Origin of the sequence: Flavobacterium sp. CFBP9031 (genome assembly GCF_034044945.1) — a bacterium.
Classification (GTDB): Bacteria; Bacteroidota; Bacteroidia; order Flavobacteriales; family Flavobacteriaceae; genus Flavobacterium.
The window spans coordinates 1-57671 of record NZ_JAXCWF010000013.1; the positions used below are offsets into that span (position 1 = coordinate 1).

Annotated in this window: 46 protein-coding genes (1 of these 46 running past the window's edge); 29 read left to right on the plus strand and 17 right to left on the minus strand. The window is 34.6% G+C overall.

What is annotated here, in order from left to right:
* Positions 1-259 precede the first annotated feature (259 nt).
* Positions 260-1228: a hydrogen peroxide-inducible genes activator gene (locus tag SOM12_RS19590; RefSeq protein ID WP_320495007.1), complete on the minus strand. Its 969-nt coding sequence runs from the start codon at positions 1226-1228 to the stop codon at positions 260-262.
* A 484-nt stretch (positions 1229-1712) separates the two neighbouring features.
* On the opposite strand from SOM12_RS19590, the gene SOM12_RS19595 reads away from it, so the two are divergent.
* The 9 genes from SOM12_RS19595 (at position 1713) to SOM12_RS19635 (ending at position 9956) form a co-directional block, all read left to right on the plus strand.
* On the plus strand, positions 1713-3521 hold the full coding sequence (locus SOM12_RS19595) for a type VI secretion system Vgr family protein (protein WP_320495008.1): 1809 nt from the start codon (positions 1713-1715) through the stop codon (positions 3519-3521).
* Between the two features lie 5 nt (positions 3522-3526).
* On the plus strand, positions 3527-3868 hold the full coding sequence (locus SOM12_RS19600; protein ID WP_320495009.1) for a hypothetical protein: 342 nt from the start codon (positions 3527-3529) through the stop codon (positions 3866-3868).
* A 3-nt stretch (positions 3869-3871) separates the two neighbouring features.
* The gene (locus SOM12_RS19605) at positions 3872-5182 is read left to right on the plus strand and encodes a hypothetical protein (protein ID WP_320495011.1); all 1311 of its coding nucleotides are present in this window, start codon (positions 3872-3874) and stop codon (positions 5180-5182) included.
* A 1-nt stretch (position 5183) separates the two neighbouring features.
* The gene (locus tag SOM12_RS19610) at positions 5184-5663 is read left to right on the plus strand and encodes a hypothetical protein (protein ID WP_320495012.1); all 480 of its coding nucleotides are present in this window, start codon (positions 5184-5186) and stop codon (positions 5661-5663) included.
* A 50-nt stretch (positions 5664-5713) separates the two neighbouring features.
* Entirely contained in the window at positions 5714-5980 is a 267-nt protein-coding gene (locus SOM12_RS19615) for a hypothetical protein (RefSeq protein WP_141248193.1), read from the plus strand.
* Positions 5964-7112 carry a DUF2931 family protein gene (locus tag SOM12_RS19620; protein ID WP_320495014.1) on the plus strand — a complete coding sequence of 383 codons (1149 nt, stop codon included), beginning with the start codon at positions 5964-5966 and terminating at the stop codon, positions 7110-7112. The genes SOM12_RS19615 and SOM12_RS19620 overlap by 17 nt, the downstream gene beginning before the upstream one ends.
* Before the next feature lie 362 nt (positions 7113-7474).
* A complete protein-coding gene (locus SOM12_RS19625; RefSeq protein ID WP_320495015.1) occupies positions 7475-8626 on the plus strand; it encodes a DUF2931 family protein in 1152 nt (383 codons plus the stop codon).
* Positions 8611-9411 (plus strand): hypothetical protein, encoded by an 801-nt coding sequence (locus tag SOM12_RS19630; RefSeq protein ID WP_320495016.1) that lies wholly within the window; start codon positions 8611-8613, stop codon positions 9409-9411. Before SOM12_RS19625 ends, SOM12_RS19630 begins: the two co-directional genes overlap by 16 nt.
* A gap of 311 nt (positions 9412-9722) precedes the next feature.
* Positions 9723-9956: a hypothetical protein gene (locus SOM12_RS19635; RefSeq protein ID WP_095931884.1), complete on the plus strand. Its 234-nt coding sequence runs from the start codon at positions 9723-9725 to the stop codon at positions 9954-9956.
* A 112-nt stretch (positions 9957-10068) separates the two neighbouring features.
* On the opposite strand, the gene SOM12_RS19640 is transcribed toward SOM12_RS19635, so the two are convergent.
* Together SOM12_RS19640 and SOM12_RS19645 are read right to left on the minus strand one after the other, a co-directional pair.
* Positions 10069-13449, minus strand: a complete 3381-nt coding sequence (locus SOM12_RS19640) for a P-loop NTPase fold protein (RefSeq protein WP_320495018.1) — start codon at positions 13447-13449, stop codon at positions 10069-10071.
* 164 nt (positions 13450-13613) lie between these two features.
* Positions 13614-14357, minus strand: a complete 744-nt coding sequence (locus tag SOM12_RS19645) for an SDR family oxidoreductase (protein WP_320495020.1) — start codon at positions 14355-14357, stop codon at positions 13614-13616.
* A gap of 326 nt (positions 14358-14683) precedes the next feature.
* Between SOM12_RS19645 and kaiC the strand changes: the two genes are divergently transcribed.
* The 7 genes from kaiC to SOM12_RS19680 all read left to right on the plus strand — a co-directional run bounded on the left by kaiC (position 14684) and on the right by SOM12_RS19680 (position 20756).
* Positions 14684-16357, plus strand: a complete 1674-nt coding sequence (gene kaiC / locus SOM12_RS19650; RefSeq protein ID WP_320495021.1) for a circadian clock protein KaiC — start codon at positions 14684-14686, stop codon at positions 16355-16357.
* Positions 16358-16362: 5 nt separating this feature from the next.
* Positions 16363-16656 (plus strand): circadian clock KaiB family protein, encoded by a 294-nt coding sequence (locus SOM12_RS19655; protein ID WP_095927489.1) that lies wholly within the window; start codon positions 16363-16365, stop codon positions 16654-16656.
* A 2-nt stretch (positions 16657-16658) separates the two neighbouring features.
* Positions 16659-16958: a circadian clock KaiB family protein gene (locus SOM12_RS19660; protein ID WP_320495022.1), complete on the plus strand. Its 300-nt coding sequence runs from the start codon at positions 16659-16661 to the stop codon at positions 16956-16958.
* Between the two features lies 1 nt (position 16959).
* Positions 16960-18213 carry a sensor histidine kinase gene (locus SOM12_RS19665; protein WP_320495023.1) on the plus strand — a complete coding sequence of 418 codons (1254 nt, stop codon included), beginning with the start codon at positions 16960-16962 and terminating at the stop codon, positions 18211-18213.
* A 1-nt stretch (position 18214) separates the two neighbouring features.
* On the plus strand, positions 18215-18619 hold the full coding sequence (locus SOM12_RS19670) for a response regulator (protein WP_320495024.1): 405 nt from the start codon (positions 18215-18217) through the stop codon (positions 18617-18619).
* Between the two features lie 94 nt (positions 18620-18713).
* The gene (locus tag SOM12_RS19675) at positions 18714-19049 is read left to right on the plus strand and encodes a winged helix-turn-helix transcriptional regulator (RefSeq protein WP_250835887.1); all 336 of its coding nucleotides are present in this window, start codon (positions 18714-18716) and stop codon (positions 19047-19049) included.
* A gap of 630 nt (positions 19050-19679) precedes the next feature.
* Positions 19680-20756 carry an ionic transporter y4hA gene (locus tag SOM12_RS19680; RefSeq protein ID WP_320495026.1) on the plus strand — a complete coding sequence of 359 codons (1077 nt, stop codon included), beginning with the start codon at positions 19680-19682 and terminating at the stop codon, positions 20754-20756.
* 77 nt (positions 20757-20833) lie between these two features.
* Here the strand turns inward: SOM12_RS19680 and SOM12_RS19685 are convergent, their stop codons facing one another.
* Positions 20834-22687: a hypothetical protein gene (locus SOM12_RS19685; RefSeq protein WP_320495028.1), complete on the minus strand. Its 1854-nt coding sequence runs from the start codon at positions 22685-22687 to the stop codon at positions 20834-20836.
* Between the two features lie 340 nt (positions 22688-23027).
* Between SOM12_RS19685 and gndA the strand changes: the two genes are divergently transcribed.
* The 4 genes from gndA (at position 23028) to SOM12_RS19705 (ending at position 28758) form a co-directional block, all read left to right on the plus strand.
* Positions 23028-24437, plus strand: coding sequence for an NADP-dependent phosphogluconate dehydrogenase (gene gndA / locus SOM12_RS19690; protein WP_320495029.1), 1410 nt, complete (start codon positions 23028-23030; stop codon positions 24435-24437).
* Between the two features lie 27 nt (positions 24438-24464).
* Complete coding sequence (gene zwf, locus SOM12_RS19695) at positions 24465-25997, plus strand: glucose-6-phosphate dehydrogenase (protein WP_320495030.1); 1533 nt, start codon at positions 24465-24467, stop codon at positions 25995-25997.
* A complete protein-coding gene (pgl, locus tag SOM12_RS19700) occupies positions 25978-26694 on the plus strand; it encodes a 6-phosphogluconolactonase (RefSeq protein WP_320495031.1) in 717 nt (238 codons plus the stop codon). Before zwf ends, pgl begins: the two co-directional genes overlap by 20 nt.
* A gap of 339 nt (positions 26695-27033) precedes the next feature.
* Positions 27034-28758 carry a hypothetical protein gene (locus SOM12_RS19705; protein ID WP_320495032.1) on the plus strand — a complete coding sequence of 575 codons (1725 nt, stop codon included), beginning with the start codon at positions 27034-27036 and terminating at the stop codon, positions 28756-28758.
* Positions 28759-28923: 165 nt separating this feature from the next.
* Here SOM12_RS19705 and SOM12_RS19710 read toward each other — a convergent pair whose 3' ends face one another.
* The 9 genes from SOM12_RS19710 to SOM12_RS19750 are packed head-to-tail and all read right to left on the minus strand — an operon-like array spanning position 28924 to position 42747.
* Positions 28924-29388, minus strand: a complete 465-nt coding sequence (locus SOM12_RS19710; protein WP_320495033.1) for a hypothetical protein — start codon at positions 29386-29388, stop codon at positions 28924-28926.
* 1 nt (position 29389) lies between these two features.
* The gene (locus SOM12_RS19715) at positions 29390-36127 is read right to left on the minus strand and encodes an RHS repeat-associated core domain-containing protein (RefSeq protein WP_320495035.1); all 6738 of its coding nucleotides are present in this window, start codon (positions 36125-36127) and stop codon (positions 29390-29392) included.
* An 8-nt stretch (positions 36128-36135) separates the two neighbouring features.
* The gene (locus tag SOM12_RS19720) at positions 36136-36591 is read right to left on the minus strand and encodes a T9SS type A sorting domain-containing protein (protein ID WP_320495036.1); all 456 of its coding nucleotides are present in this window, start codon (positions 36589-36591) and stop codon (positions 36136-36138) included.
* Positions 36588-37628 carry a tail fiber protein gene (locus SOM12_RS19725; RefSeq protein WP_320495037.1) on the minus strand — a complete coding sequence of 347 codons (1041 nt, stop codon included), beginning with the start codon at positions 37626-37628 and terminating at the stop codon, positions 36588-36590. Before SOM12_RS19725 ends, SOM12_RS19720 begins: the two co-directional genes overlap by 4 nt.
* Before the next feature lie 5 nt (positions 37629-37633).
* Complete coding sequence (locus tag SOM12_RS19730; RefSeq protein WP_320495038.1) at positions 37634-38626, minus strand: tail fiber protein; 993 nt, start codon at positions 38624-38626, stop codon at positions 37634-37636.
* Positions 38627-38629: 3 nt separating this feature from the next.
* Positions 38630-39547, minus strand: coding sequence for a hypothetical protein (locus SOM12_RS19735; protein WP_320495040.1), 918 nt, complete (start codon positions 39545-39547; stop codon positions 38630-38632).
* A gap of 13 nt (positions 39548-39560) precedes the next feature.
* A complete protein-coding gene (locus SOM12_RS19740; protein ID WP_320495041.1) occupies positions 39561-40802 on the minus strand; it encodes a hypothetical protein in 1242 nt (413 codons plus the stop codon).
* Positions 40802-41761, minus strand: a complete 960-nt coding sequence (locus SOM12_RS19745; RefSeq protein ID WP_320495042.1) for a hypothetical protein — start codon at positions 41759-41761, stop codon at positions 40802-40804. Before SOM12_RS19745 ends, SOM12_RS19740 begins: the two co-directional genes overlap by 1 nt.
* Complete coding sequence (locus tag SOM12_RS19750; RefSeq protein WP_320495043.1) at positions 41758-42747, minus strand: hypothetical protein; 990 nt, start codon at positions 42745-42747, stop codon at positions 41758-41760. Before SOM12_RS19750 ends, SOM12_RS19745 begins: the two co-directional genes overlap by 4 nt.
* Before the next feature lie 568 nt (positions 42748-43315).
* Between SOM12_RS19750 and SOM12_RS19755 the strand changes: the two genes are divergently transcribed.
* From SOM12_RS19755 to SOM12_RS19785, 7 genes are all read left to right on the plus strand, one after another.
* Positions 43316-43675 (plus strand): hypothetical protein, encoded by a 360-nt coding sequence (locus SOM12_RS19755; RefSeq protein WP_250835870.1) that lies wholly within the window; start codon positions 43316-43318, stop codon positions 43673-43675.
* Positions 43676-43901: 226 nt separating this feature from the next.
* Positions 43902-44996 (plus strand): efflux RND transporter periplasmic adaptor subunit, encoded by a 1095-nt coding sequence (locus tag SOM12_RS19760; RefSeq protein ID WP_320495046.1) that lies wholly within the window; start codon positions 43902-43904, stop codon positions 44994-44996.
* Positions 44997-45046: 50 nt separating this feature from the next.
* The gene (locus SOM12_RS19765; protein WP_320495047.1) at positions 45047-48163 is read left to right on the plus strand and encodes an efflux RND transporter permease subunit; all 3117 of its coding nucleotides are present in this window, start codon (positions 45047-45049) and stop codon (positions 48161-48163) included.
* Positions 48164-48353: 190 nt separating this feature from the next.
* Positions 48354-49844, plus strand: coding sequence for a TolC family protein (locus tag SOM12_RS19770; RefSeq protein WP_320495048.1), 1491 nt, complete (start codon positions 48354-48356; stop codon positions 49842-49844).
* A gap of 155 nt (positions 49845-49999) precedes the next feature.
* Positions 50000-50560: a Crp/Fnr family transcriptional regulator gene (locus SOM12_RS19775; protein ID WP_320495049.1), complete on the plus strand. Its 561-nt coding sequence runs from the start codon at positions 50000-50002 to the stop codon at positions 50558-50560.
* Positions 50561-50633: 73 nt separating this feature from the next.
* A complete protein-coding gene (locus tag SOM12_RS19780) occupies positions 50634-50960 on the plus strand; it encodes a multidrug efflux SMR transporter (RefSeq protein WP_320495050.1) in 327 nt (108 codons plus the stop codon).
* A 383-nt stretch (positions 50961-51343) separates the two neighbouring features.
* Complete coding sequence (locus SOM12_RS19785) at positions 51344-51790, plus strand: GNAT family N-acetyltransferase (protein ID WP_320495052.1); 447 nt, start codon at positions 51344-51346, stop codon at positions 51788-51790.
* Between the two features lie 4 nt (positions 51791-51794).
* On the opposite strand, the gene SOM12_RS19790 is transcribed toward SOM12_RS19785, so the two are convergent.
* Entirely contained in the window at positions 51795-52658 is an 864-nt protein-coding gene (locus SOM12_RS19790) for a LysR family transcriptional regulator (protein WP_095927506.1), read from the minus strand.
* Between the two features lie 63 nt (positions 52659-52721).
* Between SOM12_RS19790 and SOM12_RS19795 the strand changes: the two genes are divergently transcribed.
* Both SOM12_RS19795 and SOM12_RS19800 read left to right on the plus strand, forming a co-directional pair.
* Positions 52722-53243 (plus strand): GNAT family N-acetyltransferase, encoded by a 522-nt coding sequence (locus SOM12_RS19795; RefSeq protein ID WP_320495053.1) that lies wholly within the window; start codon positions 52722-52724, stop codon positions 53241-53243.
* Between the two features lies 1 nt (position 53244).
* Positions 53245-54132, plus strand: a complete 888-nt coding sequence (locus SOM12_RS19800; protein ID WP_320495054.1) for a DMT family transporter — start codon at positions 53245-53247, stop codon at positions 54130-54132.
* A gap of 96 nt (positions 54133-54228) precedes the next feature.
* On the opposite strand, the gene SOM12_RS19805 is transcribed toward SOM12_RS19800, so the two are convergent.
* From SOM12_RS19805 to SOM12_RS19815, 3 genes are all read right to left on the minus strand, one after another.
* Positions 54229-56505: an ATP-binding protein gene (locus SOM12_RS19805; protein WP_320495055.1), complete on the minus strand. Its 2277-nt coding sequence runs from the start codon at positions 56503-56505 to the stop codon at positions 54229-54231.
* A gap of 5 nt (positions 56506-56510) precedes the next feature.
* Entirely contained in the window at positions 56511-57107 is a 597-nt protein-coding gene (locus tag SOM12_RS19810) for a biliverdin-producing heme oxygenase (protein ID WP_320495056.1), read from the minus strand.
* A gap of 109 nt (positions 57108-57216) precedes the next feature.
* Positions 57217-57671: the final stretch of a sensor histidine kinase gene (locus SOM12_RS19815; RefSeq protein ID WP_320495057.1), read on the minus strand. Its footprint extends 880 nt past the window's final position; only the last 455 of its 1335 coding nucleotides appear in the window; its start codon lies off the right edge, out of view; the stop codon is at positions 57217-57219.

The following is a 57671-nucleotide window of genomic DNA, read 5'->3' on the forward strand; positions in this document are numbered from 1 at the left end:
GAACGAACAGTTTACTTTTGCTTCCTTTCTCAATCATAAATCTACTTAAAATTTCAAAAAACAAATCTAAAGGAGGAACGAGACCCGAGCGATAGCGAACAGGCGAAGCAAATCACACTAGAAATTCTACAAAGATTGGCGACAAACATTGCGGAAACCCGCGTGTGATCTCTCCTTCGTCGAAATGACAAAAACATAACTAAATTCCAAATTCCATACTCTAAGCAGTTATTGGAATTTGGAATTTTTATTTTGGAATTTAACTCGACTTACTAACTGCTTTTATAAAATAAGGCGAATCGTTCCAGCGGATTTTTTTATAATTGAAATCTTTTTTGAGTGATTCGGGAAGACAATTCCAGATTGCTTCATTCATTTTCTCGAGTAATAATTTCTTGGAGAAGGAATCGGAAACTACTAGACTTATTTCTCTTACGGGAACAGGTTCCTTGAATGGTTTAAAAAGTCCGCCTGATTCGTTTAAGGTCGAAAGTTTAGGAATAATCGCAAATCCTAAATGAGCTCGGACTAAATTTTTTAAGGTTTCTATCGAATTAATATCGTACGTAAATTGTTCCTTTATTTTATCGGATGTTTTTAGTCCGCAGATGTCCAATAATTGTGCGTTGTAGCAATATTCGTGATGCAATAATAACAATTCGGTTTTGTCGCCAAGCTGCATTTCATAAAATTCATCATTCGCCATAGGATGCGTCTGATTTAAATAGGCAACAAACGGTTCTTTAAAAACAACATGTTCGATTAAATTCGGATTTCCTGTTGGCGTAGCCATAATCGCTACGTCAATTGCGCCTGTTTCTAAATCGCGCATTAAATGTCCCGTATATCCTTCTTTAATAATAAAATGCACTTTTGGTGCCACTTCTTTCATTGCTTGAATAAACAGTGGAATCAGATAAGGCGATAAAGTGGAAATAATGCCAAGTTTCAACTCTCCTTCCAACAGATTTTTTTCGTTGATTACAAAATCACGAATTTCATCTACTTCACGAAGTATCTTTTTGGCTTTATTAATAATTTCAATTCCTAAAACGGTTGGTGTCAACGGCACTTTATTTCGATCAAAAATCTTAATTCCGATTTCTTCTTCCAGATTTTTTAACTGAATGGTCAGTCCAGGCTGCGTTACCATACAAACTTCGGCAGCTCTTGCAAAATGCCGTTCTTCGTCTAAAGCGACTATATATTTTAACTGCTGAATGGTCATGTTTTCTAGTTTCTAAGGTACTGAGATGCTAAGGTACTGAGTTGCTCTTTTTTATTGTTAGTTTTTTAAGAAAACTTTGCTTTTATTATTATTTAGTGATTCTTAAAATACCCTATTCTATTATTTTTTTGTCTTTTAGAGGTAGTCGTTATTATTTCTCCCTGTCTATATTTACCATAATACCGCACTAAAAATACTGCGCATATACCAGCAGTAAATCCAACTACATTTTAGAAATCCCATTATTCTCCTCTATATCAAAATAAAGGATCGCAAAACTATTGCATCAAATTAACCTTAAAACAAACAGCATGAGCTTTCTAGCAAACTACAAATCAACGAAGAAGAATGTAACAGCATGAGCAAATTCTAATGCTCTTATACCTAGAACTGACCGCCAAAGAATCGGTTTTTGGCAATCCCAAGTTCTTAAAAAAATAGATTTCAATTTAACCAATCACTACACTATTTAAATTTCTAAAAAATGTCAAAATTCTCCGAACAGGTACATATTACCATAGAAGGCTTTACTCAAAATGTTATCTATTACAATCTTGAGCTCTCTCAAAAAATGGCAGACCACCATCATTTTTCTTTCTTTTGGCAATACACCGGAAAACCTATCATTGCCCCGCAAGATCAGGAAAAAGCCTTTAGCAATTACATTGGCAGCGAGGTCATTTTTACCTTTAAAGTAAAAGGCATCCGATTAATGTCTAAAGGAAGAATTACAAAACTAGGTTCTGTCGATCTACACGGAAGCCCCGCCGGACTGCACGTAACAGGAACAAGCCATACCATTGCTCTGGATGATATGCCGAAATCTAGAATCTTTCGCGAAAAAAGCCTCCAGCAGATTGGTCTCGAAATTTTTGCAGAAGAAAACTCGGGAGAATTTTATCAGAGAGAAGCCATTGTGCCTACTTATACAAAAGAATTCAGCTTTAAGACTCAGTACAATGAAACGAGCTTTGATTTCCTTAAACGCCTTTCTGCACGCTATGCCCAATGGTTTTATTTTGACGGAATGCGCATGCAGTTTGGCCAGATTAAAAACACCGACATAAAACTTATAAACGAATCATCGCTGCATAACTTTGGCATAGAGGCCAGCTTGGTTTCGCACAAAACTTCGTTCAGCAGCTATGATTACAATAGCGCTTCCCGCATAAAAAATGGTGCAGAAAAAACCTCCGAAGGAAGCCGAGACCGTTTTGCATCCCTTGCCGTCTTTAAACAGCCTTACATTGTAAGACCCGGACTCGAAAACGGCGCGTATACCAGCAACGCTCAAAATAAAGAAGAAATCGATGAAATGGTGAAAATGCAGACCGCCGGACGCGATGCCAACAGCATATTCTACAGCGGCACCTCTTATCTGCCTATAGGTTTGGGACAGACTTTTTCTATTGAAAACAAAAATGTAGAGCACCATTTATTGGCAGTTGAAATTGTACACCGCTCTGAAGTAAACGGAAATTACACCTGCCAGTTCAAAGCAATTCCTGCCGATGTTGCAGCGCCACACTACACAGACGTAACGGCATTTGCTCCCGCCGAAAGCCAGCCCGCAATAGTAATTGACAATAATGACCCTGAAAAAATGGGACGCATAAAAGTGGAATTCTTCTGGAATGGCTGGACAAGTAAAAGCGATTGGATGCGTGTAGTTCAGCCTTACTCTGGCTCTGGAAAAGGGCTTTATTTCAGACCCGAAATTGGCGAAGAAGTTCAGGTGAGTTTTGAAGGCGGTAATGCAGAACGCCCGTATGTTTCTGGCACCTATTACAACGGAAAAGAAATGCCCGATTTCTTTGATGACAAAAACCGAATTAAAGGCTGGAAACTCCCTTTTGGTCAGCTTTTCAAGTTTTTTGAAAAAGTGGGCATCTGGCTTTCTGACCCGAGTGGAAATGAAATTCATTTGGATGAAGAAAGCAAAAATATTAATGTGACTTCTCCTGAAACAGTTACCATACGTGCTAAGAATATTGTTTTTGAGGCAAGTGAAAGTATAACTTATGTAGCTGGAACTAATATCTCTGAAACAGCTACACTAAATAAAACATCAAGTATTGGAGGAATTTTAGACACTAGTGTCGGATTGGATAAAATACTACATGTTGCTGGAGATAATCATATCAATATTGATGGCAACTCTAACTCAGAAGTAAAAAAAGATAGAAATATTGCTTCTGAAAACAGAATAGTTACACATAGTGAAATTGGACATGAGTTTCACTCTGATAAGGATATCAAAAACAACAGTAGTGAGAAAACAAGACAAAACTAACTAAGATGGCAATAAAAACAATCTGCGGTATTACCATAATGGGAAACATTGGCAATTACAGTTTTCACAACTCTAAAAACGGCGCTCATTTTTTCTTGAAAGACAGCAATGTCAGTTATAGCGATCCTTATGGAAACCACATGACCAATCATGCCTGTCATATCCGAATTAATTTTGAGCCTTTTAGATTAGAAAAAATGGGCGATGAAATTCGAAAATCAGATGGCAGTCTCATTATCATGATGCCAAAAGAACAAATAGAAGAAATTGCCAACAAAACCTTTTATGCTGATGGGCAGTTTCATGCTATAGATTTTTTAACCTATACCATAACCGAAGAAAAATAAACTATGTCAGAATATATTAGAGTAAAAGGAAATATAATAGAAAAAACTGGAGGAACTTCTAGAGTTTATGCCAAAGGAGGAATTGAACACAACTCAAACGGATTTATAGATTATTTTGCTGAAAGCTATAATTATGGTGAACCACAGAAACCTCCTTTAAAACTTATGGATGGAGCTGTTAAAGAAATTGAACTTTTAACAGCCTTAGATCTTGGCTCTGCGAATAACAAATCGGGTAAAACACAGCAGGGAATGATTTTCGGAAACACATATCATTTTAGAGTAAAAAGTTATGTAAAAAATCCTCCTAATAATCTATCAACTATTAAATGGATGATTAAATATGAAAGTCCCTCTCAAAACAAGTGGCTGGAAATACCTCTTACCGCAAAAGGGAACTCTATAAAAATTACGCTCAATGACGAAGATATGTGTGGATGCTTTATATACTTACGTGCTTATGTATATAATAAGGAAAAAGAAGCCGAATACAAGGAATGGAAACATAATCGTTTTAAGTGGTTTGATAGCATGATTGTTGAAAACGAGATAATAGAGCGTACTGATAATGGTAAGCCTTGGCTAATTGATCAATCTGGAACTTCTTTATGCGGAATGGCATGCATTTTTTATTTATTTGCCAAAGAACAACCAGATGCTTATAAAAAATTTGCAAATGAACTTTTTAGAACTGGAGTAGCTACAGTTAATAGTTACACAGTAAAACCAAGTATTGAAGTTGTAGAAAAAGAAATGATAGCAATTAGGACTACAAAAGGAATAAAATTTGTTGCAAAAGGAACAGGAATGTCATTAGTAGACTATATCACAATGGCGAGCACAAGAAACACTGACAATTCAAGTTATAAAGGAGGTGATGAAGCTTTTCACGCAATTAATTGGCCTCCACTAATGACTTCCTTAAGTGAGAATCTTTTAGGATATAAAGATGTCGTTTCAAAAGGAGTGTACAATTCCGTGAAACCTTTAGCCTATACTTCTTTAGACGTCAAAAATAAAATAGATGATATAAATGCCCAACTAAAAGCCGGATACAGACTTATATTAATGATCGATTCTGATTTGATTGATGACATATGGGATACAAAAGATTTTGATTTACATTGGGTTGTTTTGGAAACACCTATAATATGGAATTATGTACCTGGTCTTTTAGGCTCCAAAGTAGATGAGATAGATTTTAGCGTATACTCATGGGGAACTGACCCATTTGGTTCGTCAAAATACTTAAGAAAAAAAATAACGTCAAATCATTTTATGAATAATTATAATGGATATATTAAAGCTAAATAAAATGAAGAAAATTATATTGTTTTTTTTTGTACTAATATTTTCATTTTTCATTTTTCGATTTTTTTATTTTACTGCTGATGATTATAGTAATCACAATAAATGTGAAAATAGCAATTTTGTAGGTTCTAGCAATATTATTATTAAATTTTCAGACACTCAAATAAATGAAAATCTTAAAATACTAATCACACAAAAAGGAGGTTTCAAAAAAACGATTAGATACCATAAAATAGATACGCTGTCCAAAAACAACTTATCGTATTATTTGGACGATAGAATATTAAAAACAGATACATTATTAATTAAACTGAGAGACAAGACAGTAAAAATTTATGATTTTAGACGCGAAGGCTCAAGACAAAAATACGGCAAGAACAAAGGTATATTTTACTGTTTTAATTACATGAAAATAAATAATATAGAATATTGTTTAGAATCTGATACAATTTATTTAAACACTCGTGACTTATTATCTAGGTAATTTTAAGCTTGAAATTTTATAAATAACCCGAAACAGAATCATTTGATATATTGCGAAAGTATTTAGAAATTATGCGTGCCGCTTCAAAAGAAGAAAACAAAGACAAAAATTCAACCTACGAGATCTACAAACACATACACCACAATTACGTTCATTTATCAGCGCATTATGGCGGTTTTGAAAATGATTTTTTAACAGTGCAAACAGGAGATCATCATCTTTTGGCAAATTATGTTTTTATTAATGAACCTGTTGAACCAATTATAAAAGAGGATAAAGTAATTTATAAGCGAGAAATATATGTACCCAAAAGTTAGATTTTTTTTATGCTGTTTTTTAATTATCGGTTTACTTGCAAGCTGTCAGCCTAAAGATACATTTGACTGGAATGCTGGCATTTCTGCGCCAAAAAATTATTTAGCAACACCGTTTGTCGAATATTTTTATAAAGGAAAAAGTATCGCAGGAACTTCAATAAATATTGGAGATGGACAAGGTTGGGGCATAACAATGGGAAATTATGTTGGAGGAGATCAATTTAAGCCTGTACCTGATAGTGTCTTTGTGAAATGGAGATGCGCATTTGACTTAATACAGTATGAGGGCGGTTTTAAACTGCCAAGACAAAAAATGTTAATGCTGTTTAAGAAAGGTGTTTTAGACAACCAAAAAAATAGAGAAGAATATTCTCTTATAATTGCAGGAACTGCTCCTGGCGGTAATATTACAATATGGATGCAGGCAGATAGAACTCTTACTGAAATTGAGAAATTTAAAGCTAAAAAAGTTGGGCAAGCACAGCGACTCGATCCAAACAGTATAACGTTATGGACTTCTAAAGGACAAGAAGCAAAAGAGATTTTAACATACATCTACTTACATGGCGTTCCTTATTCAGTTTGGGAAAAAGGAGAAAAAGAATACGATTATGATGTAGCGTTTACAAGTAAAGAATCCGAATATGGATACCATATGACATTAAATTCTAAAGATGGATCCTGGTTTTCTGTAGATAAATTTGATTCATTTATACCTTGGGACGCAAAAGAAATAAAAACTAATAAAATTATTCATGAAAAACATAAATCTCCTGTTCAATTATATATTCAATGGTATACAAATGAAGAGAATTACAAAGAAAGACAATGGTATGATGGCACAATAATTTTACCTCAAAATTTTGAAGATTTTTTGAAGACGGGATGTTATAATAGGCTATTAGTTGCTATTGAAAAAGACAATCATAAAGATTTAGTTGAGGGCAAAATTATGTTGCTTGGAAAAAGTAGAAAAAAAACCATCATGAAATTTAGACTTGGGAGATATGATTATAAATTGGGCAAACAATTATCTCCAGAGTATATATTACCTAAAGATTTTGTATTCCCTAAATGGCAAGGCAGAGAACCGATTATATTTCCAGAGTTCGATTATTGGCAGGAAAAGTAAAGTTATGAAAAACAATATTATAAAAGAGTTGTATTGGGATTTTATTAATTCTTCAAGCATTTGTGTAATTTTAGATATCATTGTTATCGTTTCATCCTATTCTTTGTATTATGATATACATGAACAGCTTCATCCTAATGATTTCTATTTTCATCTATGGTATCTTATAGTTCCATTAGCCTTAATAAATTTTGCAATAGGTTTTTATATAAAAGAAAAAAAAGGTTTCTTTTATGTAATGACATATATCTTATTATCATTATTGCTATGCGCAATGTTATTTTTATTCATTGGAGTTATTTTTAGTGGCAGAACATAATTTTTAATATATGAAGACTAGTTATCTAAATTATTTTTTGTTAATGGCTTTATTGTTAATTACAATTGGCTTCAGATCAATTCATTATAAGCGAATTAATGATTTCAATTGGAGAATAGGAGGTTCAAATCCAAAAAAATTCATGGTGAATCAAGCGCAAGTTGATTTCTTTTATAATAACGAATGGATTAGTGGTGCATTACTTGGTCCGGGAGGAAATAATGGCTGGCAAGAAATTAACGGTATGATAATGGGTAGCGATTATCTTTTGTCTGTGCCTGATAGTATTACTACAAAATGGTTTTGTGATACTGATAAAATTTTATATGAAGGAAGTTACAAGTTGCCTAGAGAAAAAATGCTCGAATTATTCAGGACAAAAGCGATTGATTTTTATGGCGACCAAAACGATTATAATTTAATTGTTGTCGGAATGGCCCCTGGTGGCAATGTGACTGTATGGATGCGAGGAGGAAGTGCAAGCACAGAAATATGCAGGTTTAAAGCAAACAACAAAGGAGTATGGAAAGAAGATGATCCTGATTATGATAAATACACAAAAGAGCATCTAAGTTTATCTGAAGGATTTAAGGAATCTAGCACTTATTGGAAAATTCATGGTATTCCCTATTCTGTTTGGGAAAAAGGAGAAAAAGAATATGATTATGATATTGGGTTCACAACTGAAGAAGAAGATAAAAAAGATTACAGCATTGCTATTGCAGGCTATACCAAAGACGGCAGCATAATTTACTCAAATGAAAATCCGATTCCATACATAAAATGGAATGAGAAAGTCAAGCTAAAAGTTACAAAAGGAAAAAAGCTTCCTGTGCAATTTTGGATGAGATGGCATTCAAGAGATGGCAACGAATGGTATGAATCACAAATTGTTTTACCTATTAATTTAGATAAACAACTATTAAAATTTCAAGAACAATATGGGAAAGATGTATTTCTTGCTGTAGGAATGGATAAAGTTTCGAAAAATAAACCATACACATTTGGAAAGATATGGCTTGAAAATTCAAAAGAAAAAATTGAAATAATGAAATTTAGAGCATCTAAATTCAATTTAGAAAAAAATGATTTTGAAATATCACAATACTCGCTTCCAAAAGATTTTGTATTCCCTAAATGGCAAGGCAGAGAACCTATTGAGTTTCCAGAATTAGATTATTGGCAGGAAAAATAAAAGAAACTAAAAAATTAAATATGATCACATTAAATAAAAACAAGAAATCACTAAAGGCAAAAGTATTTTCAATTTTACTCTGTCACATTGTCCTTAACTTTGCATACTCACAAAAGGGTTATACCAATTTTGAAAATTTGAACAAAAAAGTAAATGTAAAAGAATTTTTTCTTGCAAATTTTGTAGATAAAGATTCTACCAACTATTTATTGCCCAATGAGAACAATATTTATAAAACGATAAATGCGAAAGAAGCATTTTCCAAATATTATGAAACACGATATGTTTCTATGAAAAACATATATGCTAACGAGTTAAACAATCAAATTAATTATACAGATGATGCGGAAAAAATAATTGGAAAAGTATTTTCTCTCAACAGATATACAGAAGATGATACATCATATTTCTATAAAAATTTAAGATTTAATCATTTTCAAATGATGTCAGATACTAATAACCTACTATTAGCTGTTATTTGCTATAATTCAAAAGAAAAGGAAACTGGTTATGAAAAATTATTATCAGAACTTAAACTAAAATTTCATTTTAGTGTAAAAGAAGACAACAGAAAAATAAGTACCATTTTTCAATTAAAAAACTACTTACTAATAATAAACGAAATAAAAACTTCTTATTATAGTGAAAGTTCACCGATAATAAAAACACTAGATATGGAAACACCTCACGTTATTGAAAAAACAATAAATCTTGAAGTAATAATGCAGTTCGATACGCTAAATAATGACCAACAAAAATGGATTAATAATTTGCAAGAATATTAAAGAATCTTCCTAGCGTTTCGCTCGAACTAATGACCAACTTCACTACAAAAAAATAGCACTACTACCTTGAGCAATCATTTTCCGAAGAAGTAGTATTCTAAAAAATAAAAATTTAAGAATTATACTACTTTTTATACTATTAAACCAACTTCTTTTTTAATATATTTGCGATTCCTAAATTACAGAATTATGATACTTAAAAAACTTCTTGCCCATGTGGTATGGTGGCGGCATTGGAAACAACCGTAACGCTTCTGTAAGCGTAGGACACCTAAGCTACATGGGTTTTATATTTCCTAAATTACAGAGTTATGAGTACCAAAACCCTTTCAAAAGAAGCCGAAATCGGTCTAATGAATTTCTTCAACGACAGAATTGACCCACTCGATATGGCGAGAGCCATAAGACAGGTAAATCTAACCCTCGCATTGGGCGTCCTCAACGATCAAGAAAACATTCAGTTAAACGCTGCCAAACTTGGAGACAGCTTCTATTGGCTCAATGAACTAGCCGAAATTTTAGATCCTTATCTGGATTTGGAGTAAAAAGGTTTGTGCTTTTTTAAAAAATTAAAACCCTTGGTCTTTTTGGAGATTGAGGGTTTTGTTTTACACAATGAAAATTACTACTGTTTTTTAATATTGTAAAATACTAAACCTACTTCTTTTTAATTGAAAACCTTTTAGCAATAATATCAGCAATTTTCTTAACATTTTCATCTTCACTTTCTAGTAAAATAAGTGTAGAATCTTTTATTAATTCTTTGAAACCGTTACCAAATCTTATTGTCTTAACGTTTTCGAATTTTAACAAATTTTCTATGGATTTTAGATTTTTAATATCAACTGCACTATTAAGAGCTGTTTGGACTTCTAATCTAACATTGATAATATCATCATTAATTAGTGATGTAAAAAAAGGTCTGTCAATAAATGAATCATTTATTTCAAAGAAAATATCGTTCAAGTTTTCTCTTTTTTCTTTTAATAATTTTGTAATTCGTTGAGAGAAATTATCAATATTGACATCATCTAGTAATTTAACAATATCTTCCCAATTTTCTTTTATAAACTCACTAATTGTAAAACTACTACCAATTGATATGCTTTGCACAAATTCGTAAAGAGCATCATTTAAAACAATTCCTAAAGACAGACGATTGTTTTTTTCTTTCAATTTAAAAAGTATATCAAATAAATAATCATTACCGTCTTGAAGTGATTTGACAAAATCTTCCCTATTAAGTTTTGTTATTTCAATTTCTAATTTATTGTACAATTCTTCTAAATTATCAGTTTTTAAGATTTCATATAGAATATAATCATTTACTGTCAAACTCAAATCCTCTGCTGTAATTAATTCTTCTTTTAGATTTGAGTTTTCTAAAAATTTTATAATAATTCCACTAATACTATTATAACCTGACGGAGAATTACATGCAATATCACAGAGAATAAAAAATGGATTTTCAATCTCAAATTCTTTATTATCATCATTTTTTAATAATAAATCAATTATGTCATAACACAAAATATTCCTTTTGTTTTGTGACAATAACCATATATTACTAAGCAAATGATTTTCTCTGTATTTATTATAAGTAAATTCTGCATTGTTCTTACTTGACACTGACCAATAATTTTTTATGTCTAAGATGAAACTATTTGCACTAGAGTGGTTTTGCGGAACAAAGTTTTCAATATTAAATAAATTTTCTTTATAAAAAATGCTGCAAAGTGTAGACATGATTTGAACTACCAAACTATTATTAGAGCTTACATGATAAGCAACATTGTACAAATAATAACTTTTAAAAAAAACGTCAAAATCGTAATCACCAATAAATTTATAATAAAGATTTTCAAATAATTTTATTGATTCAAAGGTAAATACCGTTCCACTTTGCATGCCATTATTCCACATCAAATGCTTATTCAATGGTTCAATAATTAACTTAATATCCACTTCTGAATTTATACAATTATTTATTATTAAAAATTCTTCTTCTTCTATTTGTATCCCTTCTCCAATAAGCTCAATAATTTGTTTTAATATTTCATCTGATGGATGAATTAAAAGCGAGATGTTTGAGAATTGACTTTGAACATTCATATTTCTCCAACTTTCAAAACTCACATTTAATTTCCTATTTACAAGCATACGATTACTACTTTCAAAAATATGATTTAATGTCTCGATAAATATTTCATTTAACTCTAAATTATTTATATTTTGACTTTCCTTTTTATTTTCTTGATTTAAGTATGTTTCTATAAAAAAGTTCCATAATGTACCTATTTTTTCTGTTCGATTATACTTAGCCAATAATGTAGAAGCACTTTTCATATTATTACAAAAATCGAAATCTAATGAAAAATTATAATCTTCGTTTTTAACTAAATATTTTTCTAACAAACTTACATAGTTGCGGTATATTTCTCCATTAACTTCTTCAAAACAATCATTAATAGGAGTACTATATTTCAGATATTCACTAAATTGATTTGTATCTAATATAATTTTTTTAAAAATTGTCCAAAAAACATTTTCATAATTAAATACCAATTCTTTTAACTCTTCGGGCTTGTTTTTAGTAAGAGCCGAAATAATTCTTGGTGTCAGTAATATTTGTGCTCCTTTATCTTTTTTTACTCCATAAACAATTGCTGAAATTTCTTGAATTGTTTCATCCTCAATCAAATTAATTTCCTCTTTAGGTATTTCCTCTCTTTTAATTAAATAATTAGCGATTTCATCGTTTGACTTTCCCTGTAAGTATCTTTTAAAGCTATAGAGAGCTATACTCTTAGTAGAAATATCTTCTCCATAATGATTTTTTAAAAAACCGACTTGATTTAAATAAATCTTTATCTCTCGTGGTTTAGGATTATCTAAAATGTTTTTCCGCGTTTTCTCAATTACTTCTTTAATTACCTTCTTATCTTCTTCTGACCAATTTATAAAAGCTTTTTCGATCATTTTATCAATAAAACCTAACCAATTTGAAACAATTGGTCTAGGAACATCTATTCTTACTTGAAAACTTTTATCGAAAAAAGATTTTGCAAAAGCATTATCAATTTCTTTTCCACCTTTTCCATCTTCTACATTGCTTTCCCAAATTTTCATTAAACTCTCTTCATCATAAGGTATTAGAGTAAAAATATGTTTAAAAAGCGTATAATCTTTTGAGTTAGGATTTTTATGCTGAATAAAAGTCTGTAAGGTTGACCAAATTTTTAAAGACAAATCAGCCTCTACTCTGTCTAAATTATCAAGAACAATTATTACTTTTCTTTTTGCAACCGAATTAAATATTTCAAGAATTTCCTTGAAGTATTTTTCAAACTCGATAGAGCTTCTTTCATAATCAATACTAACATCTTCGACAATTGTTTCACTTGAATTATTTTGTATAAATGACCAATCCTCTAGTTTCCCTCCTTTTTTATTTGTACAAAGCAAAACAATTAGATTCCCAAACAAAACCAAAAAAGGAGCTAGAGAAAAAACTATTCCAAAACAAAGTGCTTTATTTATTGAACCTGTATTTTCACTAGTTATGGTATTGTAATCAACTGAAGATAGCAAAGCCAAGCCTATACTCAATATGAGAGTTGAAACTGTTAGAAAAAGACCAAGTTTAGTTACTGTTCTAAAAACATTAGTCGTTTTTGTTCTCTTCTCACCAGAAATAATTGCTCTTTTATCTTCTAATTTTTTGACAACTTCTGTGTCTGATTCTATATCTTTAATGCAATTAATAAAACTTTCAAGAAAAATTCTTCTAAGCGGGTCTCCTTCATGTGCCCAAGCGTCAAAATAAAAAAAAACAAAATCTTTTTCTTTTTTCAATAAATTAATTATTGTTGATTTTCCTGATCCCCATGGTCCAGATAACCCAATATTAATTCCTTCTTTTTCATTTTTTATTAAATTCAATAACGAGTTTTTTATCTTTTCATGAGTTTTGTCTTCATAAAAATCCTCTACTTCAACTTCTTCTCTTAAAATCGAGAATTTATATTTATCACTCATTTATTATCATTTTTAAAATTAGCAATACAATTTTAAGTTAAATCTGATATGATAAATCTTAAATTTAAGAGGATTTATCAAAATAATATTAACATTAATTTGTTTGATACAAAAAGCTTGGATTACCTCCAAGCTCTTTTTCTATCAAGACAAACGGTAAACTATCACCCCAAACTCATCCCTCCATCCATAATAACATCAGCACCCGTCATAAACACCGCAGCATCACTACTCAAATGCGAAACCATTTTAGCCACATCTTCTGCCTTTCCCATTTTTTTTAGAGGCACTTTTTCTACTACGACATCCATAATGCCTTTTACGGTGGCTTCGTCTAGGCCTACTTTGTTCATGACTTCAGTTTGAGTTGGTCCTGGGCTAACAGAATTTACTCGAATCTTTCTTGGCGCTAATTCTAAAGCCGCCGATCTCATAAACGAATTCAAAGCCGTTTTACTCGCTGAATAAACCGAAGATCCCGGACCCGGCATACTCGCAGTATTTGAAGAAAGAAATACCACCGAAGCGCCATCTTTCAAAATCGGAATAAATTTGCTTAAAGTAAAAAAAGCACCTTTTAGATTCACATTCATAATGCTGTCGTACAATTCTTCTGTAGTTTGTTCAATTGTTCCTAAACCCGCGATTCCCGCATTGATAAACAAAATATCAACCGAACCGAAATCGGCTTTTACCTTTTCAGCCAGTTTTTCGATATCCGAAATATTCGATTGGTCTGCTGTAATGGCTGTAACGCCTAGTTCTAAAGCTGCCGTTTCTATCGCCTCTTTTCTTCTTCCTGTAATAATTACGTTAGCTCCTTGTTCTTTTAATAATTGGGCTGTAGCATATCCTATTCCACTGTTTCCGCCAGTTATTACTGCCACTTTATTTTTTAAATTGTCCATTTTATATGTGTTTTAAATTAATGAGACAAAGGTAAATTCAAAATGGTATAACTTTGTAACCAGTATCATAGAGTATACCAGAAGTACACTTTAACATTAAAATAGTATTGAAAAATAAGTTTTAGTAAAAAGCCTTGTTTTTATGTTAAATATTGAATTCGTATTCTTTAGATTTTTGGTTAAAATTCTTCGATTTATTTAGATTTTTAAATCAATTCTCTTAATTTTTTTTTAAAACTTCATTAAACGCCTGTTAAATCTTAATCAGAATTCATTGAAAATTCTGCAGAAAAAGGTATATTTGAGTAATACAGAAATTTATTATCGTGCAAGAAAAAACAAAATCACATAGTTTTATATTTCCAAAAACTCCTACTGGGGTTGACGGATTAGATGAGATTACAGAAGGTGGATTTCCGAAAGGACGACCAACTTTAATCTGCGGTGGAGCGGGATGCGGTAAGACTTTATTGTCTATGCAGTTCCTTATAAAAGGAATTACAGAGTATAACGAACCAGGAGTTTTCATGTCTTTTGAAGAACCTTCAGACGATTTGACTCTAAATGTTAAATCATTAGGCTTTGACCTTGAACAGCTTAAAAAAGATAAAAAGCTTGTTGTAGACCATGTTCGCGTTGAAAGATCAGAAATTGAGGAAGCGGGCGAATACGATCTTGACGGCTTATTTATTCGTTTAGGACATGCCATCGATTCTATAAAAGCCACTCGTGTTGTATTGGATACCATCGAATCGCTATTTGCTGGTTTGGACAATCAGGCCATTTTACGAGCAGAATTACGAAGATTATTCCATTGGCTTAAAACCAAAGGCGTAACTGCCGTTATTACAGGAGAACGCGGCGAAGCTACACTAACCCGCCAAGGTCTGGAAGAATACGTTTCGGACTGTGTAATTGTTCTCGATCATCGTGTAATTGAACAAGTTTCGACTAGAAGGCTTCGAATTGTAAAATATAGAGGTTCAACACATGGAACAAATGAGTATCCGTTCTTAATTGACGAAGACGGAATTTCAGTTCTTCCTATTACTTCTTTGAAATTGGATAACGAAGTTTCCTCAGATATTATTTCTACTGGCGTTCCTGGACTAAATGAAATGTTTCATGGAGGCGGTTTCTACAGAGGAAGTAATATTTTGGTTTCGGGAACTGCAGGAACGGCTAAAACGACCGTTGCCTGTTATTTTGCCAATGAACAATGCGAAAAGAACGAAAAAACGATTTACTTCGCCTTTGAGGAATCACCGCATCAATTGGTTCGCAACATGAAATCAATTGGAGTAGATCTGGAAAAACACATCAAAAAAGGCATTTTGCAAATACATTCTTCCCGTCCGTCATTAAATGGTTTAGAGTTGCATTTGCTTACACTGAGAAAGTTAATCAAAGAGTTTCAGCCTACTACCATTATTATTGACCCGATTAGTAATCTTATTTCGGTAGGAAGCGAACACGAAGTACGCTCTATGCTGGTACGATTAATTGATATGCTAAAAGCCAATAATATTACGGCTATGTTCACGTCATTAAATAAACAAACCGACACTGTTAGACCTGATCTGGCAGAAGAATCGGTTTCGTCATTGGTGGATACCTGGATTACAGTTCGCGATATGGAAGGTGTTGGCGAAAGAAACCGCGGTATTTTTATCATAAAAGCGCGCGGAATGGGACATTCTAACCAAGTAAGAGAATTTGTAATTACAAGTAAAGGAATTGAATTACTAGATGTTGAGTTAGGTCCGCAGGGAATTTTGACGGGAGCTGCAAGACAGTCTTATCAATTCAAAAAAACCATGTCGGATATTAAGCTTCAAAACGAAATTAGCCGAAAAGACAGAGAAATTGCGCGTAAACGCAAAGTACTTGAAGCTAATATTGAAGCATTGAGAACAGAATTTGAATCGGCTGAAGAAGAACTAAGCATTCTTAAAGCAACAGAAGAATTGCAGGAAAAACTGTCTTCTAAGAAAAAATAAATCAAATGAAAAAAGAAGTAGCCGAATGGCAATTATTGCTTTATATAGCAGGGCAAACGCCAAAATCGATCAAGGCACTGGAAAACATAAAGAAGTATGCCGAGGAACATTTAAAAGGAAAATACAGCATCGAGATTATCGATTTGCTGAAGAATCCGCAATTGGCAGAAGGCGATCAGATTTTGGCCGTACCTACTTTGGTGCGTAAATTTCCCGAGCCTATTCGTAAAATTATAGGTGACCTTTCTAATGAAGAAAGAGTGCTTGTAGGGCTTAATATCAAACCTATAAACTCTTAATCATGGAAGATTCATCTGATGGCACTAGTACAACCAAACATAAGTTTATGCTTTTTGTTTCAGGTATGTCTGTTAAATCAGGACATGCAATCGAAAATATACGCAAAATCTGCGACACCTATCTCACCAACAATTATGAATTAGAAATTGTTGATATCAGCCGTGATAAAGAACAGGCTGTGATTCATCAAATTGTAGCCATTCCTACCTTGATCAAAACACAGCCAGAACCTAAAAGAATCATTTTAGGAGATTTATCAGATAAAGAAAAAGTATTATACATACTTAATATAAGCGAATAGTTTGGAGGAGAATAAAAAAAATATAGCCGCTTTATTAGCAGAAATTGAATCACTGAAGGAAGAACTTTTTGAATCCAACAGTATTGTTAATGCTATAAAACAAGGAGATGTAGATGCGCTTGTGGTAAGCAGTAATGGAGTTCCCGAACTATATTCTCTAGAAACTGCCGATTATACGTATCGTCTTCTTATAGAGAAATTCGGTCAGGGCGCATTGAGTATTTCAAGAAATGGATTGATACTGTACTGCAATGAGCAATTTTCAAAATTAGTTGGTCTACCTTCAGAGAAAATAACGGGAACGTACATTTATGAATATTTTACAAACCAAACGCAATTTATTTCTCTTATAGAAGCACTGAGATATGGAATTACTAAACATGAAATACTTCTAAAATCGGAGAATGAAAAGACTTTTCCAGCCTATATCGCTTTAACTGATCTGGAACCCGCTGTAGAAGCCATTGGGGTTGTAATTACCGATTTGACCGAAAAGAAAAAGCATGAAGAAGCTTTAATTCGCCATCAGAAAGAATTAGAAGAAAAAATAAACGAACTGAATAAAATCAATCGTAATCTCGAAGAATTTATTCATGTAATCTCACACGATTTAAAAGAACCGTTGCGGAAAATTGTCATGAATACCAGCAGAATTGACGGAAGCTATTTTAAAGAAGCCGATACAAAAGCGGTAAATGTCATGAAATTATCGGCTTTAAGATTAAATTCGCTTGTAGACGATTTAGTGCAGTATTCTTCGCATACCGCGCAGGAAGAACGAACAGAAATAGATTTAAGAACCATCATCTCGGAAGTTATTGAGGATTTTGAAATTATAATTGCTGATAAAAAAGCGGTTATCAAAACAGGAAAACTTCCCATTATTAAAGCTTCTCGCGTGCAGATGAGACAGCTTTTCTCTAATCTTATTTCAAACGCCATTAAATATAGCAAAACAGATATTGCTCCTATTATAGAAATTTCGCAGGAAGAAAATTTAGATAGTGAAATACCGAATCAAAATGCTAAATTTGTAAAGGTTCAGATAAAAGACAACGGCATTGGAATGGAAGAAAGCCATTTGCTTAAAATATTTGTCATTTTTCAGCGCCTGCATGCCAGAAACGAATACTCAGGAAACGGTATTGGCCTCGCGATCTGTAAAAAGATAATGGAAAACCATTCTGGAAATATTACCGTTGAAAGTACATTGAACGAAGGAACCATATTTAACCTTTACTTCCCTATCTTATAAAATGCTGGAAAAATATAATTTACATATCGTAATTGCTGAAGATGACATGGATGATGCAGATGTTATTACAGAAACTTTTAGCAATAATCCAAACTTTAGCAAAGTAAGTCTTGTTGCCAATGGCGAGGAACTGCTTAATTATCTAAAAAACGGTTCGAACGAAAATCCTGATGTTATTCTTACCGATATCAATATGCCTATTATCGACGGTATTGAAGCTTTGCAAGAAATTCTTAGCAATGATGAATTAAAAAATATTCCGTGTTTTGTTTATTCAACAAGCATTAATCCTTCTTACAAAGAAAAATGTGATGAAATGGGCGTAAAAGCCTACTTAATTAAACCGTATTCTTTTGAAGCTTTCGCTGAAATTCCGAAAACTATTTTGAGCATTATTGAAGCTTAAATTTCGTTTCATCTTAATTTTTTTTTTTTCATTATTTTAGAATTATGGTATAACTTTGTAACCAGTTAATTTTCTAAACTAATGCTGTTTTGTTATGGAAAGAAATCAGAAAGAGGAAGTACAAGCACTTCAAGACACTTTACATGTTTTGGGTGGTAAATGGCGTTTGCCAATCATCAATTCCATCTGTAACGGAAATAACCGTTTCAGGGAAATCGAACGCAGTATTCCGGGAATTACGACACGCATGCTTTCGCGAGAACTCAAAGAAATGGAGATCAATATGCTGATCAAAAGAACTGAAGACCGCGATGCCGAAATTCAGGTTAAATACGAATCGACGCCGTATTGCAAATCTTTCGGTCCAGTAATCGAAGAAATGATTAAATGGGGGAAATCACATCGTAAAGAGATTATTCGAAACTCTTAAAATATTCTCCCGCAGATTTTGCAGATTATGCAAATCAAAAAAAAAAATCTGCTTTATCAGCTAAATCTGCGAGAAAAAAAATAGAGAAACTTTAATTTTTTTTCTTAAAGACATAGAAACATAGATTTTTTTTGCTCTAGAAAAGAATTAAAAAAAGAAATTAATTTCTAACACATAGTCTTAGTACGAAGCCAACTTTGACAAAGTTTAAACTATTAAGGAAAATTGCATGAAAGGAAATCATCAGAAATTCTTAAAATACTCTCCCGCTGATTTTGCAGATTTAGCAGATTCTGTTAATCAGAAAAAAATCTGCTTTATCAGCTAGATCTGCGAGAGAAAAATAGAAAGACGCTAGAATTGTTTTAGGCACGAAGCGAACTTTGACAAAGTTTAAACTATTAAGGAAAAATCGCATCGAAAGGAAATCATCAAAATTCTTAAAGAAAGTTGTAATTTTATCTGTGGTAAAATGCACTTTTTGATTCAAAACACTCTCAAATAAACTTAAAAAGTGCTTAAAAATGCTTTTTTTTATCATTTTTAGCTATAAAAGTTCTATCTTACAAAAAAGGTAAAAGCCGATTCTGTTGGCCCTATCGGCAGTATAAACTTTAAAAATTACAAAAAATGAAACAACTATTACAGTGGACCATCATTATTCCAATCCTTTCGTGGGTTCTTTTATTTAGCGGACTGATTGCCGACAGCAGCATCTTTCAGATTGTTTCTAGTATATTGCTTATTCTGAGCGTAATGTCAGCAGTTCATCACTCCGAAATTATTGCAGAACGCGTTGGAGAACCGTACGGAACCATAATTTTGGCTATTTCTATTACTGTAATTGAAGTTTCTATTATTGTTTCTTTAATGCTTTCTGAAGGTTCTGAAGCCGCTTCTTTGGCCAGAGATACCGTGTATGCCGCCACCATGCTGATCCTGAACGGAATTATTGGATTGTGCCTTCTTATTGGAAGCATCAAACATTACGAACAGAATTTCTCTACTTCTTCGGTAACGATTGGTTTGGTTTCGCTTATTTCGATTATTGTATTTACGCTGGTTTTCCCCACTTTTACAGAAAGTGTTCACGGTTCTTATTATTCAACGCCTCAATTGATCTTTGCCTCTATTGCCTGTCTGGTTATTTATGGTTCTTTTTTGTTCGCACAAACCAAAGGATATCGCCAATACTTTCTAACCAATACCACGAGCGAAGACGAATCTAAAACACATCCAATCGAAATTAATAATAAAACATTTTATACAAGTCTTGTTTTTCTATTGGTGAGTTTAGGAATTGTGGTCTTACTGGCCAAAACCCTCTCGCCTACTATTGAAACTATTATTATAAGTCACAATCTTCCAAAATCTTTGGTTGGGGTTGTAATTGCCATCATTATTTTATTGCCAGAAGCGATCGCAGCGATAATTGCAGCCAAAAAAAACCGATTACAAACGAGTTTAAATCTAGCTTTAGGTTCTGCTCTTGCCAGTATTGGTTTGACTATTCCAACTGTTGCGCTCGTTTGTATCCTAATGGGAATTCCAATTGTTTTAGGACTTGATATTAAATCTATTGTTCTTTTAGCACTATCTGTTTTTACCGTAATGCTTTCTCTGAGCAAAGGAAAATCGAATATCGTTTACGGCGTCGTGCTTCTAGTCAATTTGTTTGCGTATATGTTTTTGATGATTTATCCTTAAAAGAATGGGATTTAAACACATAGAAACATAGTTTGAAAGCTTATAAAATCAATGTTTATAAGCTTTTTTATCATTTTTTAAAAAAATGTCAATCCAAAACTCCATCCTATCCATCCGAGAATATCTTTGCTGTTATTGTTGATTATCGTATAGCGTTTGGTACGATCCTGAACAAATGTAGAAGTATTTACGTTGCCGTTTTTATCTTGTTTCTCAGACCAATAAAAATTTAAAGAAGGTCCTGCAGATAGCGCTACACCTTTACATAATTGAAAAGAAAAGGAAGAATCAAATTTAGATAAGGAATTATAAATGTCCCAATTTCCTAAATAAAGATACTGCGTGCTAAATTCGGGATTATAAGTAAAACGTTTCCCTAATGGAATGTTCTTTCCTAATCCAATTCCAAAAGAAAACAGCTTTTCTTCATCGTTTCTATCGCTTCTTCCCGCCATTAAAATGGTATACATTTTATGGTCTCCTGTTTTTACAGCAAGATTTATGTCTGAAATCTCGTTGCTTGTAATACTAATCTTTTTATAACCGCCTTTTTTAAAGTTTAGCAGACCAAAACTATAACCAGACGGCGAATCTGTAATGTTCACCAATCCAAATTGAACTCCATTTAATTCTTTAGCATAATTAAAAAGACCTGTAATTTGGGCACCACGCACTGTATCTTTTCCAATATTGTAAATTCCCGAAAACTGTAATCCGTTTTGCGAACCCTTTACTGTATTACCAATTCCTGCAATTTGAAGTCCTTTAGAATCTTTATATACATTGTTGTAGATACCGCCCATTTGCAAACCGACTTGCGAACCTTTTACACTGTTATGAATACCACTTATCTGCAATCCTCTTAAATTGCCAAAAACATTATTATAGATTCCGGCTAACTGAATTCCGTTAACAGATCCTCCAACGGTATTAAATATTCCGGCTATTTGAAGCGCGTCAACATTCATACGATTAATGTTGTAAAGTCCTGCCATTTCTAGCCCCCGAACTCCAGCATTATAACCTCCTAATATATTTAGCGAAAAATTATTGACAATCTGCGTATTCAGCATTCCTCGAGTGCTGATACTCGGAATTAAAGAAGCCTGTACGGGAACTTTAGAAATAAATCCTCCCAGATTGAGCGCTTGTATTTTTTGTTTAGAAGAAATAAAGAAACGGCCAATTCCTGATCTTTCAATTGCAGAGAAATCTCCATCAATATAATCTGTTTTATTTTTTTTGTCTCCCATCTGAATTTTAATTTCAGAAAGAAATACCATCGTCACCGTTTTATAATTCTCCTTAACCGCTGTAAGTTCTATAGCTTGGGGTGCATTTTTTAATCGAAGTTCAAAAAAACCATCTTTATTGGTTAATGTAGACAGTAGCGCATTCTTCTCCAATACACTCACATTTTCAATACGACTATTGGTTTGTGTATCTACAATATAACCGATTACAATTTGCTGTCCGTCACTCAAAACAGTGTTTTTTTCTAACACAAGAGCAAGTTCCAAAGGAGCATAACGAACAATAACAAACCCTGGCGATTCTTTCAATTCATATTTGGCACCTAACAGCTGATCTAAAACTCCTTTTATGGTATTATTATCAGTATGAATGCTAACGACACTATCTTTTACAGCTAGTTTACCATAATAAGCAAATCTAAAATTTCCTTTTTCTTCCATTAAGTCCAAAACACTGCCTAATGGCTTCTTATCTGCTTGAATAGATATTTCGTTCTCTAATACCGACTGTGCATTTGCTTTAAAAAAGATACCCGAAGTAAGGGTTAAAAAGATGGCTGTAAAAACAAACTTTATGTTTCTTGGCATAAAAAGGATATAATACTTTAATGAATTAAATCTTGGATCCAATGATTGGGTTTTCAAAAATACCTCAATTCCTATATTTTCAATAAACATTTTTATAATTTTTCACATCTTTTTTCTTACGAGCATGAAGCTGCTTCTAATAAAAGTATTGACAAATGGCATTAGCAGTATTACAACGATTTAGTTGAAAAACAGCCTTAATAAGCGTAATTTTTACACATAAAAAGTATCACAATAAAGACCAAAAGTGAACGATTTTACCCCTTATTTTTCAGCATTTTTCTCTAACTTAGCGCTCTACATTTTGAAATGTAAGATTAAAATAACCATTGTTTTTGCTGCAAAACATTGAATGAAAAAGAATTACCATACTTTCTCTTACTTTTTGCTGCAAAAACATTTCTTCTAATAATTTAGTTAATTGAAAACTATGAGCAAATTTGATTTTGGAATTGTAGGACTCGGCGTAATGGGTCGTAACCTACTTTTAAATATCGCCAGCCATAACTTTGCGGCTGCAGGTTTAGACTTAGACACCGAAAAAGTCAATTCTCTTCAACAAGAAGCCGATGCCGACCACACTATTGAAGCGACGACAGATGTAAAACATTTTGTAGAGCTTATTCAGCAGCCAAGAGCTATTATGTTATTGGTCCCTGCGGGAAAACCAGTTGACAGCGCTATCGCTAGTTTATTGCCTCACTTAGATAAAGGAGACATTATTATTGACGGTGGAAACACTTATTTTACAGATACGGACAGAAGATTCATTGAATTGTCTGAAAAAGGAATCCACTTCTTCGGAATGGGAATTTCAGGAGGTGAAAAAGGGGCTCGTTTCGGTCCTGCTATGATGCCAGGAGGAGATCAGAAAGCATACGAAAGACTTCGTCCTATTTTTGAAGCCATTGCGGCAAAAGTAGATGGCGAACCTTGTGTAGAATATTTAGGAAATGGTTCTGCTGGAAACTACGTAAAAATGGTTCACAACGGAATTGAATACGGAATCATGCAGTTGATTTCTGAGATTTATGACTTAATGAAAAGAGGTTATAACTTGGATGATGAAACGATTCAGAAAACTTTTTCCGAATGGAATCAAACTGATGATTTAAGATCGTATTTGATTGAAATTACTGGAAACATCTTAAAACAAAAAGATGAAGACGGAACACAATTAATCAACAAAATATCGGATTGGGCAAGATCTAAAGGAACAGGGAAATGGACTTCGCAAAATGCAATGGATTTACAAGTTCCAGTTCCAACAATCGACGCAGCAGTTAACATGCGCGATATGTCTAAAACCAAACCAGAAAGAATTGAAGCGGCTAAAAAATTAGTTTGGAACGCTGATGAAACAAATGTTTCTCAAAGCGAAGCCATTGCGGCTTTAAAATCGGCTTTATACTTTTCTATCGTGGTGACTTACGCTCAAGGTTTAGCTCAGCTTCACACGGCTTCTAAAGAATACAACTACGGATTAAATCTAGAAACAGTTGCTAAAATCTGGCGTGGCGGATGTATCATTCGTGCGACTATCTTAGAGGATTTCAGAAAAGCATACGTAGCAAAATCAGATTTGCCAAATTTACTTTTGGATGGCGGAATTGCTTCAAAATTAGTAGAAAACCAAGCAGGAATGAGAGCTGTGATCCAGTTTGCTGTTCAAAAAGGATTGCCTGTTTCAGGATTAATGAACTCGTTATCTTATTTTGATGCTTATAGATCTGCTAATCTTCCAACTAATTTAATTCAGGCACAGCGTGATTATTTTGGAGCGCATACTTACGAGCGTATCGATAAAGAAGGCGTTTTCCATACACAATGGGCTGAATAAACAATTAAAGCAACACAACTACACACAATGACTAAAAATAAACTAAAGAATCCAACCATCATTGTTATTTTTGGTGGAACTGGAGATCTAGCAAAGAGAAAGCTCTTCCCCGCTTTCCAAAATCTGTACCTTGACGGACGTATGTCTGAACAGTTTCAGATTATTGCTCTTGGTAGAGCTGAAAAAACCAATGATGATTTTCGCGCTTATGTGGCAGAAAATCTAAATCTGTTCTCAAGAAGAAAAGGAGTTGACGATCCAGAAACAGAAAAATTTCTTTCGCATATCTCTTACCACAGTCTTGATATCGATAAAGAGGAATCGTACATTGGATTAAATGAAAAAATAAACAATTTTGACCTTGCTTTTGGCGAACGTGCCAATCGTCTTTTCTATCTTTCGATTACGCCTTCTTTCATTTCAACGATTTCAAGCAATATCAAGAAAATCGGACTTGCCGCTAATGCGAAACAAGATCGTATTATTATCGAAAAACCTTTTGGTTATGATAAAGCTTCTGCAATTGAGTTGAATGAAATGCTTTCACAGACTTTCAAAGAAGAGCAGATTTACAGAATTGATCACTATTTAGGAAAAGAAACGGTTCAAAATATTTTGGCTTTCCGTTTTGGAAACTCAATGTTCGAACCTTTATGGAGTCGTAATTTTATTGATTTCGTGCAAATTACCGTTGCAGAAGAAGTCGGCGTTGAAGAGCGAGGCGGGTTCTATGAAGGTGTTGGTGCATTGAAAGACATGATTCAGAACCACTTGTTTCAGATTTTATGTATGACCGCTATGGAAGCGCCTGCTTCTTTGAATGCTGATGACATTCGTAATCGAAAAGCAGATGTTTTAAAGTCAATTCGCCGTATTAAACCAGAAGAAGTCGATCATTATATCGTTAGAGGTCAGTATGATGCTGGAGAAATAAAAGGAGTTCCTGTTCCGGGTTACCGTCAAGATAAAGGCATCGCGCCAGATTCTAATACAGAAACCTATGTAGCAATGAAAATCTATTTGGACAACTGGAGATGGCAGGGAATTCCGTTCTACTTGCGTTCAGGAAAAAGAATGGAAGAAAAACAATCTTCGATCATTATTCAGTTTAAACCAGTGCCACATTCTTCATTCTCATACGGAAAAGAAGGCATGACACCAAACCGATTGATTATCAACATTCAACCTTCAATGGACATTAAACTGCAGTTTATGACCAAAAAACCAGGTTTATCCATGTCTTTAAGACCTGCAGAAATGGTTTTTGATTATTTTTCTTGTTCTACAATGTCACCAGAAGCTTATGAAACCTTAATTGCCGATGCATTATTGGGAGATCCTACCCTATTTATGCGTTGGGATCAGGTGGAAGAAGCTTGGGATGCAATTGAAACGATTCAGCAAGTTTGGAAAACAACGCCTCCAAAGAATTTCCCAAATTACAACGCAGGAAGCTGGGGACCTGAAGAAGCCGATGAATTGTTAGCACGTCAAGGCCACAAATGGATTCCGAATACACAAACAAAAGAAGAAGTTTTAAATGATACAGATACACAATAATACAGAAGAAATTAATACTGCAGCTGCAGATCTTTTTGTAGAATCAGCTCAAAAAGCGATTGCTGCAAAAGGCCAATTTACAGCTGTACTTACAGGAGGTTCTTCTCCTGCTGGGATTTACAAATTATTAGCTTCTGATGCTTACAAAAACAAAGTAGACTGGAGCAAGGTCTATATTTTTTGGGGTGATGAAAGATGGGTTCCGCTTAATGATGATTTGAGCAATGCAAAAATGTCTTATTCGACTTTATTGAGCCACGTTCCTATTCCGCAAGAAAACATTTTTGAAATGTATAAAGACGGTGTTACACCTGAGGAATATGCAGCTGAATACGAAAAGTCTATCAGAACTGTTTTAGGTGAAGATGGTAAATTTGACCTGATTTTATTAGGAATGGGAGATGACGGACACACGGCTTCTCTTTTTCCAGGTGAAGCGGTTCTTGAGGAACAGACTAAATGGGTTGATGCTTATTATTTAGCTCCACAAAAAATGTATCGCATCACGCTTACAGCTCCGTTAATTAATAAAGCGGAAAAAATTGTAGTGGTAGCTTTTGGAGAAAAGAAAATAAACGCTTTAAAAGAAGTGACAACTGGCGAATACAATCCAACATTATATCCAATGCAATTGATTAAACCAGTTTCGGGCGAATTATTGTTTTTGGTTGATAAAGTTGCTGCGGGCACAAACTAAGAAATTGTTTATTTTCATATAATTTAAGGTCTACGCTGAAAAGTGTAGACCTTATTTTTTTGATAATTTTTTTTCACGCAGATTCTGCAGATTTAGGCAGATCTAAACTGATCAATAAAAAAAATCTCCGCGAATCTGCTTAAATCTGCAAAATCTGCGTGAAACCTAAAGCCCAGCTATACAATTACAAAACACTGAAAAACAAATATTTACACAAACCTATTTCTTTTTTATTTAATTTTGTTTAATACTCTCCGATTCAATTTATTAAATTATAAGTATCAATTTTTCTTCTTTCGAGCTTTTACACTGATTATATAATTTCAAATTCCTTTTGCAATGAAATATAATTACTTTCTAATTGCTGTTTTTCTTCTTTTTGTTTGCTGTAAAGATAAAAACACAGAACCCAAATCAGTTAAAGTTAGCGCTTCGCAAGGGTGCTATATTCCGAAAACGAACGATAAAGATTGGTACACCCAAAATAAAAAAGCACCAAAATTTAAAGGTCTCGATGGTGTGAATTTTAAAATTACAACCAATAATCCCGAAGCGCAGGAATATTTCAACCAAGGAATGATGCTTGCCTATGGATTCAATCATGCCGAAGCTGCCAGATCATTTTATGAAGCTTCTCGTTTAGATCCGAATTGCGCTATGGCATATTGGGGATTTGCGTATGTTCTCGGCCCGAATTATAATGGCGGAATGGAAGAAGATAATTTTCAGCGTGCTTATGATGCGGCTCAAAAAGCTAAAAAACTTTCTGGAAAATGTTCTCCAAAAGAAATCGCTATGATTGATGCTTTATTGGTGCGTTATGCTAAAAATCCTCCTGCGGATAGAAAACCGCTTGACATTGCGTATGCCGAGGCGATGAAAAAAGTATATACTCAGTTTCCCTCAGATCCAGATATCGGTTCACTTTATGCCGAATCTCAAATGAATCTCCATCCGTGGGATTTGTATGAAAAAGGCACTGGAATACCTAAAAAATGGGCTCCCGAAATACTTGCCGTTTTAAACGAATTGATTACAAAAAATCCGAAACATCCAGGCGCACATCATTTTTTGGTTCATACTGTAGAAGCTTCTGCACATCCAGAAAACGGACTTAAAAGTGCCAAATTACTAGAAACTCTAGTTCCAGGTTCAGGACATTTGGTACATATGCCTTCTCATATTTACATTCGTACGGGAGATTATCATGAAGGCACGCTTTCCAACATTGAAGCGGTTCGAATTGATAGTTTATATTCTACTGCTTGTAATGCACAAGGCGCTTATCCTCTAGCCTATTATCCGCACAATTATCATTTTTTGGTAGCTACCGCTGCTTTAGAAGGAAACTCTCAATTGGCTTGGAAATCGGCTCAAGTATTACAACAGCATATATCTCCCAAAATCATGCGTGAAGCTGGTTGGGGAACTTTACAGCATTATTACAGCATTCCGTATTATATAGCCGTCAAATTCTCGATGTGGGATAAAATTATGGAGATTCCACAACCTGAAAAAGATCTCGTGTATCCAAATGCGATTTGGCATTATGCCAGAGGAATGGCATATCTCGGAAAAAATGATATTACCAATGCCGAAAAACAGCTTACTATTCTTAACCAACTAGCCAAAGATAAAACCTTAAAACAGGTCACCATTTGGAATATTAATACTACTTATGATCTTGTTCAGATTGCTGCTAATATACTTTCAGCAGGAGTTGAAGCTAAAAAGAATAATTTGGATAAAGCCGTTACTTTTTTAAATAAAGCAATCGCAATCGAAGATCAGTTAAATTACAACGAACCGCCAGATTGGTTTTTCTCCGTTAGACATTATTTAGGCACAGTTTTGCTGAAAGCTGGAAAATATACCGAAGCGGAAAAAATCTACAGACAAGATTTACAAACGCTCCCAAAAAATGGCTTCGCCTTAATCGGACTTTATAATTCTTTAACCGCACAGAAAAAAGAAAAAGAGGCTTTACAAATTAAAACCTCTTTTAATAATGCTTGGCGATATGCTGATGTTGAAATTAAGGATTCTTCTAGTATTTTGGAGTGATTTTAGTTTTTATGGTTTTTAAAAGCAATGAGCCCGATACAATATCGAGCTCATTATTATCATATTTAATTATAAATTCGTCCAAACTTTTGGGTCCAGTCTTAAAAGACATTTGCGCAGCTTTTCAATTCAAATCTGGAACTCTTTGCAGAGTTGAGGAATGATTTACTTCAAAATTGACTTCCAGTACTCACCAAAAACGCCTCTTTTATCAAAATTATTATAATGAAATTTTGATTCATTTTTTAGGTCAAAATTTATCTTTTTTAAGCCAAGAGAATCAAAATACCAATCACCAATATTATAGTAATGTTTTAAAAGAAAAACAAATTCATCATCAATCAAACAACTATCAATCAACCGATTAACATTATTTATATTTTGTTTTTCAATTAAAGCATCCATCTCTCCCATTCCAGAGTTTTCAATTGGCTCAATGACAGAATACCATTGCAAAAAAACAGCTCTTTTTAATGATTCAATATTTTCCAACGAACTATACTTTATAAATAGATCTCTATACATTATAGGAATTTCTGATTCTTCTAAAGGTTTCTTTTCTTTTAATAATTGATTGATTTTTTCTAAGATTAAATCATCTAATACCGTCAATTCTATTAATGCATCCATATTATTGTAAATTTATTCCTGCATTTCTTATTTGTCCTCTAAACATCTGAACCCATACTGTACTTCCATTTCTAAATGTCTGTTCATAAGTCAATACTCCTGCTGCCCTTGCAGAAGCATTGACAGTTGGCACTAGATTTTCTGGTTTTGTAGCAACAGATTCAAACAATCTCATATACCGCATTTTTGAAGCCATACTAGTTGGGTTTACATGCCCTGCAGCATCCCTAAATATATGTCCTAATAAACTCTCTGAAGGTCCCATAAACCTCCCTACTGGAACTGCTGAACAGATTTTCAAACTAGACTGAAACCCGGATAGACTATTACCATATCTATCAGTGCCAGTAAACTTGGCTTTAATTCCATCCCATCCTAAAGCTATCGGATTCAATTGATCTGTTTCATAAACAAATCTATGCAAATGATCCATAAAACTACCACTGCCATCTCCTCCATAATATTCTCCGCCTGAAGTTAATCCTTTTTTCACAGGTGGATCAATTGGATGCACTGCGTGATTTAATCCACTAACGACAAGTCCTGCTACTGCTCCCTGCCAGAAATTACCACCACTCATTGCTGCTCCAGCTCCACCTGAAACAGTTCCAAAAGCAATCATGCCAACTGTGTTATTCGCTCCTAAAAAACCACTTATCCCTTGATGGTTAAAGGTCTCTGTAAAACTTGCTCCACCAAAACTATGTGTTTCAGGGGCACTCGAGCCTCCACTCCATGCGCTAGATGCAATGCTGCTTAAAGCTCCAGCAGCAAAACCGCTCCAGAATTTACCTCCAGAAATTGCAGTCATAGACCCTTGAAAAGTTCCATGAGCCGCTGCTTGAAACGCTGCCTGTGAGTAAAAATTGGTAAACAGATTTGTGGCCGCACTACCTATACCAAAAGTCACCGCAGAGCTTGCTGCTCCAATAAATGTTGCTTTAACCAAGCCTCCAACTGTAAAAGGAACATCGGCAACCAATGCTGTAATGGTATAAGTCAATGCTGCAATAGCTGCTCCGATACCAACCGCGGCTAAAACGCCAATTTCTGCAAATTCTCCAGATGGATCTGTATACTTTAACGGGTTATTAAGAACGTAGGCATACTTATTATAATTCTGCGTATTATACGGCTCCTGAACATAATTGTCAGGTTGCAGGAATCGGTGCAGTTTTGGATCGTACAGACGCCCATTCATATGGATGATGCCAACGCTCTGCAGATGCTCATGTCCTGTATATCCCCTGTCTAAAACAGTCAAGCCAGCAAGAGTATTGCCTACTCCATCCTGAACCTTCAATATGCTACCCCAAGCATCAAATAATCGCTTCTCCACAACCGTCCCATTCTGGTCGCTTATGGCAACAATGCTTCCCTGATAATCTCTGTGCAAATATAGGTAATTCTGCGCAGTTCCGTTGCTTTTTAAGACAATAGGCGCACTGTATCCATCACCGCCTATGTAAGTCACAAATTCGATTTCACCCGTTGCAATATTATGCTTAACCTCCATAGTCCCATCTGCAGAATAGTGCTTGCGGTATGTTCTTAGAAGTTTGTTATTATCCAGATTTCCATAAAACATGGAGCTTCTGTCATTTCCATCATTATAGGTGAAACTGATTTTATCCACTCCTGCCTCTTCAATTTGCACAGGGCTTTTAAAGGTGTTGTAGCTTATCGTCAGGTTAGGTTTTGCCGAATAATAGCCTAATGCTTCTGTAGTAGACACTATCGCTTTATTCTGGTAGGTCTTCGCTCCGTCATATTCGTAGATTCCCACACTGTTCTGAGTAATTCTACCTTTATCGTCATAAACCTGGGTTTCTTGGATGCCTGCTCCGTTGGTGTATTCCGTCAGACGGTCCAGACCGTCGTAATTGAATGTTTCGCTTCGGCCGAACAGGCTGTTGGTGCGGCTGTTCAGGTTGCCTCTTTTGATTTCAAAATCGGTATTCAGCGTCATTATGTTTATAACTGACGGACTGGTCTTGTCATGTCTGATCTGTCTTACGTAGCCATACTGGTCGTACGTATTGGTAACAGAAATTCCGTTTCCGAATGCTCCTACTGTAACCTGCCCCCTCTCATTGAAAGAATTGGGCTGCCATAAAACCTGCTGCGTGGCATCATCCACAATCTGCCATGGAAAACCATTGTAGTAGATATTTTTTATGGTCTTTGAGCTTGTCTTTCCAGAAGCCGATGCTGTAGATGTCTCTTTAAGGATTCTTCCCTGCGTGTCAAATGACAGCTCTTTCGCAAAAACAGCATAAGGCGTCGTTTCTGTTGTTTTATACAATCGTTTTAAACTGTCATATTCGTAGACATTTGCTATGGTCTTGCTTTCTGTATTGTCAACAAAAGTAGAACCCGTTATCTGGTTTAGCGAATTATAGGCATAAGTCGTCTTGCTATTTGTATTGGTGCCTGAAATTGTCTTTTCGGTCGGTTTTCCTGCCGCATCATACACAAATGACGTTGTTCCGTTTGGCGTAGATTCTGTTAGTAGCTGTCCAAAAGCATCATAGCTGTACGTATACACTCCCGCACTCGGATCGGTCAGTTTTACTTTATTGCCCCAGCCGTCAATCACAATCTGCACCTTGTTGCCTTGGTAATCCGATTCTTTTAACTGCCCGTTGGCAAAATAGGTAAAATTGATTGTTCCTCCTGGATCTGTAGTCTGAATCTTATTGCCTAAAGCATCTACACTGGCAGTAGTCTTTTTCCCATCATCACTGCTTATGGTAGTCATACCCTCATAAGAAAAAGTCTGTATTTTTCCTGTCGGCGATGTGATCTTGGTCGGCCTCATTAAAAAATCGTATTCATAAACTGTCCATAGGCTTGGAGCAGAAAAATACGGTTCGCTTTCCTTCTCCTTTCTGCCAAGCGCATCATAAACAACCTGCTTTGTTACCATGCTATTAATAGCAAATCCTTTGGTTGAGTTTTTAACCACTCTGCCCAAAACATCATATTCTGTAAAGGTTTTGGCATCCAGACTGTTTGTTGTCGTCACGGTATAGCCTCCTGAGCTTAATTTGGCATAGACATTTGTGGTGGTGATCGGTATGGCAGAAGAACCCGTCACTGTAGAATTCGTTAACTTGCCCCAGCCATCATAAACAAAATCGCTGATGATCCCCATATAGTCTGTCGACTGGGTTACCTGCCCCAAATTATTATAGGCAAAATTAGTTACAAACCCTTGATGGTCCGTCTTCTTAACTACAAAACGCTTGGTTGAGTCATACTCGTCTTTTATTGTTCGCGGAGCCGGCGCTGGAGATGCTGTCGGAGCCGAAACTGTCTTTGTCAGAAGATTGCCCAAAGCATCATAGCTCATGTCCTCAACAATTGCGTACGTATTATGCCCTTTCTTCTCTGTTTTTGTCAAATTCGATCCTGAATAGGTGTAGGCTTGCTCCGAAGTTCTTGTGTCTCCTGAAGCTGTATTTCTGGCTGTGGAAACCACTCTTTTCGGTCTTCCGATATAATAGGATGCTCCCGCTCCCGTAGGGTTGTTATCATATTCCGTATCAACGGCAGTGCTTCCCTGAAGTGAAGAGCCACTGTAACTATTTGTTACGCTTCTTACTTCAAGACCATAATAATTTCCACTATCTGCGCCTCCGTCATAAGAGTAGATGGTCTCTCTTCTTACTCCTGTAAGATGGTCTTGAACTATCTGTTTATTTAGCAAAACATTGAAAACACCATTATTCGAATCTGGAGCCCCAGCATTTGGCGCTGAAGCTGGACTCGTAGAGGCTACAAATGTATTATTGCTACTTGCGCTGGCAATAAAGCCAGGCTTTAAAATAATCTGCGGCGCGTTGTAATTTACTGCCAGACCATCATTTATAGAGGAAGATGCAGTAATTAAGCTGCCTGCTTTAAAAGTTTGGCCTGTGGTGACAGGCGTAACAATATCAATATTATTCGGAATTGGAGTTGAAGATACCATATCGCCCCCTCCTTTGGTGTTAACTGCAAAAACATTGGTCTTTGTAGTTATTAAATTGCTCGGTACGTTATCAAATACCGTAGATCCTGTAGTGCTTGTCCAAGTAATAGTATTTGCTCCGCGAAGATTTGGATCATTATATTGTGTAGTCCATATTTTAGGATCTGACTCTGACAGATACCAACTGCTTCGTGCAGTCCTTGTAAAGCCTACTGTTCCATAATTGAAATTAGAAACAAACCCTCTATACCTAAAATCCTGATATTTAGAAACTCCGTTAATAGTTGCTGTAAGTTTTGAAACTAAAAAACTTTCAGAATTTCTTAGGATTTCAATGTTTGGATATGCTACATTATCACTGGAAGAATAAAAATCAGTAGATGCAATACCTAAACCACTATTTGCGGCTTCCATTGCTCTGTATTCAATCTTCTGTTTTATGTTGCCACTAGCTTCAGTTACTTCAGTAAGTCTGTTTTCAGTATCAACATTTTTATTAAACTGATAATATTCAATTTTATTGTAGTGCCCCCTGATAACCACAAGATCGGTATTGGCACCATCATATTTATAATTTGAAGTAATCGGAATTGGAATATCTGGGGAATTAGAAAAGATAACCCCAGAATCATACCCTATTGTAAAACCAGTAGTACCAACTTTACCAATATTATTTGTAAAGCCTGTTACCTGCCATTCTGTATCGTGGTTATTAATAGTCCAACTATCCTTAAAATATTTTCTCCATACACGAACAAGGTCAGATTTGCCATCTTTATTAATATCAATTGCATAATAATTACTAAAATGCCTTTGTGTATTATAAGTACTTTCTGTATCAGGCCAATATTCTACTATATCATGTGATTCCTTAATAAAAAATTCTCCTCCTGCTGGATTTGGATTACTATAATAAATATGCCATTTTATCTGACCTTGGCCACCTAAATTATCTGGCAGCATAAGGTCAGCTTTTCCATCTCCGTTATAATCTCCAAAAATTATCTGCTTTCGAAAATCACAATCAGGCATAACACCCTCACCTATAATTTCTAATTGAACCCAAGGCGCAACAGCAAGTTGCTTTAAGCTAAAAACTTTATATGTTTTATCATTTTTTAATGTTAGAATATCTGATTTCCCATCGCCATTAAAATCCATTACAAATTGCTTGTTCCATTGATTTCTAACACGAATCTCAGAAGTTGTTTGTATTCTGGCATAAGCTGGAGTACCCAGCACATTGGAACTGTTTGGGTTTAAATCTATAAAATAATACTCCAAACCTTCATCTATCGTCTCATAAGTACATCTTCCTTTATGTTTCGGGTCTTCATCTCCAACTATATTTTTTACTACAACCTGCTGGTTTTTGTTAGTGATAACAAATACATCAGAAATACCATCACCGTTAAAATCTCCTTCCAAATAAATATTATCATTTTTAAGATCATATGGCACTTGATTCATATTCGTGCAACCTGGATTTTGCTCGTTTGTTATTTTATTATCGAAAGGAATGCTTCTATTATAGCTGTTTACTGCTGTTCCTGTATTCAAATTATATACATTGAACACCAGATTATTTAAGGACTCCGAAATCCTAACCACCGATTGAAACTGATTTAATTTATTATTAGTTAATGTTGTGGCTGCTAATATTTTGCCATCAGTTGTTATAAATGGCAATGCAACAGGTGCATTGCCAGCAGTACCATTAAATAAATTAGTATAAATTTGATTACTTGCTATAAAATCTAGCCTTCCATCTCCATCAAAATCCCCTGCAAGATCTGTCTTATCAAAAGCAAGATTATTGGTATAAACTTTCTCTGTTCTTTCTTGTTTAAAAGGACTAGATGCGTAGGTAAATACAACAGGATTTGATGCTTCCATCTGTCCATTAATTTCTTGAATGCTTTTTATTCGCTCATAGCCTAATCCATTATCAGCTTCATGCTGGACCTGATAATTTCTGAACAGAGCATTATTAGCATAAACCTGTATGCTTTCTAATATCTGTGAAGCATAAACTGCCTGCCCTTTTAAATAATCCCTCTCGATACGTTTAGCACCTCTGTAGGTAAAAGCTATCTTATTCTGCGCGGCAATTCCTGCCGCCGCATTTCCGCTAAAAATAATCGTATCAATATACAGCTGGTTTGTGCTGTTATAAGTAATAGTTTTGTAATTATAATCTATAAAATTTCCATTTGGATCCTCATAGTGTACAATATACCAAGAATTCAGCGAAACCGAATTCTGAAGGCTTCCCGATCCTTTAGACCCATACCAGCTTCTTGACCCGTCTGGAGCTGTAACTACAAAATAAGCTGTTGTGCCTTCAACTTTAAGCTCTATTCTGGTGTTGCTTTTATATTCTGTTTCGTAAGTGGAGCCTGGTGCCCAGTAGGTGCCAGATTTTATTAGTAGACGCTGTCCATCAAGAGCCAGCTTATCATTATCATCAAAATCAACCCCATCTACAAATCCATCTATATCGCGTCTTGTACCAATACGGCTTATAGCAGAAATGCTGTTAATACTCCATCCTTGACCGGCTATACCTCCTCTCACTCCGCTGCTGTAAACCAGATTTATTATGGGCGCAACATTTTTAATGCTTGGCGGAACAGCAATAGGCAATGTATAGACCGCTGTTCCAGATGATGAAATCTGTAATTCTCCTTTTGTATCACTAAAATTCTGTCCAAAAGAAAAAACTGAAAATAAAAAAATAACGTAATAGTATATTTGCTTCATATTCAAATTTATTGTTTAATAATTTTAATCGTTTTCTGTTCCCCATCCTTATAATTAAGAACCACTAAATAGACCCCTCTCGGATATTCTCCAAAGGAAATGATCTGGTTATCTGTGCTTTCTGTTCGAGAAAAATTCTGCAGAACCTGACCCGATATTCCATAGACCGTAATAGAAGAAACCTTGTTATCGTTTACCAGTTCCCATTTTAAATAAAGCTGTTCTTTTACGGGATTGGGATAATAGGAAATAACATCTTCTTTTGAGAATTTAAGCAGATCGTCTTCGGTAACCGCTTCCATTTCTTTGGCTTCATCGACTGTTTTTCCTGTAGGATTGCAGCCTGAAAGGCATAAGCTTCTCAAAATCTGATTTCCTGCTGAATCATAGCTGAAAGTAATTTTCTGCTGGGCATTTGAAAAAGCGCAGATCCCAAAGAATAAAAGTGTAATTATTTTTTTCATATTTTGTTTTCAAGTTTTTCTAAGCGTTTGTTTTGTTCTGATATTATAGTTTTTAGTTTTTCTGTTTTTTTATCTTGTTCGATTATATAGAGTGTCAGCTCTTCAATTTTTTTCAGCAGATTCAAATTCATTTCCGCCATCATTAATCCATTCGTTCCAATTTCTTTAGCAGAAGGTATTTCAGGCAAATGGCTATTTTCCTTAATGTATTGCGCTACCTCATTTAACGGTCTCAATTTATAGTCGTTTGCAAAAACGTAATCAGGAACCATTCCTGCATTAACAGTAACTTTCACTTCTTGAGCATGAATATTTCCCGCAACAGTAAGTTTTGAATCTGGATTAGCTGTACCGATACCAACATAAGCATTAGAACCTTTTATAACCAAAGCATCTGTATAAAAACTTTCAATTTCCCATCTGCTTGCGGTTGTTTTAACCTTAAAACTTAAATTTCCCCAATTAGTATCGGCATCGCTTAAAGCTATTTTTGCACTTAATACATTTCCAGTACTTGAAACTCTTGTTAACGCTAATCTGGCATCAAATGGGGCACCATCTCCTTTGCCTCCGTGAATATTAACTTTTTCAATTGGAGCATCTGTTCCTATCCCTAAATTCCCATTAGAAACATAACTGCTTCCTGTACCTGAAATTTTTAAATTTCCAGCAGATTCTACATCGCTCTTCGAATCCAGAAGATAGCGCCAGCCGTCCCATGTATATTGCTGATAAAATGCGCTTCTGTAAAGAATTCTTCCTCCATTCCATGTATTATCAAAATATAGCTGCGAAGCTAAATGGCCTCCCCTTCCGTTTATCTCAAGCAGCGATCCATATTCAGATGGCGCATTTAGTCCTCCATAATTATCCCAAAGCCTCATAGACATTGGATTTACTCCTACTCTTGGACCACTATTAAAATCTTTTTGATCTTGGCTCCAATTCAAACTTTTAGAGCCTAAATTCCCATCAAAACTCTGACCATAACAAAATGCGTTAAGCACAACCGCAAAAAACAACACGACCTTTTTCATATATTCTATTTTAATTTTTCTTCTATTTCAGAAAGCCTTTCTAAAACCTTTTTTAAATTTTTATTTTCTTTTTCCAATGCTTCGACTCTTAATGATTGTTTATTTTTGCTTTTTTCCTGCTCAATAATATAAAGAGTCAATTCCTCAATCTTCTGCAAAAGCTTAGCATTCATTTCCCCAAGATTAATTCCATTCTTCAAAACCTCTTCTTCACTTGGAATATTCTCTAAATGGCCTTTTTCTGCGATATGTTTTTCAACTTCTTCAAGTGTTGGCAAATTATATTCTTTTTTAAATACAAAATCTGACCAGCCAGTCATATCAACTTTTACTTCTTGTGAATGTATAGTTCCTTTAACATCAAGTTTATTTGTTGGATTTGCCTTACCAATTCCAACATTGCCATCTATAAGAAAAAGTTCATCCTGATATCCTTTAGAATAAGAACTTAAAATTAATCCCATACGAGAATTTGTACCCGATGCAAAACTTAAATAGCTTCGTATCTGTGGACCTTGCAAATCATTACCATAAGCTGTAAAAATAATTTTACTACCTTTTCCTCCGTAGTTTTCATAATTACGCAATACTAAATCTCCACTAACATCTAACTTCGCTAACGGATCCGAATTACCTATACCAACATTTCCGTTTTCGTCTGTTATTACTAATTTTTTCCATCCACCCCATTGTGTATCTCTAGGAAATGCATTTCTATAAAAAATGCCTCCATTATTAAAATTTAATTGATGGTTTTTGTCTCCTGTATTATCCTGATTTGCCCATGGCGATATACTAATATTTGTAGACCAAACCCCATCTCCCGGAGCTCCAACAACACTTCTCTGTTTAAAATCAGCTCTCAAACTTCGTGAAGAGAAGTTTGGCAAATCGTTCATTGCTCTAGAATCTATTATATCTAAACTAATTGCTGTTTGTGCATTAATACTAATAACAAAAAATTGTATTAGTATTGCTAGTAATATCTTTTTTATCATAACTTAATTGCTTTCAAGTTTTATTAATCTATTTTTCATTTCAGCATTTTCCTTTTTCATTTCAATCATATACAAAGTCAATTCCTCAATCTTCTGTAAAAGCTTAGCATTCATTTCTCCAAGATTAATCCCATTTTTCAAAACTTCTTTTTCACTTGGAATGTTTTCTAAATGCCCTTTTTCAGCAATATGTTTTTCAACTTCTTCAAGTGTTGGCAATTTGTATTCTTTTTTAAACACAAAATCTGACCAGTCTGTCATATCTACTTTTACTTCTTTGGAATGGATTGTGCCGTTGACGTCTAATTTATTTGATGGATTCTCTGTACCAATTCCAACATTCCCATCTATAAGAAAAAGTTCGTCTTTATAACCTTTAGAATAAGAACTTAAAATTAATCCCATACGAGAATTTACTCCTTCAGCATAAGTCAAATAACTTCTAATCTGTGGTCCTTGAAGATCGGTTCCATAAGAGCTAAAAATTATCGTATTTCCCTTTCCTTTTTCATTTTTGTAATTTCTCAACACTATGTCTCCATTTATATCCACAGCTTTTAGTGGAGTTTCTTTGCCAATACCAATACCTATGTTACCTCCAAATGAAGCTCCACTGAAAAAATTTGTTTGACTACCATCTCCTGGTATATAAAGTAAGCTACGCAAGGGCCCATCATGTCTTTTTGCAATAATTTCAAAACCTTGATCATATGTCCAGTCATCAGTTAAATACATCCTAAGACGTGAAGATCCATTGTGAATATTGCCTATAGATTCGTTTCTAATAAAATGAGATTCTCCCCAACCATTAAAAATTAATGAATTGCCAATATATCCTTGAACACCTATAGTAACATTGTTTGTGGGTGACAAATCATTTTGAGCTAAAGCTAAACTGCTTCCACATAAAAGAAAAAGCATTACAAGAACTTATTTATTTTATTTTAGAAGAACGTTGACTTTTCAGTGCTTTTATTTCTTCATTTTGTTTTTCATTTTCTTTTTTCATTTCAATCATATACAGTGTCAATTCCTCAACCTTCTGCAAAAGCTTAGCATTCATTTCTCCTAGATTAATTCCGTTTTTCAAAACCTCTTCTTCACTTGGTATATTTTCTAAATGTCCTTTTTCTGCAATATGTTTTTCAACTTCTTCCAATGTTGGCAGATTATATTCTTTTTTAAATACAAAATCTGACCAGCCTATCATATCAACTTTTACTTCTTTGGAGTGGATTGTGCCGTTGACGTCTAATTCATTACTAGGATTCAATATTCCAATGCCAACCTTGCCAGTAGTAGTAATACTTATTCTTTCAATACCATTTGTTGAAAAACCTAAAAAACCGCCTCTCATAGAGGTTCCACGATAGAATGAGATAAAACCATTTTCTTCCACATCATAATACTTCATTCCTAATCTAAAGGCTTCTACATTAATAGGCTGAGTTGTTAATGATTTTGCGTAAAGAGAAAAAGCTGCCTCACTACTATTTGCTAAAATAGTTCCATAAGAATTATCACCATTATTTACATGCAGGCTAGCTAGGGGATTGAACGTTCCAATTCCAACATTCCCATTTGATTTGATTGCCATTTTTATGCTCTCGTTTGTCACAAAATTAATTGCGCCATAATCACCTCCTTTTTTATTGTTTATGATATTCAGATCAAAATAATTCCCAAATCTTACGCCTGCTAGAGTATATCCAGAATTAACTTCGAAATCACAACTATCATGATATCCTAAACGAACAATACTGCTTCCTCCTGTTCCTGTTCCAAATCTGGCAAAAGAAGCAATCACTTCACTATTGTTTGTGTTTAAAGAGTTAGAAACTTCAAATTTTGCAGTAGGGTTTTTAACACCAATTCCAATATTTCTTTCACTCGACATTGTCAATGCGGTGCCCCAAGCTCCATAATCAAAGTCTAAAAAAGCAACAGACGCATTATCACGTGAAATAATACTCCAAGGTCCACCCGTGTGGCGATATGGAGTGAGCATCATTCGGGTAATCTGCCCCTCTCCGGATGGAGAAACCTGATTGCCAATTTTTAAACTGGTATCAAAATTTACTGTACCGCTTGAAGGAACAAAGTTTTGTGAATATGTAATATGCCCAATAAATAGTAAAGCAAACAATTTAAAATCTTTCATAATTAAATCGATCATTATTTAGTTTTCTTAAGTAACAGAATATCTTTTTTCATTTCTGTATTTTCTTTCTTTATAATTTCATTTTCTTTTTTCATTTCAATCATGTAAAGTGTGAGTTCCTCAATCTTCTGTAAAAGTTTAGCATTCATTTCCCCAAGATTAATTCCATTCTTCAAAACCTCTTTTTCACTTGGAATATTCTCTAAATGGCCTTTTTCTGCGATATGTTTTTCTACTTCTTCAAGAGCTGGAAGCTTATACTCTTTTTTAAACACAAAATCTGACCAGCCTTCCATATTTACTTTTACTTCTTGGGAGTGTATTGTGCCCTTGACATCTAACTTGTTTTGCGGATTTGATTGCCCAATACCTACATTCCCATTATAATTCCATGTCATTACTTGCTGATCTGGTATTGAAGTTGTGTTTTGATTACCATTAACAAATAATTCTAGTTTACTTCCAGTAGTTCCTGTTCCTCCATGACCAATTCTGAATTCTGCATGTTCATTCCAACTATAGCCATTACTTCCGTTTCTCGAAAGCTTTAAAACTGATTTACTTTCGACATTTTGTCCATTTGGTCTACTTTCGCTTGTTTCCCATGAATTTAAAGCTCCTAAAATAGTTTGATTTCCTGTGAAGGTATTTACTCCTCTTGTTGCCAATTCATACCATGCTGGATTAATTGAATTATCGATTTTCCTAAAAAACAATTTATCATTTTCACTGTAAGTAGAAGATAACTGTAGTTGGTAATTATTTTGAGAATTTGCATGTCTAATAACAAACAAATGTTGCCAATCATGGCTATTGTCTGGTGCTTTTCCTACAGCATGAGGTCCTCCATATGCTCCTGAAAATAAGGAAGTCGTAAAATCCTGTAAATAAGCAGCGTACCCATTTCCTATTTGTTGAGAATAAGAAGCAAGAGTATTTATAAAGATTATTGTTATAACTAATTTTAGTTTCATTTTTGATTACTGTTTTTTATCTTCAAAAGTTCTATTTCTTTATTTTGTTTTTCAACTGCATTCTTCAAGATTTGATTTTCTTTTTTCATTTCAATCATGTAAAGAGTCAATTCTTCAATCTTCTGTAAAAGCTTAGCATTCATTTCTCCAAGATTAATCCCATTTTTCAAAACCTCTTCCTCACTTGGAATGTTCTTTAAATGCCCTTTTTCAGCAATATGTTTTTCAACTTCTTCTAAAGTTGGCAAAGTATAATCTTTTTTAAATACAAAATCTGACCAGCCAGTCATGTCTACTTTTACTTCTTTGGAATGGATTGTACCGTTTACGGCTAATTTAGAGTCGGGATTTATTGTTCCAATACCTACATTACCTCCTTTAGCATTTAGAATTAAATTATAAAAAGCATTCGGATCATTAAAATCTTGTGGTTGTATCCATCCATAGCTTTTGATATTCATTCCAAAATCTAATACTTCTCCTGCTCCACCTGGAGAAGATTGAAGCCTTAAAAGAGCTGTTGAGTTTTGTCCATTTATAGGGCCTCCTTGATCTCCTGCATTTTGATCACCAACAATTGTTAGCTTTTGCTTTGGCGAACTTGTTCCAATACCTACATTTCCATTCACATCAATTTTTAATCTTTCAAAACCATTTGTCGAAAACCCTAAAAAACCGCCCCTTATAGAAGTTCCACGATAGAATGAGATAAAGCCGTTTTCTTCAGTATTATTATGTTTTAGTCCTAATCTAAAAGCTTCTGAGTAAACGGGCTGTGTATATAAAGATTTAGCATACAAGGAAAACTCTGATTCACTGCTCGTTGCCAAAATTGTTCCGTATGAATTATCACCATTATTTACATGAAGTTTAGCTTGTGGAGCTAATGTTCCTACTCCCACGTTTCCTACTAATTCTATTTTATTTTGGGAAACACTGTTGAACGCACTGAACACCATAAGTGCTAAAAAAATATTTTTTTTCATAATCTCTTTTAATCAAATCAATTTTACTTAAAATTCTATAGCTATCTTCAAATACACCTCAATAAATAAAAGTTTTTTCTTACAAATAAATCAAAAATAATTATACTGAGCAAACTAATAAAATAAATACAAAACAACTTTACGGCTTTCCTCATTTTGAAAAATTTTAATAGAATATAACTGAAGTGACAATAGCTTCTTCATAAGCCAAAAAGAATCTCATTTTGATTTCTCTTTCAATTAAGAATGCAAAAAAACTGTACAAAGTCAGAAAGACATTTACACAGTTTCCACTTAAATCATTAATTTATTTTAAGATATAACAATAAAAAAGTTTACTCTTTTACTAAATTCTCAAAATCCAATCGATACTAACTTATTAATAAGGAAGACAGTAAAAAGCCAAACCCCTAAAAACTAACTTTAAATATTATTAAATTTTTAAATCTCACGGTTTTTAGAAAAATTTTAAGAAACCTTACTTTTCAAATTACTATATTTGGCGCACTTTAAACAAACATACTCCCTCTTTTTAAGAAACAAAATTATATAATCTGCTGTACTCTAAATGAAACCCACCAAGTTCATATATGTCGTTTTACTATCGCTGCTTTCTTTTTTTAGAGGTACCGAGACGTATTCGCCGATTTATAGTGCTAGCAGCTGCATTACCTTAGATAGTGTTGCAGCAGACGATACGCAAATTTTTTCTTCTGACTTCTCTTCTTCTAAAAATCTAGAAGTTCATTATAAGCTCAAAAAGAAAATGAAATGCAGAGCGACTACTTTGGAACAAAGTACGATCAAAGCTCCGTATTTTAGCAATTTAGTCAACTTCAAAGTCTATAAAGAGACTTTAATATATGGTATAGCTTCAATATACCACATCGAAAGACATCCTCATCTTCATTTGTATCAGCTTTTCTAGGCTTTAAATTTTTGTCGTTTTTATATTTAGAATATTTCTCGTTTGCTTATGCAATTGAGCTTTTATTGCTATAAAAACATTCTCAAAACGGTACTTTTCTAACAGAGAAGCATCCGAATCCCTTTTTATCTTTTGTTTCGATTGTTTTCGCAAACAGAATCCAAATTCATACTCCCGATATTTATTATCAAGGGAGAAAATCTATTTATTCAAAAATTTAAACCTAATGATGAGCATTTATAAAAATCCATTTCTTTTATGCACCTTGGCTTTATTCGTTTTAGTCTCGTGCGGAGATAAAGCAAAAAAAGATTCAAACAACATAAAAACGTTTCCTATTTATAAGGTTACTTTAAAAGACACTATAGTTTCGAGCAAATTTGTTGCCGATGTACATGCTAAAAATAATGTAGAAATTCACGTTCGTATTCCTGGTTTGTTAGACAAGGTATACGTTAGCGAAGGACAAAAAGTAAAAAAAGGGCAAATCCTTTTTAAAATAAGCGATGTTGAACTTCAGATTCAACTTCTAAAAGCCGAAGCCGTTTACAAAAGTGCAAAAGCCGATTTAAGAATAGCAACTGTAGAACTGGAACAGGCTCAAACCCTTTTCAATAAAAAAGTAATTGCAGACAAAGAATTAGAATTATCTAAAGCAAAATATGAAGCCGCTTCCGCTAAAGTAGCCCACGCTGCTGCAGAAAAGAAAGCAATTGACCAACAAATTAGCTTTACCACTATCCGCGCGCCATTTGACGGAACAGTTGACCGTATTCCGTTTAAAGAAGGAAGTTTAGTAGAAAATGGTTCATTGTTGACTACTGTTTCTCAATTGGACGATGTGTACGCCTATTTCTCAATTCCTGAGAACACTTATTTCCAAATGATGGAGGACAAAACCTTAAACACGCAAGGCGATATTAGATTGGTATTACCAAACGGACAAGTTTACGATCAAAAAGGAGAATTAAGAACTGCTGATGGAGATATCGACAAACAAACAGGTTCTATTCAATACAAAGCAAAATTTCACAATCCGCAAGGATTTATCAAACACGGAACTTCTGGAAAACTAATTATTTCAGAGCCAAAAACCAATGCAATTTTAATTCCGCAGAAAGCAGTTTTTTCTATTCAGGACAAACAATACGTTTTCCGCGTGAACAAAGATGGAGTAGTTAAAATGACGAATGTTACAATCGAAACGACTCTAGATGATGTTTATATCTTGAACGAAGGTCTAAAAAGCGACGACCTAATTGTGCAAGAAGGTACGCAATCATTGAGAGACGGCGATAAAATCAACATGAAACAAATGTAGGTTATCGACCTGTAAAACAGTTATTTAATTATTTATCTAAAAAATTTAAAATGATAGAGTTATTTATCAGAAGGAAAATATTGTCATTAATCATCTCGGTTATGATAGTCCTTCTGGGATTGCTGGCGTTGTTTCAGCTTCCCATTACCCAATTCCCAGACATTGTACCACCGTCTGTAACCGTTACAGCAAAATATACAGGAGCAAACGCAGAGGTTTCGGCCAATGCCGTCGCCCTTCCGTTAGAAAGAGCTATCAATGGTGTGCCCGGAATGACGTATATGTCAACCGTAACTTCCAACGATGGTTTGACCTTAATCCAAGTTTTCTTTGAAGTAGGAACCGATCCCGATCTGGCCGCCGTAAACGTGCAGAACAGGGTTACTACGATTTTGGATGAACTTCCAGAAGAGGTAATTCGTGCTGGAGTTACAACCGAAAAAGAGGTAAACAGTATGCTGATGTACTTGAACATTACAAGTACCGACAAAACTCAGGACGAGCAGTTTATCTTCAACTTTACCGATATTAATATTCTTCAGGAATTAAAGCGTATTGATGGTGTCGGACGTGCCGAAATCATGGGTCAGAAAGAATATTCGATGCGTGTTTGGTTAGATCCAGAAAAGATGCTTTCGTATAATATTTCGGCAAATGAAGTTATCAATTCACTTCAAAAACAAAACATTTCTGCTGCACCGGGGAAAGTCGGTGAAGGTTCAGGACAAATGAACAATCAATTACAATATGTAATTAAGTATGGCGGAAAATTCTTCGAGCCAAAACAATATGAAGAAATTCCGTTAAGAGCCAATTCAGACGGAACTATCTTAAGATTAAAAGACATTTCAAAAATCGAATTTGGTGCCATGAGTTATGGCATGGTTTCTAAAACCGACGGAAAACCTTCTGCATCCATCATGCTAAAACAGCGTCCAGGTTCGAATGCTTCTGAAGTTATTGCGAGCGTAAAAGAAAAAATGACCGAATTAAAAGGCTCTTCTTTTCCTCCAGGAATGGAATTCAACATTGCGTATGACGTTTCGCGTTTCCTTGACGCTTCTATTCATGAAGTATTAAGAACTTTGGTTGAAGCTTTTATTTTGGTGGCATTTGTCGTTTTCCTTTTCCTTCAAGATTGGAGATCTACTTTGATTCCTGTATTGGCAGTTCCTGTCGCGCTTATTGGTTCGTTTACGTTTATGTCGATGATGGGCTTCTCGATCAACTTATTAACGCTTTTCGCTTTAGTACTTTCGATTGGAATTGTGGTCGATAACGCCATTGTCGTCGTCGAAGCCGTTCACGTAAAAATCTCCGAAGAACATATGTCGCCAATGGAGGCTACCATTAGTGCCATGAAAGAAATTACAGGTGCCGTTATTGCAATTACGATTGTAATGGCTGCAGTATTTATTCCGGTTGCTTTCTTGAGCGGTCCAGTCGGGGTTTTCTATAGGCAGTTCTCTTTAACCATGGCCATTAGTATTGTGATTTCGGGTATTAACGCCCTTACCCTTACTCCTGCCCTTTGCGCTATTATGCTAAAAGCGCATGATCCAAATAAAGAGAAAAAATCGCTTTTAGATCGTTTCTTCCACAGATTCAACCATTGGTTCGATAATATTACTTCAAAATACATCAAAGTATTGGTGAAGTTTGCCGATCGTAACACCGTTACAGTGGGTATATTAGTACTATTTTGCTTTTTAACTTGGGGAACAACCAAATTTTTGGCATCTGGATTTATCCCGACTGAAGATCAGGGAATGGTTTACGTAAGTGTTACAACGCCGCAAGGAGCAACGGTAGAACGTACTGAAAAAGCTTTGGACGAAGTAACTAAAATTGCTCGCGGAATTAAAGGTGTAGACAACGTAACAACTCTTGCTGGATACAGTATTGTAACTGAAATCGCTGGAGCTTCATACGGAATGGGAATGATCAACTTAAAAGACTGGAGCGAACGTGATATTTCGGTTACCGAATTTATGGCCGAACTTACAGAAAAAACCAAAAACATTACCGATGCGCAAATCGAGATTTTTGCGCCGCCAACCGTTCCAGGTTTTGGTAATACCAGCGGTTTTGAGCTTCGTTTACTGGATAAATCTGGAGGAAGTATTACCAATACCGATAAAGTAACCAAAGAATTCATCAAAGAACTAAATGCTTCGCCAGAAATTCAGAATTCATTTTCGAGTTTTGATGCCACTTTTCCACAGTATTTAATCCATATTGATTATGATTTGGCTGCTAAAAAAGGAATTTCGGTAGACAATGCCATGTCGACTTTACAAACCATGTTAGGTTCATTTTATGCAACCAATTTTATTCGTTTTTCTCAAATGTATAAAGTAATGGTACAGGCAAGTCCGCAATTCCGTCAAAATCCAGAAAGTATTTTGGATATGTATCTGAAGAATGAAGCTGGCGAAATGGTTCCGTTTTCTACTTTCATCAAATTAGAAAGAGTTTACGGACCTGAGGTTTTAACTCGTTACAACATGTACATGTCGGCTATGATTAACGGTGAACCTGCTGAAGGTTACAGTTCTGGAGATGCCATTGCTGCTGTTGAAAAAATTGCAGCGGAAAAACTTCCTAGCCGTTTTGAACTAGAATGGTCTGGTATGACGCGTGAAGAGATTTTATCAGGAAACCAGACGATTTACATTTTTGCGCTTTGTATACTTTTTGTATACTTATTACTGGCGGCACAATACGAGAGTTTATTGCTTCCGTTCCCTGTATTATTAAGTCTTCCGGTTGGAGTTTTCGGTTCTTACATTGCACTTGTCATGGTCGGACTTGATAATAACATTTATGCCCAAGTAGCACTCGTCATGCTGATTGGTCTGCTCGCCAAGAACGCCATCCTAATTGTTGAGTTTGCGATGGCACAAAATAAACTCGGACGCGATATCGTGGAAGCGGCAATTGAAGGAGCGAGACTTCGTTTCAGACCAATTTTGATGACTTCTTTTGCTTTTATTTCAGGATTGATTCCGTTGTGTATCGCTTCTGGTGCAGGTGCAATTGGTAACCGTTCGATTGGTACAGCAGCTGCGGGAGGAATGTTAATTGGAACTGTGTTTGGTCTTTTAATTATTCCTGGGCTTTACATACTGTTTGCAAAATTGGAAAAACGAATGAGTAAATCTTAATGCGTAATTTTTTAAACACATAGATTCATAGGATTTAAAAAGCGTAAAAAAGGCATTTCACTAGCATAAGCACACATAGGCTATGTGTTAGAAACTAGTTTCTTTCAACTCCCTTTTCAAAAAAAAAAAACCTATGTTTCTATATGTTAAATAAAAAAATGCACAGAAGATTCAACAAATAAATTAAACAATGAAAGAGATATTAAATCAATATAAAAATACTGATATGATAAGGACAACCAAAAGCGCCATTGTAATAACTGGAGTTTTACTTATAACGGCTTGTTCGGCACCAAAAGTCAGTAACAAACTAGACGCAGCAAAGCTTCCAGAAAATTTTGATAGGGAGAAAAAAGAAGCTTCAACTGAGGCTCAGCCTTTTATTCCGTTAAAAACGGAGACATTTTTTAAAGATCCCAAATTAGAGGAACTATTAAAAAAAGCCATTACCAAGAATCCTGATTATTTAATCATGCAGGAAAGAATACTAATTGCTAATTCGCATTTAAAAGTAGCAAAACTAGCACTTCTTCCCTCTTTAGATCTTGTGGCCGATGCTTCTGGAACACATTACGGAAAATATACAATGGATGGAGTTGGTAACTTTGATACCAATTTTTCTCAAAATATTAGCGATAAACAAAGAATCAACGAAGATGTTACTCCTAACCTATTTTTGGGAGCCAAAGTTTCTTGGGAAGCTGATATCTGGGGAAAATTAAGCAATCGGAAAAAAGCGGCTCAGCAGCGATTTTTTGCTTCTCAGCAAGGAATGCGTTTGCTTCAAACACGTCTTTTAGGAGATGTTGCTGACTTGTATTTCAAATTGATCGCTTTAGACAAACAAGCCGCGATTTATGATAATAACTTGAAAACGCAGGAAAGAGCGCTTGATATTGTTTCAGCACAAAGATCTGTTGGGAAAGCGACAGAATTGGCTGTACAGCAGTTTAATGCACAAAACAATAACATTCATGCCGAAGCGTCAGAATTAAAGTTAAGCATTGATCAGACTGAAAAAGCGCTATTAACACTTTTAGGCGAATATGGCGGAAAAATTGACAGAAGCAGTGATTTTTTGTCTGGACATTTGGAGGTTTTAAACCAAAAAATCAGCGTGGATTCTATCATTCACAAAAGACCAGATGTATCTGAAGCTTACTTCGAATTGTTAGCCAGTAATGCAGATGCCAAATCGGCTCGTGCCGCTTTTTTCCCAACTGTAAATTTGGGCGGATATGCAGGATTCAATTCGTTTTCATTCAACACTTTCTTTGATGCTGGTTCTTTTGCTTGGCAGATATTGGGCGGACTGACAGCTCCCGTTTTCAACAAAGGACAGATCAAACAAGAGTTTTATGTTTCCAACAGAAGACAGGAAATTTCATTTCTGCAATACCAAAATACGGTTACAACAGCCTTCAACGAATTAAGTGCTCTATTGCATAGAAATCAAGCTTATGAAGATGTTTTAAAATATAAATTAAACGAAATTGATCATCTCGAAATTGCCGTAAATGTCTCAAACGATTTGTATTTGAGCGGTTATGCTAATTACTTGGAAATCATCAATGCACAAAAAAATAAATTGCAGGCAGAATTGGATTTTGTCGATATCCAACTTCGAAATGCAAACTCACAAGTATTGCTTTATAAGGCTTTAGGCGGAGGAATAAATTAGTTTATATGTTGGTCAAAAATGGCTTCTGTTTATAATAGCTCATCGCAGAGGTTGTTTTATATCCCATTTCTTTTTGAAATGGGATTTTTTTATTAAAGTAACTTATTTTGCCGTTTTACTTTTTACCTTTATTCTAAAATACTAAAATTCCGTTGATGGATATTTCTAAAATTCTGGATCACATACACCAACTTCCCGAGCAGTCTAAACTTGCTCTGCAAAACAATGTTACAGAAATAGCATTTTCTAAAGGGCACATTTTGCTAAAAGCCAATAAAGTAGAATCGAATATTTATTTTATAAAGAAAGGATTAGTAAGAGCTTATGTAGAAAGAGATAACGAAGTTACTTTTTGGTTTGGAAAAGAAGGTGAAACCATAATTTCAATGAAAAGTTATGTTGAAGATCAGCCGGGTTATGAAACCATTGAACTTTTGGAAGACTGCGAATTGTACGAACTTAAAACAGAAAACCTAAGAAAACTCTTTAATGAAGATGTTCACATAGCCAATTGGGGACGAAAATTTGCCGAAAAAGAATTGATAAAAACCGAAGAACGTTTGATTTCCAGACAATTCAAAAATGCTTCTGAACGCTATTTGGAATTAATGAAAGACCATCCTGAACTCCTTCAAAGAGTTCAACTAGGACATATTGCTTCTTATTTAGGAATTACACAAGTCAGTTTAAGCAGAATACGTGCAGAAATAAAATAACTTCATTTTTTATCATTTGTTAAATTTTTTCTGATTTCCATAAAAGAACTTTGCATCACAAAATTTTAACTATATGAACTGGATTATTTTAATCATCGCGGGTCTATTTGAAGTAGCCTTCGCATCATGTCTTGGAAAAGCAAAAGCAACTACTGGAACCGAAATGTACTATTGGTATATTGGTTTCTTTATATCATTAACGGTAAGTATGCTTTTATTAATGAAAGCTGCAGAAACGCTTCCTCTAGGAACTGCTTATGCTGTCTGGACAGGAATTGGTGCTGTAGGAACGGTTCTAGTGGGTATCTTTGTTTTTAAAGAACCTGCAGCCTTCTGGAGATTATTTTTCTTGGCAACATTGGTTGGTTCTATTGTTGGGTTAAAGGCCGTTTCTCACTAAAAATATTTTTTACAATTATCCTCAACTTTGTCAAAGTTTGAAACTTTGACAAAGTTTTTTTTGTTTTTAAACTCGTTATTTATCAAATTTCCCCACTACTAAGCCCCCAATCTTGTCATTTCGACGAAGGAGAAATCTTCACAAGTAACTCCGCAACGAAAGTCCAATCTTTCAAACCCAGATTCCTCGTTCCTCGCAATTGACAAACTGTTGACACAAACTGCTCCTATAACTTTGTCAAAGTTTTCAGTTTGGAATTTGGGATTTAAAATTTGGAATTTAAATAAACTAATGCAATTCCAGCATCACATGATAAAAAAATAGCATTTTTAATCATTATTCTCTCTTTTATCTTTGTCAAAAATTAAAGCCTAAATAAAAAAATGACATTCAGCCATTCCATTAAATCTTTTGACGAATTAACCAATCACGAATTGTACAATATGCTTCGATTAAGAAGCGACGTTTTTGTGGTCGAACAAAACTGCCCTTATCTCGATTTGGATAATAAAGACCAGAAAGGTTTTCATTTGTTGTATTATGTAGATAACGAATTGGCAGGTGTGACCCGTTTACTTCCAAAAGGAATATCGTATGATGAAGTTTCGATCGGAAGAGTTGTCATTGCAAGATCGCATCGCGGATTAGGTTTAGGAGTAAAACTAATGGAAGCTTCGATTGCGGGATGTGAAGAAAAATTTGGAAAAGGTCCAATCCGAATTAGTGCGCAATACCATTTATCCAAGTTCTATCAATCTTTGGGATTTGTAGAACAAGGTGAAGTGTATGATGAAGATGGAATTCCGCATATCGGAATGCTGAGAGCTTAAAGATTTACGGAATAATCAATTTTAAAACATTGGAAAGCACAGGATTATGATCTTCGGTTCTCCAATTGACATATAAATCGGTTTCTAGCGGTAATTTGATAAATCGGATTCCTGGAATTTCATGAAAGACATACGAATCGGGTAAAATGGCGATTCCAAGTCCCTTACGAACCAAAGCGATTATAGAAGACCCAAATTCAGAATGAAGATATACTTCTGGAGCGTTCTCCAAAGAATGGAATAATCTTCGGATAATATCGCTATAACTGCTGCCTTCATCATTGGTTGGTAAAATAAACTTCTGAGACGCAAGTGTTTCTTTGGTCAGGTCCTCAGGCGTTTGATACGGATGATCTGCTGGAACCACAACAGCCAAATGATCGGTATGTATTTTTTGAGATTGAATGTCTTTAGCATTATTAATATCTCTGGTAATCGCCAGATCTATTTTATAATTTCGCAGAAAATCCTGCTGATTCTCGTACAGCACCTGAACCAGTTTGATTTTTAGTTTTGGAAAAGCTTCTGAAATACGCGACAAAATTTCGGGCATAAGAGAAGCCGAAATAGAATCGGGATGAGAAATGGTAATCGTACCGCTCTCTCCCAACTGAATCTGGCGGGCAGATTGATGAATAAACTCCAGTTTACTCAATTCGACCTCCCATTTTTCTTTTAAGAATTGACCGGCAGCAGTAAGTTTGACATTGCGTTTGTTACGTTCAAACAACTGAACGCCAAGCTGATTCTCAAGAGACTGAATCTGGCGGCTGAGTGCCGATTGTGTAATATTCATTTTTCCGGCGGTGTTCCAGAAATGAAGTTCGCGGGCTAAAGCCAAAAAATATTTAATCTGCTGTAAATCCATTGATGCAATTTACGCATTTATTGCAAACAAAAAACAGCTTTTAACGCATTAAAGAAACAAAAAATGAACACGCTAAAAATAATTCCAGCAACAATCGATGACGTTTTTAAACTTCAGGCTATTGGCCGACAAACCTTTTCTGAAACCTTTGCCGATGTAAACAGCGAAGAAAACATGAAAAAATATCTGGATGAAAGCTTCGCTACAGCAAAATTGGCTGCCGAACTGGACAATCCGTCATCCTATTTCTATTTAGCTGTTTTAGACGAAAAAGTAGTAGGTTACCTGAAACTGAATACAGCCGATGCTCAAACCGAAAAAGAAGATTTAAATGCCTTAGAAATAGAACGTATTTATGTCGCAAAGGAATTTCATGGTAAGAAAATCGCACAGGCATTATATGCTCAAGCAGAAGAAATTGCAGAAGAAATAAAAGCTTCGTATATGTGGCTAGGCGTTTGGGAAAAGAATTTCAGAGCAGTAAGTTTCTACACTAAAAATGGTTTTGTACAATTTGACACTCATATTTTTAGATTAGGCAACGATGAACAAACTGATTTAATGATGAAAAAAGTATTGATTTAAAATGGAAAGAAGACAGCTACTATTATTTCTATTAATTCTTGGCACTGCCTTTTGGGGAGTTTCTTACTCCGTTACCAAAATGGCAATTGGCCACTTTTCACTCAACATTTTTTTATTTTATCGTTTCCTGCTTGCTGTACTGGTATTGAGCATTGTTTTTTGGAAATACGTTAAAGACATTAATCGAGAAGCTATTAAAACCGGTTTTATACTTGCCGTTCCCATGTTTTTAGGGATTCAATTGCAGACGACCGCATTAAAATATACCGATGCTTCACAATGTTCTTTCATCGCAGGACTAACAGTAATTATTATTCCGATGTTGAAGTTGGCGATTTACAGAACAAATACGCCTTTAAAGATTTGGATTGCCGCTCTCACTGCTTTAACGGGATTATTTATTATTGCTATAACAGATAAATTTACCATAAACGTCGGCGATTTATTTACCATCTCTGGCGCATTTGCTTTTGCCGTTTATTTGATTTCTGTCGAAAAACATTCGGCTGCCAAAAATCTTTTGTACTCGATTGTTCCTATGTTTGCGTTTTGTGCTTTATTTACTTTTTGTATTGCACTTACAGATTCGCAAGCGGTTTGGTTGCCTAAAAACGATACGTTTTGGCTGGGTGCTGTTTACTGCGCTTTGTTTTCTACAGCATTTATGTACACGGTTTCAAACATTTCACAACGTTATTTATCGGCAGAACGTGTAGCGGTTATTTATTTGTTCGAACCTGTTTTTGGGGCAATTGGAGCGTTTTTCATTTTAGGAGAAAACCTTTCATGGCGACTGCTTTTGGGCGGAACTTTAATTTTCTCGGCCACTATTATTTCTGAAGTCAATTTTAAAAGTAAAAAATTAAAAATGCTGATTAGAAAAAACTAATATTTTAAAAGATTTCACGCAGATTTAAAAAGATTTAAGCAGATTTTATTTTATAATCTATTTAAATCCGCTGAATCTGCGTGAAAAAAAACTTATTTACAAAGGCAAAAGTGTGTCTTCGGGATCGCAAGGGAAATAAATAATAATATCGGTACCTTGATTTGGTTTCCCTTCTGCTTGGATATCTCCTCCAACTGTCTGCATAATCTTTTTACATAAAGCAAGTCCAATGCCCGAACCTGTATAGTGTTCTTGCGTGTGAAGTCTTGTAAAAACTTTAAAAATAGATTCTGCATATTGCTGTTCAAAACCAATACCATTATCAGAGAAACGAACCCAGTGACAATATACTTTGTATCTATCGTGTATCAGAACAGGTTCCTGAGAAGCTGTGATTACAATTTTAGGCTGTCTTTCTGAGGAAGCATATTTGATTGAATTCTGAAGAATATTATTAAACAACTGGCGCATTAAAAAACTGATAGCGTGAACTTCCGGAAGATTTTCATGCTCAATGATGGCTTGACTTTCTGCAATAGTTTCATGCATTTCTTTAATCGTAGACTTCAGTATTTTGTTTAAATCTACTTCTTCCAGCTTCTCTCTTGTGTTTTTTATACGGGTATATTTCAGAATATCTTCCAGCAAGCCACTCATTCTGTTGGCAGATTTAGAAACGCGCTGCAAAGAATTCGAAATTGATTCTGTAGAAATAACATCTAGTTCCGAAAGCATTTTAGAAGTAATAAGCTGAATTTTACGCAACGGTTCCTGCAAATCATGCGTACTGATCCAGTTGATGTTTTCAAGCTCAGAATTGGTTTCTTTCAAAATTTCACTTTGACTACGATACTTCTCTTCCTCTTCACTTAACATTATCAAAATCAAATGATTGTATAAAGCATGAGTATATTGAGAAGCAGCATTAATTTCATAGAGTTTCCAGTTACTGCTTTGGTTTTTTACTATTTGTTTATAAATATTGTATGAGTTTCCTGGATGGAGTCCTTTACTGTCTTTTACAATTCTTTTTTCTGGATCGCCTCCCCATTTAATTTCTGAAATCGTTTCTGGTCTAAACCATATTACATGCCCATTGTTACCTAGTGAATGGTAAATAATTCCAGCGAAATTAGAATTTTCATCAAATTCTGGAAAATGGTCACTAATCTTATTCGTTGAGAAAAAATCAGTATTCTTTTTACTTTTGAGATGTCTGAGTAAATCAATAATTTGTTCATCAGATGGCGTTAAACCATTTTTATAGATTTTATCTCTAGTAATAATAGATACACCAGAAGCATTTGCGATTTCTAACAATTGTGGTGCACTAACAATTTTTTCTAAAGACTCTTTTAAAACAGGAAGCTCCAAGCTAGTCAACTGTTCTAATGCTAAATTCGTTTTCTGGGCACTAAGATACTCATCATTAGATTGTCTAATATCGATTTGAGAAGTAATAAACTGTCCCTGAAGTTTTGCTGCAAGCCTAATTTCAGGAGATATATTTTTCTTTGAATAATGATGACAGGCAATTAATCCCCATAATTTTCCATGATGAATAAGAGAAATCGTCAATGTTGCGCCAACTCCAATATTTTTCAAGTATTCTACGTGAATAGGCGATGTACTTCTTAAAATAGAAAGACTTAAATCGAGATTTTTCCCCTCTTTATCATCAACCGTGTAAATTGGAACAGGCTCATAATCAATATCTACAATCAGCCTCAACAGATTCTTAATATATAATTCTCTTGCTTGGGCTGGAATATCGGTATGAGGGTAATGCAATCCTAAAAAAGGTTCTAAATCTTCTCTGCAATCTTCAGCAAAAACTTCTCCGTTATATTGTTCATCAAAACGATAAATCATTACACGATCATAACCCGTTATTTCGCGCGTTCCTTGTGCTACAAGGGCGCAAAGATCTTTAAGCGAAGTAGTTTTATTCATCTGACTTACAAACTGAATCGTTTGTTTGTAAGCATCAGCGAGTTTTTCTTGATCTGCAAATAGTAATTCAGCTTCAAGAATGTAAATTCCTTCACTTTTATGAATGTTTATTTGAAATAAGCTACCCAACAATTCTATCTCAAGAGGAAAAGCGTCTTTAAACTCATCTCCGTTTGTGTAAGCTAAAATTTCATTTTCGGCGGTAACTCCAAAAACTGCTGCAAAATCTTTTCCTAACATTTGAGTGTGCGAAATACCAAAATAAGCAACAACATTTTCTGTACAGAAATCTATTTTCCATTGCAGTGTTATACCAAGCAAAAAACCGTGAGGCTGAATCTGACCTGGTATGTGTATAGGTTCATGCTCACAGTTGGTTAACGTAACGATATCGCGATTAACTATATCCTTAAATTTCATTCTTTTTATTTGCTCTCAAAGTGATTATAAATACTATCAAAAGCAAATACAGCTCCTTCTATAATACTATCTCCACAATTATTTTCTTGTTCGTATTCAGAAAGAAAATTCAAGAAAGATTTCCAGAAACTTCCTGTTTTTTCTCCATAACCATTAAAATAAGAAACGCCTTTATCTACTGAAAGTTGCGGTACTTTTGAAACATTTTTTAAAATAAATCTTCCGCCCAGTGTGGAACCTTCAACCACATATAAAATACCAAGTGCAAAAGGAACTGAAATTTCTTCGATCTTAAAAACTTTCTCTGAAGGAGTCAATTCGTAATTTAAAAATGAAAGATCTGCTTCTATAAGCTGTTTTTTTCTTCTTTGTTCTAAATCGTCAGTCAGGTTAGCAAACAAAGGAAAAATAGTTTCCTCTGTATCTTGATGAACATCATGCATCAAATTTAAGTATTTCGCATATTCCTCAATTTTCATGTCTGGCGACATAATGGACTTTGAAACAGGAAGTTCTTCTAATTTTTTATGAGAATCAGCAGTTCGTGTTTTTAGATCATTAAGAAAACTAGAAGCTATTGCAGAAGTTGGATTTGTACTCATTAATTTAGTATTATTTTATTTATAAGAGTCAATTTGGCAACTCCTCTTTCACAAATTTAAACAAAAAAAATTAGCCGAATTTTAAAAACACTTTTTAAACGTTGTTCTGTTAATCTTCAACCAAAGAAATCTCAAAAACAGTGCTATTGTTTTCGCTTTTATACGAAATATAACCGCCGTGCGCCTCAATAATATTTTTAGACAAAGTAAGTCCGATTCCTGCTCCTTCGGTTCGGGTGGTGAAAAACGGAAGAAATATCTTTTCTTCAATTTCTTTTTCGATTCCTTTTCCAGAGTCTGAAACTTTTATAAAAACACGATTGTTTTTGGCTTCCGCCGAAATCGAAATTTGCTTCAGACTGCTGTTTTCTAAAGCATTAATCGAATTGGTCAATAAATTGATTATCACTTGTTCTATCTGTTGAGAATCGACATTGATCAAAATGTTTTGGGCAACGGCATTGGTTACTTCGATATTATTTTTCTTAAACAAGGGATTCATAGTCTGAATACAATTGTCAACCAGATACTGCAATTCTGTTTTTTCTTTTTTAGGCGAAGGAA

Coding starts and splice junctions, on each gene's coding strand:
- SOM12_RS19605 (WP_320495011.1), top strand. CDS start 3,872: ATGTCAGAATATATTAGAGTAAAAGGAAATATAATAGAAAAAACTGGA.
- SOM12_RS19745 (WP_320495042.1), bottom strand. CDS start 41,761: ATGAAACTAAAATTAGTTATAACAATAATCTTTATAAATACTCTTGCT.
- SOM12_RS19750 (WP_320495043.1), bottom strand. CDS start 42,747: ATGAAAAAAAATATTTTTTTAGCACTTATGGTGTTCAGTGCGTTCAAC.
- SOM12_RS19655 (WP_095927489.1), top strand. CDS start 16,363: ATGAAAAAAGAAGTAGCCGAATGGCAATTATTGCTTTATATAGCAGGG.
- SOM12_RS19725 (WP_320495037.1), bottom strand. CDS start 37,628: ATGAAAAAGGTCGTGTTGTTTTTTGCGGTTGTGCTTAACGCATTTTGT.
- SOM12_RS19600 (WP_320495009.1), top strand. CDS start 3,527: ATGGCAATAAAAACAATCTGCGGTATTACCATAATGGGAAACATTGGC.
- SOM12_RS19595 (WP_320495008.1), top strand. CDS start 1,713: ATGTCAAAATTCTCCGAACAGGTACATATTACCATAGAAGGCTTTACT.
- SOM12_RS19810 (WP_320495056.1), bottom strand. CDS start 57,107: ATGAGTACAAATCCAACTTCTGCAATAGCTTCTAGTTTTCTTAATGAT.
- SOM12_RS19720 (WP_320495036.1), bottom strand. CDS start 36,591: ATGAAAAAAATAATTACACTTTTATTCTTTGGGATCTGCGCTTTTTCA.
- SOM12_RS19785 (WP_320495052.1), top strand. CDS start 51,344: ATGACATTCAGCCATTCCATTAAATCTTTTGACGAATTAACCAATCAC.
- SOM12_RS19740 (WP_320495041.1), bottom strand. CDS start 40,802: ATGATCGATTTAATTATGAAAGATTTTAAATTGTTTGCTTTACTATTT.
- SOM12_RS19640 (WP_320495018.1), bottom strand. CDS start 13,449: ATGAGTGATAAATATAAATTCTCGATTTTAAGAGAAGAAGTTGAAGTA.
- pgl (WP_320495031.1), top strand. CDS start 25,978: ATGATACAGATACACAATAATACAGAAGAAATTAATACTGCAGCTGCA.
- SOM12_RS19670 (WP_320495024.1), top strand. CDS start 18,215: ATGCTGGAAAAATATAATTTACATATCGTAATTGCTGAAGATGACATG.
- SOM12_RS19795 (WP_320495053.1), top strand. CDS start 52,722: ATGAACACGCTAAAAATAATTCCAGCAACAATCGATGACGTTTTTAAA.
- SOM12_RS19755 (WP_250835870.1), top strand. CDS start 43,316: ATGAAACCCACCAAGTTCATATATGTCGTTTTACTATCGCTGCTTTCT.
- SOM12_RS19590 (WP_320495007.1), bottom strand. CDS start 1,228: ATGACCATTCAGCAGTTAAAATATATAGTCGCTTTAGACGAAGAACGG.
- SOM12_RS19765 (WP_320495047.1), top strand. CDS start 45,047: ATGATAGAGTTATTTATCAGAAGGAAAATATTGTCATTAATCATCTCG.
- SOM12_RS19770 (WP_320495048.1), top strand. CDS start 48,354: ATGAAAGAGATATTAAATCAATATAAAAATACTGATATGATAAGGACA.
- SOM12_RS19685 (WP_320495028.1), bottom strand. CDS start 22,687: ATGTTTATTGAAAATATAGGAATTGAGGTATTTTTGAAAACCCAATCA.
- gndA (WP_320495029.1), top strand. CDS start 23,028: ATGAGCAAATTTGATTTTGGAATTGTAGGACTCGGCGTAATGGGTCGT.
- SOM12_RS19645 (WP_320495020.1), bottom strand. CDS start 14,357: ATGGACAATTTAAAAAATAAAGTGGCAGTAATAACTGGCGGAAACAGT.
- SOM12_RS19760 (WP_320495046.1), top strand. CDS start 43,902: ATGATGAGCATTTATAAAAATCCATTTCTTTTATGCACCTTGGCTTTA.
- SOM12_RS19790 (WP_095927506.1), bottom strand. CDS start 52,658: ATGGATTTACAGCAGATTAAATATTTTTTGGCTTTAGCCCGCGAACTT.
- SOM12_RS19680 (WP_320495026.1), top strand. CDS start 19,680: ATGAAACAACTATTACAGTGGACCATCATTATTCCAATCCTTTCGTGG.
- SOM12_RS19780 (WP_320495050.1), top strand. CDS start 50,634: ATGAACTGGATTATTTTAATCATCGCGGGTCTATTTGAAGTAGCCTTC.
- SOM12_RS19610 (WP_320495012.1), top strand. CDS start 5,184: ATGAAGAAAATTATATTGTTTTTTTTTGTACTAATATTTTCATTTTTC.
- SOM12_RS19620 (WP_320495014.1), top strand. CDS start 5,964: ATGTACCCAAAAGTTAGATTTTTTTTATGCTGTTTTTTAATTATCGGT.
- SOM12_RS19675 (WP_250835887.1), top strand. CDS start 18,714: ATGGAAAGAAATCAGAAAGAGGAAGTACAAGCACTTCAAGACACTTTA.
- SOM12_RS19735 (WP_320495040.1), bottom strand. CDS start 39,547: ATGCTTTTTCTTTTATGTGGAAGCAGTTTAGCTTTAGCTCAAAATGAT.
- SOM12_RS19710 (WP_320495033.1), bottom strand. CDS start 29,388: ATGGATGCATTAATAGAATTGACGGTATTAGATGATTTAATCTTAGAA.
- SOM12_RS19800 (WP_320495054.1), top strand. CDS start 53,245: ATGGAAAGAAGACAGCTACTATTATTTCTATTAATTCTTGGCACTGCC.
- SOM12_RS19730 (WP_320495038.1), bottom strand. CDS start 38,626: ATGATAAAAAAGATATTACTAGCAATACTAATACAATTTTTTGTTATT.
- SOM12_RS19660 (WP_320495022.1), top strand. CDS start 16,659: ATGGAAGATTCATCTGATGGCACTAGTACAACCAAACATAAGTTTATG.
- SOM12_RS19625 (WP_320495015.1), top strand. CDS start 7,475: ATGGCTTTATTGTTAATTACAATTGGCTTCAGATCAATTCATTATAAG.
- SOM12_RS19705 (WP_320495032.1), top strand. CDS start 27,034: ATGAAATATAATTACTTTCTAATTGCTGTTTTTCTTCTTTTTGTTTGC.
- zwf (WP_320495030.1), top strand. CDS start 24,465: ATGACTAAAAATAAACTAAAGAATCCAACCATCATTGTTATTTTTGGT.
- SOM12_RS19805 (WP_320495055.1), bottom strand. CDS start 56,505: ATGAAATTTAAGGATATAGTTAATCGCGATATCGTTACGTTAACCAAC.
- SOM12_RS19715 (WP_320495035.1), bottom strand. CDS start 36,127: ATGAAGCAAATATACTATTACGTTATTTTTTTATTTTCAGTTTTTTCT.
- SOM12_RS19635 (WP_095931884.1), top strand. CDS start 9,723: ATGAGTACCAAAACCCTTTCAAAAGAAGCCGAAATCGGTCTAATGAAT.
- SOM12_RS19775 (WP_320495049.1), top strand. CDS start 50,000: ATGGATATTTCTAAAATTCTGGATCACATACACCAACTTCCCGAGCAG.